The organism is Pontibacter qinzhouensis (assembly GCF_008017455.1).
GTDB lineage: Bacteria > Bacteroidota > Bacteroidia > Cytophagales > Hymenobacteraceae > Pontibacter > Pontibacter qinzhouensis.
The window spans coordinates 1-49,922 of record NZ_VRTY01000040.1; the positions used below are offsets into that span (position 1 = coordinate 1).

Sequence of the window (49,922 nt, forward strand, 5' to 3'; positions counted from 1 at the left end):
TTTTATACTGGCAGCTTTAACGGCGCTTATTAGTTCTGAGTCTTTGTTAATGATCTTTTTAAGCGTTTCAATAATGTTCATGAGGTCCGCTTTTGATTTCTTTCCCCAGAAATTACTGTTCTGCTGGTTGTAAAACTGGTACTCCATTACCAACTGCTCCCGCTCCTCCATCAGGGCCGCCAGCCGCTCGTTCTGCTGTGCCTTTACCCCCGACAAGCTCATGCAAAAAAATAACATGGCAATAACAATCTTCTTCATCCCTTTCCAATTTGTATTGAACAAGATACAAATATGGTCAACCATAACGAATCAGCCATCACTTTTTTTACCAATACCGCCAATTTCAAAGTAGATCCCACACCTTCAGGATATAAGATTCCCCATTCTCTTAATCTGAAGGTTTACGTTTAGAAACATCTATAAGCAAAATGAACTACTATTTCCTATTGAAACTGCGGTAATTAAACGAGGGTAAGGGAGAGGCTGCGGCAGATTCGATAGGTGGGCTTAGTTAAAGTTCAATATACTGGTGCTGCAGCCTTGGATACATAAATTAGTAATAAATAATGTGCAGGCTCTACAGTACAATAGTATAATAAAATTGTATATTTAGCTTACTTTTTTTGTTGATATACTGATACCGGCTGCTGCTATGCTAAAGAATAACATTACAGAAGAAACAGCTTTCAGCTTAAACAGGCAGTTATACAGGCGAAGCTACTTCTGCTTAGAGCTACCAACAGTTAGGGACCCTTATTTTGCACCGATTGTTATCTCTAAAATACCATCGTTTACAGCTTTCAGATGGCTATTTTGTTTGCTAAGCATTTTGTTTTCTGTAGCTGCCTCAGAAGTTCCAGCTACCGCTACAGCTGGAGCAAAACCTGCTGTTTCTCCCTTTACACAAAATAAAGGGCAGTGGGACAAGCAAATTCTCTACACTTCTGAATTACCGAACGGTTGGCTGTTCCTGGAGAAAAACGGCTTTACCTACAATTTTTTAGAAGCAGCCTACTTTGCTGAAGAAGACCATGCCTCAGGAAAGGCCCATAGGACGATGCCGTATATAGGGCACGCTGTTAAGGTAAAGTTTTTAGAAGCTAACCCTGCTGTACAGCTTGAAGAGAAAAAGGAGACAGCCAGCTACCGAAACTACTTTATAGGCAATGATCCAGCAGCTTGGGCAACACATGTTAAAGCATATGCTGAAGTCCTTTATCGGAACTTATATCCAGGAACGGATTTAAAAGTTTATTTGTCAGGCTCAACTATTAAATATGATTTTATACTGGCACCACATGCACCGGTTCCTGCTATTAAAATGAACTACGAGGGGGCTAAGCAACTTCAACTAAAAAATGGTCGCCTGCACATCTTAACTTCTTTAAATGAGATTGTGGAAGAAAAACCGTACGCTTACCAGGATATAAACGGAACTAGGAAGGAGGTTACTTGTGCCTTTACTCTTCAGGGTAATATGGTAGGATTTGAGATTTCCGGCTCTTACGATGCATCCAAGCCCTTGGTTATAGATCCGGAAATTGTGTTCCTGAGCTACTCCGGCTCCTTCAGCTCTCTTTCAGGTAATACAGCCACTGGCGACCTCAAAGGCAACACTTATTTCGCCAGCCGGCTAATGGGTCCTACTTATCCTGTTACTTCTGGTGCTTACCAGCAGACACAGCGCGGTACAAATATCGTTATCTCGAAGCTATCGGATCGAGGCAACACTATTTTATTTGCCACTTATCTGGGCGGTGGCGGCAATGATGAGTACCCGCTGGCCATGCGTGTAAACAGCCAGAACGAATTGCTACTGGTCGGTTTCACCAACTCCAGCGATTTTCCGACTACACCGCAAGCCTTTGACCGTAGCTTTAATGGCATCCGCGATTATGTTGTCTGCCGCCTTTCTGAAAATGGCTCCTTGCTGTTGGCCTCTACCTACGTGGGAGGAAGTGGAGCCGAAGGTGGTGTCATAGCTTCGATACCAGCCATGCTTACCTTCGATAAGGAGGGCAATGTATTAGTTGGCGCCTGCACCACGTCAGATGATTTTCCGGTCCGGAACGGTTTTCAGAGATCTAAAAATCTGGGGCAGGATGGTGTTATCTTTAAATTGAATGCCAACCTGTCGGAGCTGCACTGGTCTACCTTGCTAGGTGGTAGCCACGACGATTTTATTTTCGATATAAAAGTAGGAGCCAGTGGCAATGTGTATGTGGGGGGCAGCACCTTTAGCAGAGATTTCCCTGCCACCAACCAGGCACTCCATAGCGCCCCCATCGGACTGCGCGATGGCTTTGTGGCAGTTATTTCTGCTGATGGTCGGGAGTTACGCGCTGCCACTTACCTGGGAACGGAAGCATCTGACCTGGTTAAATGCATTGACTTAGATCGTGAGGAAAATGTTTACGCTGTGGGGTTTACCGGCGGCTCGTACCCGATTACCACCGATACCTATGGTACAAGCAATACCACGGGCGGCTACTTTATACACAAGCTAACGCAGGACCTTCGTACTACTCTTATGTCGACGCACATTGGCAACCATGTGGGGCAGGAAAGGCCGCCGGTAGCCTTCTCGGTAAGTGAGTGCAACGATATTTTTATTGCAGGATACGCACTCTCTAATGCCCCGGTATCTGCCGATGCCCTGGAACGTAACCGTAGAACCATGTACCTGCTGCACCTGGCCAACGATGCCAAAGAACTAGCATATGCTTCTTTTTCAGGAGGAATAGACACAAACCCGCACACGCACCTGGCTAATACTGGCTTTCTCACTAAAACCGGTACGCTTTACCAGGCAGAGTGCACCTATTCTACTACGCAGGCTGTTACCCCCGATGTGTACGATAACCAGTTTAGCGGTTCACCAGATGTTGCTGTCACCAAGTTTCAATTTACGCCTAAAATTGCGAATACAATTCAGGCAAAAGCAGTTATACCTCCTGTATCGTGTGCGCCTTACCCGGTGCGGTTTCAGAACCAAACGGCCAATGCCGCCAGCTACACCTGGAATTTTGGAGACGGTAGTGCAGAGTCTGCAGAAGTGCATCCAACACATACTTACACAAAACCTGGCGTTTACCGGGTGCGCCTTATTGCCTCAGACCCGAACAGCTGTAAACTCCATGATACTACTTTTGTGAACCTCACAGTAGCCGCTCCACCTGAACCTGTGCTACCTACGCAGCTTGTTTACCTTTGCTACCAATATGTTACGCTCGATGCCGGCAACCCAGGCTACAACTATGCCTGGTCTACCGGTGCCACTAGCCAGACAATAGACGTAACAGAACCTGGCACCTATACCGTTGAAATCAGCCTTGGCCAATGCTCCCAAACAAGCACTGTCACTTTACTTGAAGCCTTGCCGCCACTCGAAGTGCCTACTATATTTACTCCAAACCACGACGGTAAAAACGACTTTTTCTATCTCAAAAACGGAGGAGCCAACGTTAGCCTGAAGATCTTTAACCGGTGGGGCAAAATTGTTTTTAAAAGCGATAATTACCAGAATGACTGGGATGGCCGCGGTGTTGCTCTCGGAGCCTATTATTATATGGTGGAAAGCCTGGAAAACTGCAGCACGCAGAAAGGCTGGTTTGAAATTGTACATTAAATCTGGTACAGCATGCGTAGCAGCGGAGATAAACTTTACAAGTTTTCAGTAATGATGACTGTTTAGCTTTTACGAACAGCTAAACGCTCGCAGGAGCTGCGCACGCTGCGAGGTCTTGGCCGCTCCGCTTTATAAAAAATCTTGCTTAGCCGGAGTCACTTGAACTACTAAATTATCATAGGCTTGAGCAATGGAGCATATTGTTAATTCAGTTAAACAAACAAAATGCACCTAGTCAGCTTGTAGTTCAACTTTTAGGTTTTTTAGAAAACCACACCTTCCACTCTCTTTTTCTCCGGAAAGTCTTTGTTGCCCCATTGCTCTTTTACGTTGGTTTCAATGGTCAGGCTTATGTCTGTCAGCGGCACATCTTCCAGGCGGTTCTCAAACGGGTCTTCGGAGCGTTCGCCTACCAGATCGAGGCACAGGAACACAAAGGAAATGATAACTGAAATAGGCATGCTGACCCAACCAAGCTCCTCAATAAAAACAAAGGGCAGGAGCGAAGCATGTATAAACACAAAGACTCTGGAGAAAAAGCTGTATTGCCTTGGGAAGGGTGTATTTTTGATACGCTCACTTTTTCCCTGAATGTTATTGAACTCTACCAGCGATTCCTCGAGCTTCATAAATCTGAAATCGGAGAGCCAGCCTTTTTCGTAAGCTCTTTTCAGGTCTTCTCCTTGCAGCTCCAGCAGGTAGTTTGGCGGATTGTTTTTGTGGCAGAAAAGCTGAAACTCCTTCGGCGCCAGAAAACTACGGGCATCGGCATAATCGTTTTCTTCTTCGTAAATTTCTCTTATTTTGGTTTCGTTGTAGTCGTGTCTTCTCCTCAAAAAAACCCGGAGTGCATGCACAAAGCCCATGTGCCGGTAAATCATCTGCTTCTGAAACTCTTTTACAGCTTTTGCCTCTTCCGGATCTGTCGGATCTGTGGCGATGATCATGGTGACCACCTGCCGGGTCCAGGCTCTGCTGTAGTTCACCAGCAAGCCCCAGATTTTCCGGGCTTCCCACCACCTGTCGTAGGCATTGTTATTTTTAAAACCCAGGAAAATAGCGAGGGCCGTGCTAAGCGCCGATATGGTGTCAAAGGGCAGGTGCAGGTGCATTACCTCAAAATAATCGTGGAGCAGGTACACCACGATAGATAATATAATATAGTAAAGCATGCTTTTCCAAGCATAATGGAAAATGACACTCCACCTCAGGTTTCTATCTACGATCATACATTTTAACTTCAACTCTAATGCTAGTACTGAATTTTGCCGTTTTGGTTAAGACCAACCTCCACTGCAGAATCAAAATTTCTATTTCTTGATGAGAGCTTATTTGTAATAGAAGAGAAACAGGCGGCGAAGTACATTGTTTACCGCCATACAATTTGCCTTGCAAACCAACTTGTGGATTATTAGAGCTGGTGCTACCCTTGACAAAAAAAAGCCCAAATCCTGTTGGAAGGGCAATTTCATTTAAATAATTTGAGACTTCCTAAATATGGAAGAATTGAATAAGAAACCTGTTGAGATAAATAACTATTTCCTTTAAAAGTTAGCATATAACTCCTTCAATCTAATGCCTTCACCTTTAGTTCTTTAATAATCCGAAAAAGTTAAGTGAACATTTATTTTGCTTGATACTTGAATTATTTAAATGTTTTTGCCCTCCAGAAGGTTTTTATAACATTTTTATCCAAGGGTAGCTATCTGCTGAGTTGTTTAATTAGTCTTCGTGGCTATCGAGGGCTCGTGCTTCCTGAAGCAGCGTATCGTCGAGGGTTTTACTTGTTTTAGCGCCCAATTCTTTTAGCACCTCCACGCGCCTGATCAGATTGCCTTTTCCTTCGGTTAATTTGTTCATGGCCGCGTTGTACGCCCCCTGACTGTTTTCGAGGTGCCGCCCAACAGATTTCAGGTCTTCTACAAAACCTACAAATTTATCGTAGAGCCGGCCGCTTTCTTCGGCAATCCGGATAACGTTGCGTTTCTGGTCCTCCTGCCGCCAAACACCGGCTACCGTGCGCAAAGTTGCCAGCAGCGTGGAGGTGGTTACCAGCACAATGTTTTTATCGAAAGCATCTGTAAACAAGTCGTGGTCGTGCTGCAGCGCCAGGTTAAATGCAGGCTCAATCGGGATATACATCATCACAAAGTCTGGGGAGTTGATGCCGGTAAGCCTGTGGTAGTTTTTTCGGCCCAGATCGGAGAAATGTGTTCTGATGGAGTTGATGTGGCTCCGCAGGTACAGCTCTAGTTGCGGCTCGTCTTCGCAGCTGCAATAAGCCTCGTAGGCCACCAACGACATTTTAGAATCTATGACCAGGTGTTTACCTTCCGGCAGACGAATGATAACGTCAGGCCTGTAAATTTTACTTTCGTCGTTCTGCCGTACCTCTTCCCGCTCATAATGAATGCCTTTGCGTAAACCTGATTTTTCGAGCAGGCTCTCGAGCAGGTATTCGCCCCAGTTTCCCTGCGTTTTACTTTCTCCTTTCAGGGCTTTTGTCAGGTTCAGAGCGTCCTGGCTCATTTGCTGGTTCAGGGTGGCAAGCTGTGTAATCTGCTCTTTCAGCGACACGCTCTCCCGAAATGTTTTCTCGTAGGTAAGGTCCACTTTGGCCTCAAACTCCTTTATTCTTTCTTTCAGCGGAGAGAGTATCCGCTCCAGGTTGTCGGAAGATGCTTTGTTGAAATGATCGGCGTTAGACATGAGCACCTGGTTCGAAATGCTCTGGAATTGTTGCAGAAACTTTTCGCGCAGCTGCTCAAGTTCCTTCGCCTGCTCGTGTAGTCGGCGCTGCAGGTGTTCGTAATCGGTTTCGGTTTTGGTAAGCGCGTTGGTGAGTTCCATGGTTTCAGATTGCGCCTCCCGCAACTGATGTTTCAAGTCCTCGTTTTCGGCCACCTTTAGCTTTGCCTGCCCCTCCAGCACACCCAGGTTTACCTGTGCCTGGTTTATGGCTTGCTGCAAATCGCTGTTCCTGCTGCGTTGCCATAAAAAGGCCACTACCACTCCGCCTAAAAAAGCTGCCAACCCTATTAAAATTTCCATAAGGTAAAGGTACAAGATTTTAGCATTTTTAACCTGATGCTAATCAGATTAGTTGAAAGCGCTGGTTCTGTCATCAGCTAAAGTACCGCAACTGCTGCAAACCTAGCGGAGTGTGTCTCCTGCGAGTGTTCCCCACTTAAAAAGCTGCTACTGGTCCCTCACACGCTCTAAAGTAGCCGGGTACATCATAGGTTTGTGCTATTGTTGCCTTTGCCAGTAGTTATAAATGACGACTCACCTTACGAGATATCAATAGTTAGTTCTTTTTATTTAATAGGATTAAGATAAAATCCTGCGTCCTATATCAGATAGTATTACAAGTTAGAATTCAGATGAGTTGTGCCAATATTTATTAACTGATGTTACGCACCTTCAAGTATGTGGCACCTTTATGTTTGTTATATAACAGCTTCATCCGATGCCCCTAGGCATGCATGTTCCATCGTTTTGCTCCGATCGCTCACGGCTGGGGAAGGGGCCCTTTTTTAGTGGGGCCTCGTTCTCGGGCATCGCGCTGCTGCATCTTTCCTGCCCGCAAGCGGACTGCCGCTCCTGCGGCACCGGAAACCTGTAAAGGCGCTCAACCCAGGAACTGGGATGTGCACTACGAGCCTCAGCTACAGCGCCAGCAAATTAATTTGTTGGGTTGAGATTATAAAAATTAAATGAATATTCTGAGTGCGTAATAGCAGTTATTAAAAGATTAAGCAGTTATGCCTAAAATCAATTGGCAATCAACAACCAACCTACTGTACCAGCGTCACTCTGAACTTTCGGCCTTTTATTTTTCCTTCTCCTAATTTTTTGGCGATGCTTGTACTTTGGCTAAAAGGGACAGCCACAAAGCTTTGACGGTCCTGCACTTCAATTTTCCCGATGTCGTTGGCTTTTAAACCGGCTTCCGCAATCAGGGCACCTACTATATCGCGTGGGCTGAGTTTGTCTTTGCGGCCAGCATTGATGTGCAGCGTGGCAAAGGCAGCAGCTTCGGGAGCGGTTTTGGGAGCAGTGCGTTTAAGATCCGTGGTTTTCAGCCATTCATCCATTCGTACCTGGCCCCAATCCCTAAGCTTCTGTTCGTCTCTTTTGGTTGCAAAGGTATACACGGTGCCGCTTTTACCAGCCCTGCCTGTGCGGCCACTGCGGTGCAGGTAGGCTGCTTCATCATCTGGCAACTCATAGTGAACAATGGTCGTCAGGGCATCAATATCGAGGCCACGGGCAGCCAGGTCGGTGGCTACTAATATGGTGGTGCTGCCATTCCGGAACAGGGTCATGGTGCGGTCGCGATCTATCTGCTCCATGCCGCCATGCAGTGCCTTAGCCTGCAGCCCTTGTTCCTGCAGAAAGGAAGTTAGCTCGTCGGTGGTGGCGCGTGTATTGGCAAAAATAACCGTACCAGTGGGGTCCTTGCTCAGGAGCAGAGCAGCCAGTGTTTCCTTTTTCTCAGCCAGTTCCACTTTCATACCCACCAGGTGCAACTGGTCCGGAATGGCCGTGGCCGTAGCTTTTATAAACTGCGGATTTTTAAGTGAATTAGAGATCAGTTCTTTTACCTTGTCGGGCATGGTAGCAGAGAAAAGCACCGTTTGCCTTTTGGTTGGTAAAACAGCCAGTATTTCATCCAGTTCTTCCTCAAAGCCCATTTCAAGCAGCTTGTCGGCCTCATCGAGCACAATCTGCTTCAGGTGGCTCAGGTCTAGGGTGCGGCGGCTCAGGTGGTCGGTTAGGCGGCCGGGCGTGCCCACCAGCACCTGCGGCGGAAATGCCAGCGAGGCTCTTTCCTGCGAGAAGGCGTGCCCACCATAAAAGGCACTCACTTTTAGGCCCTCCACCTGCTGCGCCAGGTTTTTAAGCTCCTGCCGTACCTGCATGGCCAGTTCGCGGGTAGGCACCACCACCAGGGCCTGTACCTGCTGCACACGTGTATCTACGTACTGTAAAATCGGGAGCCCGTAAGCAGCCGTTTTTCCGCTTCCGGTTTCGGCCTGGCCTGCCACATCCTGCCCCTGCAGCAGCACCGGTATAGCTGCCATCTGAATAGGAGTGGGCGTGTGGTAATCGAGTTCCTGCAGGCGCTGCTGTAAAGCAGGCGCCAATTGTAAGGCTTTAAAAGACGACATATTTTTTTCTTCGTAGGTTACAAAGGTAGTCATAAAAATCAGGCTTTCTTACCACAGCTCCAGTTGGCCCTAAGCAAGAACATTAGGTTTTTTATATCTTTTTACGAGGTTTTAAGTATTCAAAGTATGGAAAAAAGTTACGACCGATTACGCAAAATGACCTATGGGTTGCTCTTCGTCATCATGCTGGTGTTTGTGCTGGTGCAGGCAAGGGAGTTTCTGTACCCGATCTTTATGGCCATGCTTTTTGCCTACCTGCTTTACCCGGTAGTAAAATTGCTCGAAACATGGGGGGTGCCGCGCATATTGGCAAACCTGGTCTCTATTTTAGTGGCTATGGCCATTTTAACTATGCTGATGGTGCTGCTTTACAAGCAATTGGCCATGTTCCTCGACGATTTTCCGGCATTACAGGAAAAAGCCTTAGAGAACCTGGACCGTGTACAGTATATGCTCGATCGAAAGTTCGGTGACACTGACTCTAGTAACGAGCATTGGCTCCGGAAGCAGGTATCGGGTGCACTGGAGTTTGGAGGCGGTGTGCTAACAGGAGTGCTGATGGCTATAACCGGCACCATTACCAAGTTTGGCCTCATGCCGGTCTACATTTTCCTGATGCTCTATTACCGCAACAAATTCGAAAACTTTTTGCTCCGGTTAACCCCGCCTTACACGCACAGCAGAGCCCAACGCATTATAGATGAAATAGCGCTGGTCACAAAAAAATACATGGGTGGTGTAGTTATCGTTATTCTGATTCTTTGTGTCATAAACTCTGCAGGCTTGCTTATAATAGGAGTCGAGTATGCCATCCTGCTCGGAATCATCTCAGCCATCCTTAATTTCATCCCGTATTTTGGTACGCTCATAGGAGGGGCCATCCCGCTGCTCTACACGCTGGTTATACAAGGCGATTTGCAAAAGGCACTGGCAGTGCTAATATTTTTCCTGTTCGTTCAGTTCACTGAAAATAATATCCTGACTCCAAACATCACTGGCAGTCGTGTCAACATTAACCCTTTGTTCACAATCCTGAGTATTGTGGTAGGCGGCATGGTCTGGGGTTTGCCCGGCATGTTTGTGGCTGTTCCGTTTTTGGGCATGTTTAAAATTTTCTGCGACAATTACGAGAAATTATCCCCTTACGCGTTTTTGCTCAGTACCGATGGCACTGAAGAACACGCTTTTAACCTCGACAAGGTGAAGAAGTTTTTCGGTATAGGGCAGAAGGACAAGAAACCATAAGCCCAGACCAGGTTTCTGGAAAAGCAGTACCTGATGTACTTCCCTCTGATTGCAATTAGGTCCTAAACAGCAGGAGTATATGATTTGCGGCCCCTTACTTTCTGCTATTTTTTCTCCTTGTAAAGCGGCAACTGGTTCTGCAGACCCTCGCATGTGCTGCGCACGATACGAGATCCTGGCTGCTTAATCTAAAGATTTCTGATTCAATAGTTTCCTTCAATTATTCAAATAAAAATCGCCTTCCGAAGGTTTTTTGATCAAAAAATGCCAAGGGTTGTGGAAACAACTTTATTAGGATCTACCGGACTAAGAGTAGTAAATGTCCAAAAATTAAAGACCGGCAAAGCTTTTGATAGCCTTGCCGGTCTTTAAGTATAATATTTAACAACCATAACCTAGAAACGGCCCGGACCGCCACCAGGAGGGAAATTGCCCCTGCCTGGGTTTTCTTCCTGAGACTGACCACCGGCATAGCTGCGGATGTTGTAGGTAAAGGTCAGCATGAAGAAACGACGTAGCACTGTAGACCGAACATCTTCCGCATACGATTCGGTGATGTTCTGCTGGAAGCTATCGTTCTTGTCAAGTAAATCATTCACGCTTAAGCTGATCTCACCTTTGTTGTCTTTCAGGAATTTCTTACCCATGCTCATGTTCCAGAGCAGGAAGTTGTTGCTCGCACCTGCTGTTGCACCGGTGTTGTACTGGTGGTTCAGCTCGGTGCGGTACACAAAGCCTTTCCACAAGATCCAGCTAAGGCGCATGTTCGAGTTTTGGGTGAAAAAGTTATTGTTGTTACGCGACGATGCGGCCAGCGTGTTCTTCACGATGTTGTAGCTGGAGTTGGTGCCAATGTTAAAGTCTATGTTCTCGCTGATGTTGCTGCTCAGGTTAACGCCCACGCCAAAGTCGGTTCTGTTGGCAAAGTTGGTCTCGTTGTTGATGCGGCCCGGTGTTCTGGTATACCCTACTGAACCTCTCAGGTTAATGTTGGAGCTGAGCAGGTTAACCGGCTGACCATAGTTAAAGAAAGTACGCACGTTCCAGAAACCATCCATGTTCTCTCTACGAACAAGCCGCGCGCCTGGCTGCAGTTCGTAGCCATCCAGCAGGTTGCCAGGTATGTCTCTTTCATACACACTGTTACCAATATAGTTCTGAGTTGCCGTACCGAATAAACCCATAAAGAAGTTTCTGTTGGTTTCGGCGTTAAAGCTTCTGTATCGCACAAAAAGCCTGTTCTGGTAATCCTGGTCCAGGTTGGCATTCCCGATGCTTACCTGAAGCGGGTTCGAAATATCGAGCACCTCCTGCAACTGCTCCGCAGATGGCACATTGGTGCCGGTGCGAAGGTTTATGTTCAGGCTGCGCGAAGGCGAGAACTTGTGCTCTATTTCAGCAGAAGGCAGTATGTTAGAGAAATGCCGTTTCAGTTCAAAAGGCTCCGGGTAAACCGTGTTGCTCTCGAGCGTAGCGTACTGGTATTTGGCATTTACCTGTAACCTGGTTTTGTCGTTTCTGTACTGGTAGCTTGGCCCGATGCTCTGCGCCAGATAATTGCTTTTAAAGGTATTACTTAGCGGCTCGTTCAGTTGGTTGAACATCTCAGATTCCGGATCGCGGTCGAAGGTTCTTCTGTCGGAGTCGTTGCTTTGGTTGCCAATGGTATACTCCATCTGTACCAGTGCGTTGGCACCCACTTTCTCTGATAAGGAGGCGCTGCCAGACCAGGCGAAATTATCTCTGCTGATATCGCTGTACTGGTTACGGGAGGCACTACGGCTCGGGTCGAGGTTGTTCTGGGTATTTTCCGTAAAAAAGTTATCCTGCCCCAGGCTGCTGTAGGTGGTGTTAATGTTTGTGGTAAACACGCGGCCTGGTTTACCGAACCGGTGCGAGTACAGGATGTTATTGCTGAAATTAAGGTTAGTACTTTCGGTGGTGTTGGTTGTTCTGGCGTTTGTAAGGAGCGCACTCTCCGGATCATAAAGCTCTGTAAGGCCGTCAACATACGTATTGTTTTTCTGGAGAGTGATGTTAGGCGTTATAAGCAGCCTGTTGTTTTCATTTATATTATACTGCAACCTGAAGTTGAAACGGTGGCTGTTCTGCTGGTCGTTGTTGAGTGTTCGCTGCAAAAGCTGGTTGCCAACCTGATCTCCGGCTGTATAGTCTCTGATGGCTGTCTGCCTGTTAAACACATCTCTCGAATTGAAGTTGTAGCTGCTGGACACTTCTATTTTCTTGCCCCACATATCGTTGTAGTTAAAGCCGAGCGTGTTGGTAGAGATAATACCATTAGGAGAGCCGCCACCCCAGCCACCTCTGCGGCCACGCATGCCACCGCCAGGCGTTTCGCCAATAGAGAAGTCGAACATGTTAATGTTGTTAGTAAGGCCCATAAGGGTAATTTTGCGGTTGTTATCGAAAAAGTTAACGGCTGCACCAACCATGTACCGGTCATCGGTGCCGTAGCCTGCCGATATTTTACCAGATTGCCCTTTACGACGGTCTTTACGGGTTACAAAGTTCAGGGTTTTCTCGCGGTTGCCATCCTCAAAGCCGCTAAAAGCAGCCTGATCGCTCTGGCGGTCAAACACTTCCACGCTCTCGATCATGTCGGAGGGTAAGTTACGAAGCGCTGAACTAACATCGGTGCCGCCATAACGTTTGCCATCTATCATGATCTGCTTAATTTCCTCACCCTGCGCCTGAATAACACCATCCTGAATAGTAATACCTGGCATTTTGGTCACCAGATCTTCTACACTGGCATCAGGTGCGGTCTTAAAGGCTCTGGCGTTAAAAGCGGTTGTATCACCTTTCTGCTCCCCAAGCGGCACACGGCCAACTACTTCTACTGCACGTGTTGTAATGGCTTCGTCTTCCAGCGGAAGCTGCCCCATATTTACATTGGAGTTTTGGACGCGTACTGTCCGGTTAAATGCTTTAAATCCAACATAATTGATTGAAAGCGTGTATTCGCCGGGAGCTACATTCTCTATTGTAAAGTTGCCATCGGGGTCTGTGGCAGCTCCTGTTTTAACAGCATCAGTTGCCCTGGTAAGCACTACGCTGGCACCTGGCAAAGTTATATTGTCTTGCTGACTTTTGACGGTACCGGAGACCGTATAAGTTCTGGTTTGTGCGGAAGCTTGCGCATAACTGATCAGCATGATCAGAAGAAGTAGTATTTTTTTCATTCTTGTATGAAATGGGTAACCGTGATGCTTTGTTTGACAAACTCTAAGCCTGAAAGTTTAGTAAAGCGTTAAATAAATTTGAACTTATTTTTAAGCCACTAAAAATTGCAGGTTTGGGAAGGTCAGAAGTTGTTAGATAATTAGTTGGTAAGGTAGGGGCTGGTGCAGTAGCGGCGTTACAGTGTAATGCCGCTACAAGGGTAATGCCGCTACAAGGGTAATGCTCAACATAGTAAGAACAATTTTAATTGCGGTTACGTCCGCCACCCTCTTGCCTGAAGTTACCTCTCTCGCCACCATCGCCTCGTCTTTCCTGTGCCGGTGCACTGGCTCCGCCAAACTTCCGGATGTTATAAGAAAATGTCATCATGAAAAAGCGCTGCAGCACCGTAGACTGCACATCCTCGATGTAGTTGGTGTTGATGTTTCGCTGGATGCTGAGGTTTTCGCCTAGCACATCGTTTACGCTCAGGCTTAGCTCCCCACGCTGGTTCTTCAGCATCTTTTTGCTCAGGCTCATGTTCCAAAGGGTAAAGCTGGTGTTGTAACCCGACGATAATCCGGCGTTCAGCTGGTGGGCCAGTTCGGTGCGGTACACAAGCCCTTTCCAGAAGGAAACGCTGGCCCTTAGCTGCGTTGACTGGTTAAAAAAGTTGTTGTTAGCACCCTCTCTGGAAGCAACCGAGTTGGTAACAACATTGTAGCTGCCATTAGAGGAGAGGCTGAAATCTATTTTCTCGCTGATGTTGCTGCTTAAGCTGGTCCCTAAGCGGTAATTAGTGGTGTTCGAGAAGTTGAGTTCGTTATTGATCAGGCCCGGTGTTCTGGTATAGCCAACACCTCCTGTAATGTTTAGATTTGTTTTTAGTGCTTTCAGAGGTTGTCCGTAGCTTAAAAAGGCTCTTGTGTTCCAGTTGCCGTTCAGGTTCACGGGCCTGATGATCTGGGCTCCACGTAGTATTTCGACTCCAGCCGGCACATCTGCCGGAGCAGCATCGGAGGTGCTGTTCGTGATAAAGTTATTTACCAGTGAGCCTGTTATAAAAGCAGAGAAAACACGGTTTGTCTCGGCGTTAAAGGAGCGGTAGCGCAGGTTCATGTTGTGCTGGTAGGCCTGCACGAGGTTCGGGTTACCGATTCTGAAACGCAGCGGGTTTGTATTGTCCAGTACATCCTGAAGCTGGGTAATAGAGGGTGCATTGGTGTTGGTGCGGTAATCGAGCTGCAGGTTCTTTGTTTTTGAGAATTTATATTCGAGCTGCGCAGTAGGCAACACCCGATGAAAGGTCGTGTTCATCTCGTACTCGGTCGGGTACACACGCTTGTTCTGAAGATTTGCAAGCTGGTATTGGGTCTCGAGCTGCACCCGCACCTTTTCTGAGTTGTATTGGTAGCTGCTTTTGGCCTCATGTGTCAGGTAATCGCTTACCGAGGAGTTGCTGTAATAGGGGTTAAAGAAATCGTAAAGCCCTGTCTGCTCCACCAGGTCGTAGGTAAGCCTTTCGGAGTCGTCGGTGCGGTTGCTGTACTGGTACTCCAGCTGCAGCCTGCCTTTTTCACCTACGGGTTCTGCAAAGGCCACATTCGTTCGCCACGATAGGTTGTTTCTTTCAGTAGCTATCTGCTGGTCCAGGTCCACATTCCGGTCTGGCCTTTGTGCATCCTCCACGGTGTTTTCCCTAAAAACAGAGCCATCGGTAAGGCTGTAACTGGTGCTCAGACTGCCCGAAATAGTGCGACCGGGTTTTATGAAGCGGTGACTGAAATTGATGTTGTTGTTAAAGCTGTAACTGCCGTTGTCGGAGGTATTGGCTGTTTCGGAGCGGTTGAGCACTGCCTGGTTATATAGAGCATCCTCAAATTCAGTGGCGGCCGCAAAAAGCGTATCATACAACGATACGCCAGACGATCTGGAGAATGCATCTGTGGTAGTGGTGGACATACTCGGGGTTATCAGGATCCTGTTCCGGTCGTTTATTTTATACTCCAGCCTAAAGTTAAACTGGTGGCCGGCGCTGGTGTTGGTGTTATAGCTGTTGTTATATGTTTCCTGGTTGAGGTAGGAGGTGTTAATATAATCCCGGAACTGAGAGGTGTTGTTGTTGTTACGGTTGTTGGTGTACGCGTATGTACCGCTTGTCTCTATTTTCTCGCCCCACACATCGTTGTAGTTAACCCGAAAGTTGTTAATGGTTGAAATGCCACTGGACGCCCCACCACCGCCGCTGTTGCCGCCACCGCGTTGCCCTCTGCGGCCCCGCATACCACCACCTGGCGCTTCGCCGGCAGAGAAATCCTGCATGTTTATGTTGTTGCTGATGCCGGTAAAGGTAAAGCGGCGATCACCTTTAAAAGCGTTTACACTTGCACCAGCCATATAGCGCTCATTTGTGCCAACTCCGGCTGCTACTTTACCGAACTGACCTTGCCGGCGGTTTGGCTTTGTAACGATGTTAATGGTTTTAGCCCTGTTGCCATCATCAAAGCCACTAAATTCAGCCTGGTCGCTTTTCTTGTCGAAAATCTGGATGTTCTCGATTACCTCTGCTGGCAAATTGCGCAGGGCGGCATCGGCATCTTCTCCAAAAAACCGTTTGCCATCTACCAGCACCTGCCTTACTTCTTCGCCCTGCGCCTGAATTTTACCGTCTACTATGACCACGCCTGGTAATTTGGTCACCAGATCTTCGGCACTGGCATCTGGGGCTACTTTAAAAGCGGCGGCATTAAAAATAGTGGTGTCTCCTTTTTGCTCTCCCAAAGGTATCTGGCCCACTACCTCGATTTCCTTCATGGTGGTGGCCTCAACTTCCAGCAGCAGTTGCCCCAGGTTCAGGTCGCGCTGCTGCACCTGCAGGTTTTGACGGAAGGTTTTATAGCCGATGTATTGTATGAGCAACTGATAAGCTCCTGCAGGCACCTTCTCAAGCCTAAAAGCACCCTCTTTATCTGTTATGGTCGTTACCTTTGTCGAATCGGATAAGCGCAGCAACAGAATACTTGCACCGGGTAATGTTTCGTCTGCTTCTTTACTTTTTACAGCGCCCAACACCGATGCATTTTGCGCCTGCACCTGCCAGTTCATGAGTAGTAGTAAGAGGAGGAGGAGAGGTAGCAGTTTTGGCATGCCGGCTAAATTAAAATATATCTGTTTTCCGATGTTAGACAGACTTTTGCCTGTTAGGTTTAACCCTTCAGAAAAAAAGATAATCTGGCACAGAATGTGACACTAGAATGCCGCACAAATTTAGTAATATAGTGGTGAGAACGTCTTTTTTAGAGCCTGCCATTTCAGATGCTCCGGCCACGACAGAATGTTTAGTTAAGTATACTGTGCATTAGCAGGAGTTCTCAGGGTGTTTAATCGGTAGAGACGGGAAGAAAAAAGAAACTGCTTCTTGCAGGTTACTTTAATATTAAGTGGGTATTAAAAGAGAACGCTGACTTTTTTATGTGGCCATTGCAACTATTTCAGCTTCGCAGGAGTCTTCCAGGTAAATAATTTTGTAGAGTGACTAGCCCAAACAGAACCGGCTTTTTTAAGCGCCGCATTTCTCAGCCCATCCTGAATTTGCTCAAGCAGGGCATGACGCCTCCCAAACTGTCGCTGACATGTGCTGTTGGAACCGTGCTCGGAATTATTCCAGCTTTCGGTATAACCACGGTGCTGGTTACGTTGGTGGCAGCACGGCTTAAACTTAACATTGCGGCCACGATACTCATCAGTTACCTCGTGCAACCGCTTCAACTCCTACTGCTCATTCCTTTTGCCCGCGCAGGCATTGCTTTGTTTCAACTAGAGGACCTTCAATTTACACTCGATGAGATTTTGGCCCTGTTTCAGGCCGATTGGCTGCAGGCCTTGCACATGCTCTGGCTGGCAAACCTGGTAGCCGTTGTCGCCTGGTTTATTTTAGCAGCTCCCATAGCTGCCTTACTCTATTATAGTCTTCTGCCTGTCTTCCGTAAAGTTATACCAGCCACCAGTATCATCCGGCCGGTTTAAAAACAAGTACCCTTGAACGAAAAAAGCCCATTTAGCTTTTGGAGGGCTTTTTAGTTAGAATAATTGAGTTTGACTCTATAGCTTTAATAGAGCTTGGCGAAATAATTATTGCCATGCTGAATTTGCCAACTTAAGGTAATTTATCAGGAAGTAAAGCTTAGAAGTTAATAGGTTGCTTTTGATAAACAGATTACTTGAACTGAAGAGGCCGGGGATTAGTAGTCATGAGCGAGGACGCTCTCGCCAGCATGATTTTTAATTTATATTTTATAATTAGGAGACCCGCTAAGTAACTCGAGCATGGCCTTTGCCTTTAGCAGGCATTCCTCGTACTCGCGTTGTGGGTCGGAGTCGTAGGTGATGGCGCTGCCGACCATAAAGGAGAGGTAACCGGCGCGGGCATTGTATTGCAGGCTTCTGATCACCACATTAAAATCGCAGTCTTTGTCGGGTGTAATGTAGCCGAAAGCTCCGGAGAAAAGGCCTCTTTTGGTTTCTTCCAACTCCTCTATTAACTGCATGGCTTTAATTTTGGGAGCACCAGTCATGCTGCCCATCGGAAAGGCGCCGGTTAATGCATCCACTAAATCGCATTCGGGCCTTAGGTGGCCGGTTACTGTCGTAATCATCTGCGACACTTGCCGGAAGCCGTAGATGCCGAACATTTCTTCTACTGTTACACTACCTGTGGCACATGACTTCCGCAAATCGTTACGCACCAGGTCCATAATCATCATATTCTCGGCCAGCTCTTTCTCGTCGTGCCGCAGTTGCTGTTGCAGTTGGGCATCTTCCTGCGGTGTAGCACCTCTGCGAATGGTGCCTTTAATGGGCTGCGAAATAATTTTACTTCCAGTCTTTTTCAGAAAGCGCTCCGGTGAAGCACAAAGCAGAAACTTGTCGTTGTATTTCAGATAACCTGCAAACGGAGCAGGAGAGGCCTGGCTTAAAGAAAGAAACAGGCCAAGCGGGTTGAGGAATACATTCTCTGAAAAGAATTCGATGCAGTAATTTAGTTCGTAGACATCGCCTTGCAAAATATGCTGCCGAATACGCTCTACCTTTGCTTTATATTCGGTGGAGCTAACCCTTTGCTGCACCTGTAACTGCTGTGGCGCTGCAGGTTCAGGAGTGGTTACTGCAACAATCTGTTCAACCACCTCAGCAGCTTTATCTATTGAACAAAAAATAGTTACGCCATCACTGTTAAAGTATATTCTTGTTTGAGCCTCAAAAAATAATACCTCCGGAAATTCAAGATAGTCGCTGTTTTGGCTCTGCAGCTTTTCTACCTGGTTCTTCAGGTCGTACCCCAGGTAGCCGCACCACATGCTTTCCTGTTGCTGCAATAGCTGCCTGATGCTTTCGAACGCATGACCTTGCTCAATGGCTAGAGGAGCTCCAGCAGAAACAGCCAGCACATGGTCAAAGCCCTGGTACGGATAGGGAATCTGGTGAGACGTATAATAGGCCACCAATAGAAACTGATCAGCCCAGCCAAGCGCCTTTCTTCTAAATTCCTCCAGAGAAACAGGCAGATCAGTGGCAGGGAAGTAGGTGCTATGCATGTGTTAAAAGTGGTATTAGATCAGGAGCAGAAAGTAAGCCTAAAGCCTTGACTAGCCTTGGGTCAAAATTACTGATTTTAGCTTTTGAAGGGCAATTTCATTTAAATAATTCATTTGCCTTAAATGATGATTTAGCGAAGCATCAGCAGGTACAAGACAAGGCTGTAATGTTACATTCGTGCTGCACAAGTGAGAATTGCTAAAGTGGCAGCCACAAAAAAAGGATGGGGTTAGCCATCCTTTTTTCACCAGAAGCGAGAAACGCTTTATGGGTTTAGTATACACGCTGCTCCACACCAGCCAGAATTCGGCCGCAGTGCTCGCATACAATTACTTTTTTCTGAGCGGCAATATCAGCCTGACGTTGTGGGGGAACTGTGTTAAAGCAACCACCGCACGCATCTCTTTTTACTGTTACTACTGCCAATCCGTTACGAACGTTCTTCCTGATTCGGGTGTAGGCGCTTAACAAACGATCTTCAATTTTGGTAGAAGCTACATCACGATCCTGCTCCAGCTTGTTTTCTTCGTCTTCGCTTTCAGAAACAATCTGATCAAGTTCTTCTTTTTTGTTGATGAGGTCTTTACGGCGCTCTTCCAGGCGGTCCTTTGTGCCTGTAATTTCGCTGTTCTTTTGCTCTATCTGGTAGTAAGCTTCTTTAATCTTTTTCTCTGCAATCTGAATCTCCAGTTTCTGCAGCTCAATTTCTTTGGTTATGGCGTCGTATTCGCGGTTATTACGCACATTTGTCTGCTGGTCTTCATACTTGCGAATCAGGCTCTCTGCGTCTTTGATAGACTGCCTGCGTACACCGATAGATTCGTTTAAACCAGCAACCTCGTCATCAAACTTCCGAACCCTTACTTCATAGCCTTCGATCTCGTCTTCCAGGTCCTGAACTTCTTCTGGTAAATCGCCTCTTACGCGTCTGATCTCGTCGAGCTGTGAATCTATGCTTTGAAGCTTTAAAAGTGCCTCTAATTTGCTGGCTACCGTACTTTCCATGTATTAAAAAGTGTATCTGACAGGGTTAGTGTTGACAATTGATAAATAGACTGCAAAAGTAGTAAAGTTTTTTGAAAGTGTATCATAAAATATCTCCTTTGTGTATACTTCACTCTCATAATGGCCAATGTCGGCAATCATCAACTTGCCATCAGCATCGAAGAACTCATGGTATTTTACGTCACCGGTAACCAGGGCATCGGCACCTTTTCTTTTCGCGTCCTGAATTAAAAAACTACCTGCTCCGCCACATACAGCTACCCGGCTTATTTTTTTATTCCCGATGGAAGTATAACGCAGGCCGGCAAGTTGCATCTTCTCTTTCAGCCACTGCAGAAAATCTGCCTCCTGCAACGGCGCAGGCAGCTCTCCAATCATGCCTATTCCCACTTCCTGGCTTAAATTTTCAAGGCTTGTCAGGTAATGGGCTACTTCTTCGTAGGGGTGTGCCTGCCGCAGCGCAGCCAGAACAACGTGCTGCAGGTGAGCCGGGAAAATTACTTCCAGCCGGTCTTCCGGCACTTGCTTCAGCTTACCGACTTCACCTATGGCAGGTGCAGCATTGGCTGTGGGTAAAAACTGGCCTGTTCCCTCAACCTGGAAGCTGCAGTTACGGTACTCTCCGATCTGGCCGGCTCCGGCCTGGTGCAGGGCTTGCAAAACCTGTGCAGTGTTTTCGGGAGGCGAGAAAGTAACCAGCTGCATGAGCGTTTGTGGCTTATGAACAAGTACCTTAGCGTTCTGTAGCTCCAGCTTTTGTGCAATCTTATAATTAACGCCGTTATGTACGCTGTCGAGGTTGGTGTGGCAGGCATAGATAGCGATATCGTGCTTAATGGCTTTAATTAAAGTGCGCTCCACATAACTGCGGCCCGTCAGCTGTTTCAGCCCCTTAAATATGACCGGATGATGCGCCACCACCAGATTGCAGCCTTTCTCAATGGCTTCGTCCAGTACCGCTTCGGTGCAGTCTAAGGTTACCAGCACACCTGTAACCGGCTGTTGGCGGTCGCCGGTCTGGAGCCCCACATTATCGTAAGATTCCTGGTAGCTCGGAGGAGCAAGATGCTCCAAAACTTTTATTACATCAGCTATCGTTGCCATACATAGTTTCTTTCTGATTATTTAACGTAGGTAGTGTTCGGCCAAATTTAAAATTAACACTATTGAGCAGGTACTTTTGCTTCTAACGCTAATCGTCTTAATTGTTTTAAAATCGAACTGGTGTTTTAAAATCTTTAATTTTGAATTTCTAATTTTTAATTGAGTGAAGCTCCTAGAAGCAGCAATAGGTTAAAATTAGTTTTATTTTTGCAGGCGTTAAAACCCGATGGTAAAAAAACTGAAGTTGCTGTTGTTGCCTTTTTCCATTTTATATGGAGGCGTTATGCGTGTGCGTAATTATTTATACGATGCAGAAGTGCTGCCTGTAGAGCGTTTTGCTATGCCGGTACTTGCTGTTGGCAACCTGACAGTTGGCGGAACCGGAAAAACACCTCATGTAGAGTACCTGCTGCGGCTGCTCGCTCTTTATCGTGTGGCCACCCTCAGCAGGGGCTACAAGCGGAGCACCAAGGGCTTTGTACTGGCCGGAGCAGAAGCAACTGCTACCAGCATTGGCGATGAACCTTTCCAATATTACCAGGATTTTAAAGGCACTAGGGTGGCTGTTTCCGAAAACCGCGTAGCAGGCATACACCACTTGCAGCAGCTAAAGCCCGCACCAGACATTATTGTGTTAGATGATGCCATGCAGCACCGGCCTGTGCAACCGTCTTTAAATTTACTTATTACGGATTTCCTGCGCCCGTTTTACAAGGATTTTGTGCTGCCCGCCGGGTTGCTACGGGAGCCCAGAGCCGGAGCCCGCCGTGCCGATGCAGTACTGGTAAGTAAATGCCCCGCATCACTAACAGGGCAGGAGAGGCAGAAAATCAGGAGCCGGATCAGAAAGTATACCAAACCCCATACGCCAATATTTTTTACCGGGTACCGTTATGGTAAGGCTGTTCGTTTTGGAAGTAAGGCTGCCACGCTGGGTAAAGAAGTTATTTTGCTTACTGGAATCGCCAATGCAGCACCTTTGGTAGAGTACCTGCAGGAGCAGGGCTATTCGGTTTTGCAGCACCTGGCGTACCCCGACCATTACCACTATACTATAAAGGACCTGCAGGAGGTGCAGGAACTGTTGCAGGCAAAGCAAAACAGCCAGGCCTGCATCATCACGACCCGTAAGGATGCCGTAAAACTGGAGGCACCGGAGATAACTCCTGTAACCCAGTTGCTACCCTTATTTTATATTCCGATAGAAGTATTTTTTCTGGAGGACCAGGCCACTTTCGATTCGCTGGTGCTGGAGCATGTAGCTGAAAGAATAGACGCAGCCAAACAACCTTAACAAGTTGTAAATTAAAAACCTATACCCTTGAGATGTATGCTAGAAAATAGCTTTTGAAGGGCAATTTTATTTAAATAATTTGAAGACAAGCGCAAAAGCAGGCCTTTAGTTAAAGTTACTGTAGATAAAAGCTGACGGTATAAGACTGCTTTACTTAAGCATAGTGCACACTAGTTGTGCGAAAAATACTAATTTTGAATTGTGATACGAAAGCTTCTTGCAGGATTTATAGTAACCCTCGTTCTGATGGCTGGCACACAGGTTGCCAAGGCCCAGATTATTGATGACTCCACTAAAGTGCTCTACGGTCCCCGCACGACTTTGCAGTTGTATGAGAGAGATGTGTTTGAGGGCACCTACCGTGAGCAAAGAGTCGATACTTCCGTACACAACCTGCACAACGAGCGGTATTGGTACCAGGATACCCTTTTTTACCAGGACCTGGGCAATATTGGCACGGCTGCCAAACCCTTGCTTTTCAGGCTACCGACACAGATTGGGGCCCGCTCCGGCAGAAATGCCTTTAACCGCTATGCCTACGATCCGCTCCGGATAAACTATTTCGATACCCGATCGCCATATTCGCACCTGCATTATGTGCAGGGAGGTAGAGGGCAACAGGTATTTGAAGCCATGCATGCCCGCAATATATCCGAAAACTGGAATATCGGTATCGCATACAAATTACTGGCAGGTAACAGGCAGGTTGGCCCCTCCACCACCTTACGCGGCGACAGGGTAGTTGACGGGCAAGCAGTAAAATTCTTTACCCATTACAGGTCAAAAAACGAAAAATATAATGTTTTTGCCAATTTCACACACCTGAACCACGAGCAGGTGGAGTTTGGGGGCTACAATCCCGGAGACCTTCCGCCGGATAGTATATTTGAACGCGACTTTCAGCAATCCCAGATTTTCCTGACGCAGGCCACCAGCAGGGAAATGCGCAACAATTTCCATGTGCTGCAGCTCTACAAACTGGTCGGCGAAGACTTAAAGCTGTACCACGCGCTCGATACACGGCGGCAGCAGGTCAGGTTCCAGGATAATGGCATTCAGCGTGTAGATACTACCACAACCAGACCTGTTTATTATGACCGGACCCTTCATCATCCTACCCTGACCGATGACCGTAGTTTTTACCGCGAAACGCAGAACGAATTTGGCGTTACCGGCAACAGCAAATACTCATTTTTTAAAGGATTTCTGAAGTACCGTAATGCCAGCCAGGAGTACAGTGTGCTTCAGTTTGTAGAAGATGATTCGACTACTACCAGACGCACAGAGGATTTTAAAATAAACCAGCTCTTTGTTGGCGGGCAGCTCCGCATGCACTACCAGAACAAGGCCATGCTGCAGCTCGATGGCGAGTTCCAGATGACAAACGATTATAAAGTGTCGGGTTTGGTTTACTTTGAAGGGTTACAGTTCATGCTCAGCCGGGTGCTCCGTTCGCCTTCGTTTACGGAACAACGCATGTTTAGCAACCATTTCAACTGGAACAACAGTGGCTTTCAGAGCAGCGTTACCGATTACATTCAGGCCAGTTATGTGGGCAAGCTCGGCAACCGGCAATACCTTAAGTTTCATGGCTACTACGCTAACATTAAGCGGCATATCTTCTTTAATGAGCAGAAGATGCCGCAGCAGCTCGGTGGTAACCAGCGGCTGGTTGGGGCGCAACTGGAGCACCGTATTCACTTCGGCCCGCTGCATTTCGATAACACCGTAGCCTATACCAACACCGACGAGGCCGAGGTGATTCGGATTCCGGAATGGCTGGTGAATTCCAAACTTTACTTTCAGGGGTCTTTATTCAAAGAAGCGCTTTTCGGGCAGTTTGGTGTAGAAATGACCATGCCTTCTGCCTACATGGCTGATGCCTATGAGCCTGTTACCCAACAGTTTCGTTTGCAGAACGAGTTTATGCAACCAGCTTACCCGCTTTTCGATGTGTTCCTGAATGCTGATATAAAAACATTAAATATCTTCCTGAAAATGGCGCATGTTTCAGATGGCATTATTACACCGGCTTACTGGTCTACACCGAACTACCCGAATATGCGTCGCAGCTTTATTTTCGGCATTAAATGGATGTTTTTTGATTAACAGACCCTTGACACGTTAGAGCTGATATTTCTTCGGAAGGCCATTTTCATTTAAATAATTGCCGATTTACGGGTTATTGGGTAAATGGCTGGTTTAGAAAAAAAAGCATTCTTTCCCACCTAATCTTAAGCTCATCAATTTACCTAACTGTATTTAATTAGCCAAGTACTTACCACATGGAACCAGAAGAGAACGCACCTTTTCAGCCTACCAAAACAATTCTGAAGCTGCAGCTGCCTACCGACCCGCGTTGGGTAAACATAGCAGAAAAGAACATAGAAGAGATTCTGGTAGACCATGCTTATTGCGAGCAAAAAGCGGCGACTTCGGCTATTTCGCTTATTGTGAAGTACCCCGATAAAACCCAGTTGGTTGAAGAGATGACCGACCTGGTAGCAGAGGAGTGGAGCCACTTTGAGCGGGTGCTGGCAGAACTGAAGAAGCGGGGCTACGGACTTGGCCGCAACCGGCCCGATGAATATGTGGTGGAATTAGCCAAGCACATCCGGAAAGGCGGACAGCGCGAGCGCCAACTCATGGATCACCTCCTGATAAACGCGCTTATAGAGGCCCGTAGTTGCGAACGTTTTAAGCTGCTCTGGAAGAACATTGCCGATGAGGGCCTTCAGAAATTCTATTACGAGTTAATGGTGTCGGAAGCAGGTCATTTTGTAAGTTTCGTAAAACTGGCCAAACTCTACATGCCCACAGAAGTTGTAGATGCCCGCTTGAAAGAACTTCTGGAAATAGAAGCCGACATTATCAAGAACCTGGAACCCCGACCAGACAGGATGCACTAATTTTAATGGGCTACTATACTAAGGTATTAATATGTTAATTCTACCATATAAACTCCGTCTTAATCTATAGAAGTTACAGATTGAACTGCCAGCTGTTAGAGAATACAGGAGTTAAAATTATTTAAAACTGCAAAAATTAAAGGTAATTACCTATAAGTTTTGTCGTCATATATAGTAAGTAATATCGACCATTTAACAGTTTAGCACATTAACAGTTACCACATTAAATAAGTAACTCATTACTCAGGTTTTCTGCTTTTTCTTTTTGGCAGCCGGGAAGAGGATGTTGTTGAGGATGAGGCGGTAGCCGGGGGAATTGGGGTGAAGAGCTAAATCTGTGGGGTCTTCGCCAACCAGGTGCTGGTAATCTTCCGGGTCGTGCCCACCATAAAAGGTCCAGGTGCCCTGGGCGTAGGTGCCGTGCATGTATTTGATCTCACCCAGCTCTTTGTTCTCACCCATCACGATAACATCTGGCTTCACCAGGCGCTTCCGGAATGCGGTTGTCTGGCCCATAAAACCTTTAATGGTGCGGGTATGGTTCTGCGAGAGCATGGTCGGAATCGGGTCCCATTTGGCAGAGAAGGTGAAGAGGTTAAAAAAGTCGCTATGCTCCGATACGTTTCGCTCCTGGGGCTGCATATCGATGTTGGAGTACTCGTACTCGAGCGGGTTACGCACCAGCTTAAAGTCCTGAAAGGCAAAGGTTTTATTATAGTCCAGCTTCTCCTGCGCTTTAGGGTCTACGCCATCGCCATCGTACATCACGTCTACAATGTCTACACCTTCTGCGGCCAGGGCGATATCGTAGGTGTCGGTGGCAGAGCACATGGCAAACAGGAATCCGCCACCGGCGCAAAACTCTTTTATACGGTTTACAACAGCTCCTTTTAGTTGCGATACTTTGGCAAAGCCTAACTTCTTAGCCGATTCTTCTGCCGTGTGCTGTTGCTCCTGGTACCACGGAAAATGTTTGTAGCTCGCATAGAACTTCCCGTATTGGCCGGTAAAATCTTCGTGGTGCAGGTGCAGCCAGTCGTACTTCGGTAAGTCGCCGCGCATAATCTCCTCGTCGTAAATTTTGTCGTAAGGGATTTCGGCATAGGTGAGTACCAGCGTCACGGCATCGTCCCAGGGCATTTTCGCTTTTGGGGTGTATACCGCCACTTTCGGCACCTTCTCCAGCTTCATCACATCCATATTGGCTTCGGCATCGCTTATCTGGGAGAGTACGGTGGTATATTGGGCATCTGAAATAACCTGGTAGCTAACGCCACGCACAATCAGTTCGCTCTCGAGTTGCGGCGCATACTGAAATGCAAAGCTGCCGCCACGGTAGTTCAGCAGCCAGTCGACCTGTATATCTTTAGAGAGCACCCAATAGGCCACGCCATACGACTTCAGGTGGTCCTTCTGCGACTCATCCATCGGAATAAGTACGGTAGAGGCCAGTGCCTGAGAACCAAAAGCCAGGGCAATAAGAATGGTAGATATAAAACGGATCAGCATGAATTCAATTTTGTGGACTCAACAAATATACTAAAAATGAATGTTGTTTCAGAAAATGCCAGTATCTTAGATGCATTCCCTTTTTCGGCGCAAAAAGACGAAACAAGCCTTTAGACCCATATCTGCTTCTACCCATGAACCTGATAGAGAACATTCGGGAAGGACTTCGAGCCATCGTAAGCAACCTGCTCCGCACTATTTTAACCGGTCTTATTATCTCGATCGGCATTATGTCGTTGGTAGGTATTCTTACGGCAGTAGATAGCATGAAGTACTCGCTTCAACAGACTTTTTCGAACCTTGGTGCCAACTCTTTCGATATTCAACGAAAACAGAGCAACTATAGTGGCGGCAAAGCCGGTAAAGTTTATGCCACTATTACCTACAACGAGGCCCGCAAGTACAAGAACCTGATGGACGAGAAAGCGCAGGTCAGTTTATCGGCTTATGTGTCGGGCTCTACCGTTGTAAAGAGTAATACCGATAAAACGAATCCGAACATGAATATTGTGGCAGGCGATGAGAATTACATGCCGAACCGCAATATTAACGTAGCCTCCGGCCGCAGTTTTTCGCCTTTTGAATTAGAGAATGGCACCAGCGTTGCCATTGTAGGCATTGAACTGGTAGATAAGCTTTTCCCGAAGAAAGAGCCGATCGGGGAGTATATCACGTTTTTAGGCCGCAGGTTCAAGATAATTGGCGTTACAGAAAAAACAGGAAGCCAGATGGGCGGCACCAGCGCCGACAGGACCATAATAATTCCGCTCGAAGCCGGCCGGCAAATACCACTTAATGGCAACGCGCTGAGCTACGAAATCAAAACTATTTTAACAAACCCTGAAGAACTCGACTATGTTATGGGAGAGGCCACAGGAGTTATGCGCGCCGTTCGGCAAGACAAATTAGGCCAGGAAGATTCTTTTGAGATTAGCCGCAGCGACACCGCCATGCAGAAACTGACTGAGATCTCGGGCTACCTGAAAGCCGGTGGCTTCGTGATTGGCTTTATTACCTTGCTCGGCGCTTCTATTGGCCTGATGAACATTATGATGGTATCGGTGAACGAGCGAACCCGCGAAATCGGTGTACGGAAAGCCTTAGGTGCCACGGCATTTCAGATAAGGCAACAGTTCCTGATAGAGGCCATCGTGATTTGCCTGCTGGGTGGCTTTGTGGGCATCTTCTTAGGAATTATGGCCGGTAACGGTATTGCCGCGCTCATAGGCCAGGGCGGCTTTATTATTCCGTGGATCTGGGTGCTTGTTGGCCTTACTATTTGCGTTACGGTTGGCGTTATATCCGGTTCCTACCCAGCCTACCGCGCCTCCAAGCTAGATCCTATCGAGTCGTTGCGGTACGAGTAATGTTTTAGCTGCAGAAGCAGGTAAGACCCTTGGCAGGTTTTCCGAAAATTTTCTTCCGGAGGCTGATTTCATTTGAATAATTTAGCATCTCCCTAAACGCAAATCGACCAGCATACCAATTTAACTGTAATGCACCAGCTGGAGTTGTTTTTTACTGGTATTAGAAATAGACTTCTGGACTTGCCGCTTATAAGCCTCCAGGAGCAGCTGCAGCACTTTAAGTTAAAGCAAGTGAATTCCTATTAATGAAGTATTTATGAAAATAACGAACCGCGAAAAAGTCTACGACGGCTTTTTTAAAATGTACGAGCTTACTGTAGAGCAAAATGGCCACAGCTACACCCGCGAGCAATTCGATAGAGGCGATGCCGTGGCAGCCCTGGTTTTTGATACCGAAGACCAGCAGTATGTGCTAACGAAGCAATTCAGGATTGGCTCGGAGACGGAGTTGGTGGAGATTGTGGCAGGAATGGTGGATACCGGAGAGGCACCAGAAGTGAGCATAGCCCGCGAAATTGAAGAAGAGATCGGCTACCATGTTAACCACATCGAGCACCTGTATACTTTTTATTCATCGCCGGGAGGTTGCACCGAACGGGTGCTGCTGTACTATGCAGAAGTATCGCACCAACATGCCGCAGGAGGTGGCAAAGAAGGAGAGCACGAAAACATTGAAATTGTACGCTACAGCCCTCTCGAATTTGATGCCGAGGAGTTCAGCGATGCTAAAACTATTGTTGCTCAGCTCTGGATGCGCCTCAGGAAGGGGATTAAGAAATAGAAGAGGCGTGACCATATAGCTAAACCTGCTATGGTGACATGCCTCTTCTATCTAATATATCTAGTGCTTCGCCAAATTAAAAATAAAGATGGCGCGATCGTCCTCGCTCGTGTTGATTATGCTGCGGCTTTTGGCCGTTCTGAAGCTCTTTTGCAGGGGGCACATCATTTAAAAAATTAATTTAGAGGAGCACTTGCTAAGTTACTCCCGCATACTGCCGAGCATGCTCCGCGTATCTGCTGCTGCTTCCAGGGTCAGAAATTCAGCTTGCAGAGTTTTAATTTTTACTTTATCCGCTGTAGCAAGTTGGTTGTCGAACTGGCGGGTTCGCTGGTTCAGCAGGCCATACACGTGGTCCACGTAATCCCAGTCATCAAGGGTCCAGTTCTGTCGCTTTGCCCGCACTTCTCCCATAAAAGTTAGGTATGCCTGCCGCGCATTTTGGTTTGTAATTTTGCTGAGGTCGCTGTACTCGCGTAGCAGCTGGTCTTGCCACTGGCTTAGTTTCTGGGCATCGAGTGGTGTTTGCTGCCTGCGTTCCTGCCGCGCTTCCCACTGTTGGTACTGGCCTTTTAAGCGCTCATACTCTGCCTTAGATCGCACCGATAAACTATCTAAGCGTGCTTCTACCTGGGCTGTTCGTTTCTTGAATTCTTCGCGGGTTTCTGTGCCTCTGTTCGTGCCGGAAGAGTCGCTGCTGCTTGTTTTGCTTGCCATCCACTCCCTGAAATCGGCCAGTTGATCTTCGGCTGTTTTACCTGTTTTAACCACTGTTAATGTGTCTTTGCTCTGGGTGGTGTCTAAAATCCGCTCGGTCGTATTATCTGCCGTCCTGTTGCCATCGCAAGCCCACAGCAGGGTTGTGGAAAGCAGTAAGGCCAGGAAATTTTTAGTTATAGGTATCTTTTTCATGGGTTTGTCTTGGTAGTTGTATCTGCTCATTCTTACGCTATCAGCACACATGTGTTCTTGCCATATACTACCTACTTGCTTCAGCCAGATTATTCTAATGAAATCAGCCTTCAAATAGATGTAAGACCTTTAGTAATTAAGAGTTATGAGTTGATTTTTATTCTCTCAATCACGCAATCGAAATTTCTCCAAATTAACCATTTAGCGATCAACAACTAACAATCAGCAACCAAATTATTCTAATGAAAATGGCCTTCAGAGAGTTTCAACAGAAAAATCAGCCAAGGGTATTTAAGGCAGTATAGGCTTATCTTTACTTATTCCATCGCCGTAGCTGAAATGGTCGCTTACGGTTACCGGAAGTTTGCCTCTGGCTGGTAATCCTCCGAACAGGAGCTTGGCTGCTGCTTCCTGAGCGTGGTAGTGTGGCTGGTACGCCAGCAATAAACCGTTGCTTTTGTGTATACCCGTAAACTGACTAAGCGTGTAGGGGTTATCAAAAAGCGTTATAAAAGATTTCTGCGAAATAGACAGGTGATGAATTAAAGCGGTGGTGTGGGCGGAGTAGCCCAGGTTGTTACTTGGCCGTATGCTGGGCCCGTAGAGTGCCACCAGCACCACGTCGTAGGAGCGGAGCTGTTGCTGTAGCTTCTTTGTCTCTTTCGCGTTAGCCTTTCTGGAAATTACAAAGTCAGTTGTTTTAGCGTATTTCTTCAGCTCCCGCTGAAAGGCGGTAGGCCGTATGGCTCCAAATGAAACTGTGGCTATTTTCAGGTTGCGGCGTGGGCGCACCGGCAGCATCCGTTTTTCATTCTTCAGCAGCGTGAGGGCCGCCTCTGCAATGGCCCGGTTTGTACTATCGGCCTCCGGAGGGTTCAGGTCCTTGTACAGGTTCTCCAGTTCAATGGGTTTGTAGTTATCCAGCCCGACCCATTGCTTGGCTGCCAGCATTTTTTTGCATCTTTTCTCTATTTCCTCCAATGGCAGCTCGCCGTTTTCAATGGCTTCTTTAACAGCGGCCACGGCTTTTTCTACACTGTTCAGGCGTTCCAGTATGTCGTTTCCTGCTATGAGGGCTCGTGCTTCAGCCTCACCAGGCGGAAAAAACTTGGTTACGCCTTTCATAACCATGGCATCTGTAAAGGTTAGCCCTTTAAAGCCTAATTCATTTTTAAGCAAATCGGTTACAATGGGTTTAGAGAGGGTAGAGGGCAGGTTCTGGGTAGAGTCGAGCTGCGGAATGTGCATGTGTGCTACCATAATGCCACCTATGCCATTTCTGATAAGCTCCCGGAACGGGTACATCTCCAGTGAGTCGAGCCGTTTCCGGTTAAACGGAATAACAGGGAGGTCGTGGTGTGAGTCTATGTCTGTATCGCCGTGGCCCGGAAAATGCTTGGCCGTAGCAATAATGCCGTTTTCCTGCATGCCTCGCATAAAGGCCAGGCTCTTTGCTGTAACTGCCAGCCGGTTCTCGCCAAACGATCTGTAGCTGATGATCGGGTTATTAGGATTATTGTTTATGTCAGCTACCGGAGCAAAGTTTACGTGCATACCCAGGCGCTTAAACTCACGGCCAATTTCAGCGCCCATGCGGTACACCAGCCCATTGTCTTCTACAGCGCCCAGCATCATCTGGAAAGGGTACTGCACCGTGCTGTCGAGGCGCATGCCAATGCCAGTTTCAGCATCCATGGTTATGAGCAGGGGCACCTTAGAGGCAGCCTGGTACGTATTTGTCAGCTTTGCCTGTCGTACCGGCCCGCCCTGAAAAAAGATGAGCCCTCCGATCCTATGCTTCTGAATAAGTTGCAGGACTTCGGCTTCGTATTTAGGGCCCTTGTTCGAAAATGCCTCGATCACGATTAGCTGCCCAATCCGCTCCTCCAGCGTAAGGGTATTGTAAACAGAATCTACCCAACCCGAAGGATTCTCGAGGGCATCGAGAAGGTTTACAGCCCCGGCCCTTGGTTTCTCTGGCGGAAGTATGGCAATGCTCTCTATTTTTTTTGAGATAACATTTTTCTTTGTGCCGGCACTCTCGCAACCTCCAGCCAAAAAAGACGAAACGCATAGCAACCCCAGGGCCCACTTCTGCAGTGTTTTTACTTTTTCCGAACCTGATTTTAAATTTAAGAGGAACATATAAAACCATTGATGCAACAAGTACATACTGCCATTTGCTTTTTAGGTTCCGTTACTTAGGAAACCAATGCTAAAATCGGCCGCCTATGCGCAGGAAGTGCGGTTATTTTTCTGTTACTGAATCCCTCGCTCGTCAGCTAAGGCATAAAAAAAAGCGGACTTTTCAGCCCGCTTTACTTATACTATAATTCCTGAATTAGAAAGGAAGATCGTTGTCGGCATCGCTGCTGTAGAACGAAGGTGCTGCATCGGCAGGAGCTTGCTGAGAGCCAGCAGGGGCACCAAAAGAGCCTGCTCCTCCGGCCTCTATACGCCAGGCCTGCAGGTTAGTGAAATACATAGTGGTTCCATTTTTTACAAATGGCTTGCCAGTCAGGTTAAAAGTAACTTTTAGTTCGTCACCCGCCTTAAATTGATTAAGCAGCGAGCACTTGTCTTGCGTTAATTGGAACTTAGGGTATTGGGTATACTGCCCATCCGGAATTTCAAGCACAAATTCCCGCTTTTTGAACTTATCACTCACTTGTTGTTCATCAAACACTTCGTAAAGCTTACCTTGGATTTCAAACGACATATTACAATTTTATTTATTTAGAAGAAGCAAAGATACTCATTTCGGGGCAATTTAAGGAGCCAAAGGCCGTACTATCGGTATTTTTTTTGCCGCTGCTGGTCCTGATAACTGCCTTTGCCAAACCGGCGTACACGTAAGGCAGCTACTGAATTAAATGCACCAGCTTATGAAAAACATTGCCATTGCCCTGCACGGAGGAGCCGGCACCATCTTGCCCGCCTCCATGACTCCAGAAAAAGAAAAAGCCTATAAAGCTGGCCTGCAACATGCCACAGATGCCGGATATGCGGTATTGGCAGCAGGAGGAACTTCCCTGGATGCCGTGGAGCAGGCGGTTGTTTCGTTAGAGAATTGTCCGCTGTTCAATGCTGGCAAAGGCGCGGTTTTCACAAAAGAAGGCAAGCACGAAATGGATGCGGCCATAATGTGTGGCCAAACCCTGGCAGCGGGTGCTGTGGCAGGCGTGCGAGGCATTAAAAACCCCGTAACCTTAGCTCGCGCAGTTATGGAACGTTCCGAATATGTTTTGCTAAGCGGGTCTGGTGCAGAGGAGTTTGCCCGAAATCTGGAACTGCCTTTTGCTCCTGAAGCTTATTTTAACGATGCCTACAGGTACAAGCAATGGCAAGAGATCCGGGATTCAGAAAATTTTCAGCTGGACCATTCAGAGGAGAAAAAATTTGGTACGGTAGGAGCAGTGGCCCTCGATGCATCAGGTAATGTGGCAGCGGCAACCTCAACAGGTGGCATGACAAACAAACAGTTTAACCGCGTTGGCGACACTCCTATAATAGGTGCCGGCACGTATGCCAATAATCTTACCTGTGCCATTTCCTGCACCGGCCACGGCGAGTACTTTTTAAGAGCCGTGGTGGCCTACGATATTTCCTGCCTGATTGAATACAAAGGGCTGTCGTTGCAGGAGGCTTGCCAAAAAGTGGTGCTGGAAAAACTGGTGGCCTTTGGAGGAGAAGGAGGGCTGGTAGCTGTAGACACCTCAGGTAACCTGGCGCTGCCTTTTAACTCTGAAGGCATGTACCGCGCCTCCAAAGCAGCAGGCCAGGAAACTACTGTAGCGATCTATAAATAATCACCTCAACAAAAATACCCTTGGCGAATTTAAAGTTAAAAGTCTTCTGAAGGCATATTTCATTCAAATAATTCAACTAACCCTGGCTTTAAGTAACCTAAAAAACCGGTGCTACTGCCACTATTCAGGTTGTTCTTTTAGCTGCGCGAGTTGTAGTGCTTCTTTGTCTTTGTAAAAAACGCGGGAATCGATGTCGTAAATGTTGCCTTTGGCCAGCACGTGCATGAGCATGTTCTCAATGGCAACCGGTTTTCCGCGTTCTATTTCGCTGATGTTGGAATACCCGAGCACGTGCCCATCGATTATCACCACCAGGTTAGAGCCAATGGTTTCTATCAGGTGACCGCCGGTAATAAGCACTCCTGTGTCTTCGCCCAAACCGATGCCGACTGTTTTGGGGTGCGATACAACAGCTTCCATTAAACGGCCAAACCTACCCCGTATAATAAAGTGAGAATCAATGATTACGCCGCCCATCAGACCCAGGCCCTGGCTGATACGCACAGAGCCCTTCAGAAGCGACTCTTTGGCGCTGCCTCCCCTGATCATGATCTCTGACATGGCCATGGCACCCGCACTCGTGCCTGCTATTACGAAGTCCTCGTTTGTGTACCGGTCTACCAGAATATCTAAGAAAGGGGAGTTGCTGAAAAAGCGGGTTAGCCTGCTCTGGTCACCACCACTGAACATGATGCCATCGGCTTGGCGCAGGCGCTCCAGGTTAGCCGGCTGGTGTGCTTCAGCTGCTTCCTTTATGTGCATCAGCCCAATTTCTTCGCAGCCCAAAATACCAAAAGCACTCTGGTAACGCTCGCCCACCTCTTCTGGAATAAGCGAAGCAGAGGTTACAACTTCTATTCTAGGCCGCTCTACCGGAATCTCAGCTAAAAATCTTTTCAGAATTCCTAACTCAAAAAAATCGAGGTAATATTTCTTTTTTGACTGAGAAGTAGGGTAACTGCCTTTGTCCTCGTTTCCACCGACTGCTATAAGTTTACCTTTTGGTTTGTTCACTGCTTAGGTTTCTGTTTTATAATTTATAATAGTTGCGTCTCTGAGGCTACAAAAAACTTAATTGTTATGCCTTTTGCAAGAACTTCCTTGTTTATTATAGCTTAGGCTCCTCTACCGGCTGTGAGTATTGTTCCTTCTTATGGCCAATGCTACAGGTGTGGCTTGCTCTACCTCAAGTACCTGAATTGAGGTTAATTCGTTGCCAGAAGGATTTTAAAAGTGTTTGAGTCTACAGTTTAACAGAAAGGTTATTCTAACGCCACTATATAAGAAAAAACCTATTTAAACCCTTTCGCTATTAATATTCGGCCATCTACCCTAAATAAGTTATATTTTTTCAACCCACCTCAAGCTCTGTCGTATAGTACACCACAAGACAATTACTTTATTACTTAGATACACCGTAAACCTTTCCAAGCTATGAAACTTAATAATCTGAATGACCTGCTATTGCATGAGTTGAAAGACATTTACAGCGCAGAAAACCAAATTACAAAAGCGCTGCCGGCCATGATGAAGGCATGTAGCTCCGAAAAATTAAAGAGTGCGTTTCAGGATCACCTGGAAGTAACCGAGCGGCAGATAGATCGCCTGGAAAAAGTTTTTGAATTGATGGGCGAGAAGGTGAAAGGAGAGAAATGCAAGGCCATGGAAGGCATTATTAAAGAGGCTGAATCGATGATGAGTGAGAAAGCTGATGCCGATGTGATGGATGCTGCCTTAATTGCCAGTGCTCAACGTGTAGAACATTATGAAATTGCCGCCTATGGCACTGTCTGCACTTTTGCCAAACAACTCGGCTTAACCGATGTGGCAGATCTGCTGCACCAGACACTGGAAGAAGAAAAAACCACAGACCAGTTGCTGACGCAGATCGCAGAATCCAATATTAACCTGAAAGCGCAATAATAAGCGAATAAAACACACGCAACCAACTGCTGGTTGCTATGCTATGGATAAATCCTCTTTCCTTCCCCGAGCTAATACGCCGGTCAGAAGTTGAAAGAGGATTTTCATTTTTAGTAGCTGTTAGCATAGAGCTGTGCTAAATAATTGACGTTGCCCATTCTTTTAGAACATGGCTATTGACAATTAGATGCACTAATTATTCGAATACAATTACCCTCCGGAAGCTTAAACTTGATTTTTATGCCAAGGGTATAAATACAAAACAGCCCCGCACGTATAGGTGCGGGGCTGTTTACTTATAGTACTAAAACTACGGGAATGGCTAGATTACATCATGCCGCCCATACCGCCCATGCCACCTGGCATAGATGGAGCACCTTTCTCTTCTTCAGGATCTTCTGATACTACACATTCGGTAGTAAGCAGCAGACCAGCAATAGAAGAAGCATTTTCAAGGGCGAGGCGAGTCACTTTAGTTGGATCTATGATACCGGCAGCAAACATGTTCTCATATTTGTCGTCGCGGGCATTGTAGCCATAATCAGCTTTGCCTTCGCGAACAGCCTGCACCACCACAGAACCTTCGCCACCTGCATTAGAAACAATTGTTCTAAGCGGAGACTCCAGTGCTGTTTTAATGATCTGAACACCAGTTTGCTCATCAGCGTTATAAACGTTCACATTGTTAAGGGCATCTAAAGCACGGATCAGAGCAACACCACCACCAGCTACAATACCTTCTTCAACGGCAGCACGAGTAGCATGCAAGGCATCGTCTACACGGTCTTTCTTTTCTTTCATCTCAACTTCAGTAGAAGCACCAATGTAAAGAATAGCTACACCACCAGACAGTTTCGCCAAACGCTCCTGCAGTTTCTCTTTGTCATAGTCAGATGTAGTAGACTCCATCTGAGACTTGATCTGGTTAACACGTGCTACGATATCATCTTTCTGGCCGGCACCATTTACTATAGTGGTGTTGTCTTTGTCGATGATGATTTTTTCGGCAGTACCCAGGTAATCAAGTGTTGCGTTCTCAAGCTTGTAACCACGCTCTTCAGATATAACGGTACCACCAGTCAGGATGGCAATATCTTCGAGCATTGCTTTTCTGCGGTCGCCGAAGCCAGGAGCTTTAACAGCGGCAATTTTAAGCGAGCCACGCAGTTTGTTTACTACCAAAGTTGCAAGGGCTTCACCATCAACATCTTCAGAAATGATGATAAGGCCTTTACCAGTCTGAACAACTTGCTCCAATACCGGAAGCAGTTCTTTCATGGTAGATACTTTTTTGTCGTAGATCAGGATGTACGGGTTGTCGAACTCCGCTTCCATTTTCTCGGCGTTGGTTACGAAGTAAGGCGACAGGTAACCGCGATCAAACTGCATACCTTCTACAGTTTTCACCTCAGTTTCAGTACCTTTTGCTTCTTCTACCGTAATTACACCGTCTTTCCCAACTTTGTCCATGGCATCGGCAATCATTTTACCAATTTCAGGATCGTTGTTGGCAGAGATAGTACCTACCTGTGCAATTTCAGAAGAGTTCTCGATTTTTTTAGACTGAGCTTTCAGGTTCTCAACAACCAGCGTTACGGCCTTGTCGATACCACGCTTCAGGTCCATTGGGTTGGCACCTGCTGCCACGTTTTTAATACCGGCCGTGTAAATAGCCTGCGCCAACACAGTAGCAGTAGTAGTACCGTCACCAGCCTGGTCAGCAGTTTTAGAGGCAACCTCTTTCACCAGCTGAGCACCCATGTTCTCGATCGGGTCTTTCAGATCGATCTCTTTCGCTACTGATACACCGTCTTTTGTAATGGTAGGCGCACCAAATTTCTTGTCGATAATAACATTACGGCCTTTAGGACCTAACGTTACTTTTACAGCATTAGCCAATTTGTCAACGCCAGCTTTAATCTTGCTGCGCGCGTCGCTATCGAATGTGATGTTTTTAGACATGGTTATTTTTTTCTGATTAAGATTTGTTTTGATAGATTAAAGAATAGCCAGAATGTCAGACTCACGCATGATCAGGTAGTCTTCACCATCTACAGGTATTTCCTGACCTGCATACTTGCCATACAACACTTTATCTCCTACTTTAACCTGTGGTTCAATAAGTGTACCCTGATCAGATACTTTTCCAGCACCTACGGCAACTACTTCACCTTGCTGTGGTTTTTCTTTAGCAGTATCAGGAATGATAATACCTGACTTAGTTTTTTCTTCTGCTGCAGCAGGAGCTACGATTACTCTGTCTGCTAATGGTTTAATGCTGATTGACATAGTTTGTATAAACGTTAAGTTTTATTATGGTTATAGATTAAACTTTGAAACCATAGTGCCTAGTATCATTTCTTGTGCCAATAGTTAAATACTGCCATTATAAGCCATTTTTGCAGCTTTTGATCTGCCATTCCTGACAGGCCGGTCCGCTACTGTCACTATAGACAGAACTTTTCTGCTTTTGAACCTGACAGCTTTACCAGCCGGACAATAAAAAAGCCGGCTCATGGCCGGCTTTTTTATCTATTTCATTATTAACTAGTCTTGATTTGCAGTGTCTATCATGTCTGGAATATCAGCTGCATCCGGAATTGCCATGGTGCTGTCTTCGCCTGGTATGGTGGCAGCAGGACCGGCAGGTAACTGCGACTGACGTGCACGCTCTTCGTTTACGCTTCTGTTAATGGAAGACTCGCCAGAAGAGTCGAGCATCATGTGGGTGCCTAATGTTAACACTACCAGTGCTATAGCAAAGCCCCAGGTAAGTTTCTCCAGTAAATCGCCTGTACGTTTAACGCCCATCAGCTGGCTGGCTCCACCGCCACCAAACTGGCTGGAAAGGCCGCCCCCTTTAGGGTTTTGAGCAAGTACAACTAATACGAGCAGTACGCAAACAAAAATAATGATACTGATTAAGGCGATATACATTTTAGTTTAAGTTTTGTAATTTTTCTATTTGTTCGGCAAAGTAAGATTTTTTTTCCGGATTTTTCAACATCAGCTGCTCATATATTTTAATTGCTTTCCTGGCTTTGCCTTGCTGAATAAAAATATTGGCCAGGTTCTCTGAGGCCATGCCTTTGCGTATCTTGGTGCTTTTCAGCGATAAATCTTCCTGTGGTTCCGGCTTTATTTTAAGGTTAACCATTGTTTTAAGCCGTGGGTTCAATTTGAGGAACTGGTCTATTATATCTAACTGGTGGCTTAAAATATTGGTAACGGGCTGCACCGCCTTCTCCAGCTCATGCGTTTTGCTGTACTCCAGTATCAGTTCCGGATGAAAACGCTGTGGCCTGGGCCGGGTGTAATCATCTTTCAGCTGCAGCACTTCGCCCATACGGCTGTTTCCCATGCTGTAGCCCAGCAGGTCGTCGGCATAAAGTTTGTCTATTTCGTCGAAGCTGTAATTAATTTCCCCGGCTGGTGCAGTAATGTCTGGAGCAGCTGTTTCTTGTTCAAAAATTCCTTCCTCTACAATCGCTGCATTATCTGCTTCTTCTGCAGGGGTAGCCAGATCAGTCACATCTGTTGCTTCATCATTGGCTAAAGCAGCTACATACTGTTCCTGGTTTTCCTGCAGGTCGTCCATAAACGAAGCTATTTCTGCAGCAGTCGTTTTCTCATCAGGGGCAGGTACGGCAGCCTGAGCCAGCAAATCGGTTGAACTGGAGCTGAGGCTGTCGATGGTAAGCAGCATGGCAAGCTCTGAATAGAACTCATTTGGTTCTGTGCTTTGTGTTACAACTACTGGTGCAGGCGCTGTCGGTGCTTCTTCTACAGTAGCATCTGGAGTGGCTGCTTCAGAAAGGTTGAGATGCGATTCTTCAACCGGTTCAACATCTTCGGGCGCGGGCTCAGTTACCTGGTCTTCTTCCGGTTCAGGGGTGGCAACAGTAAGCAGCAGTTGTGGCTGGCCGGCTGCAGGTGTGCTTCGCTCATCCTGCACCTGTAGCTGTTCTTCTTCTTCAAACTGGTCCGGCAGAATTGGTTCAGGTTGGGCTTGCTCAGCTTCGTAAACTGGTTCCAGTACAGGAGCGGTGGTATAAATAAGGCGTTTTAGCAGTTGCCGGTCCGTGGCGTAAGAAGAGGCGCGACGTAAGCGCTGGGCCGACAGCATGCTGCCTTTGTCGTAGGCAGACTTGGCCAGTAGCAGGTGTGCCGTCTGGCAATAAGGAAAGGCAGCAGCCACCTTTTCCAGCTCGAGTGTCTGCTGGTCTGAGATGTCTGATACGTGTTGTATCAGTTGAAGGAAGGCTGATTTGTTCATGAAGCAATGCTTTCTGATAAGCTGGTTAATTACCAGTTGGCTAATGATTTATTAAACACATCGATTGCCAGTCGCTCGGCGAGCTGGGTAATGGCTGTAGTAGGTATCTGGTTAATGTCCACGTCCTGCGCAAAATCCTGCGAAATAGAAAATGTCTGATCAAAATCGTCTTCAGAATTTTTGGTGTTCGTGAAGCGCACCTTTACGCCAAGAGTCAGACGGTTAAGGCTGGCGCGGTCAAAATCACCTTCGCGCTGCACTGCCGCCGGCGTAATACTAAAGCTAACAATTTCTCCTTCTACTTGCAAGTCGCCTTCGCGCTGCAGCATGTTCAGGTTGGTGTTTCGCTGGTAATATTCTTTAAAAGTGTTTGTCACGACCTGTGTCAGGTTGGCCGGACCTTCACCTGATGCATTCTCGAAGTTCTGGATGGAGATCGTTCTGATGTCGGGGCTGATGTTAACGCCGGTAAACGAATAAACACCGCATCCGCTGGTAAGCAGGAGCAGCAGGCAGCTCATAACCAAATAAAATTTACTCTTCAATATCATACTGCTTTAGTTTGCGGTAAAGTGTTCTTTCAGAAATGCCCAGATCCTGGGCGGCATATTTCCGTTTGTTGTTGTGCTTTTTAAGCGCTTTCAGAATCAGCTCTTTTTCTTTGTCTTCGAGCGAAAGGCTTTCTTCCTCGGTTTCGTGCGGAATGTCTTCTACTTTTTGCTCTTCTTCGTACTCATGGTTCTTAGGCTGACCAACCGGCAAGTAGTAACCTTCCTGGTGCTCTTGCTGGTAAGGCCTGCCATTAAAGGCATGGTGGTGGTCAATGTTCTCGAACAGGTGGCTGTGCTCTTTCAGAAGCTCCGTATCGTTTTCAGATGGTCCGTGTGTCAGCAACTCAAATACCAGCTTTTTCAGCTCCGACACATCGCGGCGCATGTCGAACAGCACCTTGTAAAGCAGGTCGCGCTCCGAAAAACTGTGGTCGCCTCCTTTAGGATCCTTGTTGAGCAGGGCAGGCAGGTTCGATTGCTCCTTCGGCAGATAATGCAGCATTTTAGCAGCGTCAATTTCCCTGTCATATTCCAGAACGGAAATCTGCTCTACAATATTTTTAAGCTGTCTGATGTTTCCCGGAAATCTGTATCGGAGCAGTACCTGTATGGCATCAGGCGTAAGGGTAACAGGTTTTACTTTGTATTTATCTGAAAAGTCGCTGGCAAATTTCCTGAACAGCAAATAAATATCATCGCCCCGGTCGCGGAGCGGAGGTACAGCAATAGGAACAGTGTTGAGCCGGTAATACAGGTCTTCTCGAAACTGGCCTTTTTCAACTGCATGCAGCAGGTTCACGTTGGTGGCAGCTACCACACGCACATCAGTTTTCTGTACTTTAGAAGATCCCACTTTTATAAATTCGCCATTTTCCAGCACGCGCAACAGGCGGGCCTGCGTACCTAAAGGCATTTCACCTATTTCATCCAGGAAAATAGTGCCTCCATCGGTTACTTCAAAGTAGCCTTTCCGTGCCTCCTGAGCACCTGTAAACGAGCCTTTCTCGTGCCCGAAAAGCTCCGAATCGATAGTGCCCTCTGGTATTGCGCCGCAGTTAATGGCAATAATCTGCCCGTGTTTCCGTGGGCTCAGGTTATGAATTATTTTTGAGAACGACTCTTTCCCACTGCCACTCTCCCCGGTAATCATCACGGTCATGTCGGTAGGGGCCACCTGCACAGCCACCTGAATAGCATGGTTCAGCAACGGAGAATTACCGATTATCCCGAACCGTTGCTTTATGCTCTGTATATCTATATTGCGCATTTTTTAGATTTGAAGATTTAAGAATTTGGAGATTTGAAGATGGTTAAACTTGGAATTTTTAGGTCTGGTCTGATTAAAGAGGGTTTTATTTCCTGTTTAAATCATCTTCCGAAACACTTCCTCATCTTCAAATTTCCAAATCTTCAAATTTGAAAATTAATCAACTGCTTCCCCAAACAGGGTGCCTACGCTGCAGTCGTTAACGAACACGTTCACGTAGTCTCCTTTTTTATAGTGTTTCTTCGGGAAGATAACCACTTTGTTTTGGTCGTTGCGGCCACTTAGGTATTCATCCGATTTTTTAGAGAAGTTCTCCACCAGCACTTTATGCACCTTGCCTATAGCTATCTGGTTCCGGATGTAGGAGTGCTCGCGCTGCCTGTCAATTACTTCTGCCAAACGTCTTTTCTTCGTTTCCAGCGGAATGTCGTCTTCTAGTTTACGGGCTGCTAAGGTGCCGGGCCTTTCGGAGTAGAAGAACATGTAGGCGTAGTCGTACTGCACGTAATCCATGAGCGAGAGGGTGTCCTGGTGCTCTTCTTCAGTTTCGGTGCAGAAGCCAGAGATCATATCGGAGGAGATACCGCAATCTTCACCCAGAATAGAACGGATGGCATTTACCCGGTTGATGTACCAGTCACGGTCGTAGGTGCGGTTCATGAGTTCCAGCACGCGCGAATTGCCACTCTGGGCAGGCAGGTGTATATATTTGCAGATGTTGTCGTACTTCTTCATAGTGTACAACACTTCATCGGTTATATCTTTCGGGTGGGAAGTAGAGAAACGAACACGCAGCTCAGAATGCACAAGCGCCACTTTCTCCAGCAGTTGGGCAAAATTCACCATCTCTGTGCCATCTTCAGAAGCCCATTTGTAAGAATCTACGTTCTGGCCCAGCAGTGTTACTTCTTTGTAGCCTTGTGTTACCAGGTCCTGCACTTCCTGCACAATAGAATGCGCATCGCGGCTGCGTTCACGGCCCCGGGTAAAGGGCACCACGCAGAAAGAGCACATGTTGTCGCAGCCCCGCATAATAGACACGAAAGCTGATACGCCGTTGCTGTTCAGGCGAATCGGGTTGATGTCGGCATATGTCTCTTCGCGCGACAACAGCACGTTAACTGCTTTCTGACCGCCATCTACTTCATTAATCAGGTTTGGCAGATCACGGTAAGCGTCGGGGCCTACCACCAGGTCTACAATCTTTTCCTCTTCCAGCAGGGCTTTTTTAAGGCGCTCAGCCATACAGCCCAACACTCCCACGACCAAACCAGGCTTCTTTTTCTTGAAATAATTGATCTGCCCCAGGCGGTTTCGCACTGTCTGCTCCGCCTTCTCGCGGATGGAGCAAGTGTTCAGAAATACCACATCGGCAAGTTCAATCTGGGAGGTTGTGTCGAAACCTTCTTTGAACATGATAGATGATACGATCTCGCTATCAGAGAAATTCATCTGGCAGCCGTAGCTTTCGATATATAATTTCCTAGAACGGCCTGTGTTTGTTTCCTGGGTCACTTTCGTGTCGCAGGAGGCAGCAGCGGTAGCTTGTTCCGGGGTGCGGTTGTCAATAAAATCTAAGTCTGTTACTAATGAATCCATTCTCATTCCTTTTCAGCTACAAATATACAAAAAGAAACAAATGCATGTGACAGAATGGCAGAAAGGTTTTACAGGAGTAGGAGGGGAGAATGGTTTTAAGGGCAAGGCAGGCAGCAGAGTCGGCGACAGTTCACCTGCCATCTCTGCAACTGATGTGAACTTTATGATCCGGAAAATTATTTACTTCAGGTAAATTACAGGTTGAGCTCCTGCTCCTTAGCTTCCGGAAAGAAGAAAATTAAGTATCTTTGGAGTTCAGTTACTCAACACCTAAAGCCACACCGGCAGCGCATTTTATTACAGATGGACATCAGAGAGGCACGCGAAGCACTTAAACTTTATTTTGGCTACGACCAGTTCAGGCCGATGCAGGAGCAGATTATCACGAACGTACTGAAGCAGCAGGATGTGGTGGTGCTAATGCCGACCGGTGGCGGAAAATCGATCTGCTACCAGGTGCCTGCGGTGGTGATGCCTGGCGTTTGTGTGGTAGTGTCGCCACTTATTGCCCTGATGAAGGACCAGGTGGAGGCACTGCTGGTAAACGGCATACCGGCGGCTTACCTGAACAGTTCTCAAAATGCAAGCGACCAATACGAGATAGAGAGCAAGTGCCTCAAGGGTCAGCTGAAGCTGCTTTATGTGTCGCCGGAGAAGCTGCTGTCGGCTGGGTTTTTCTCTTTTCTGAAGCGACTGAAAGTATCGTTGTTCGCCGTAGATGAGGCACACTGTATTTCAGCCTGGGGCCACGATTTCAGGCCGGAATACACGCAGCTGCGCGCCCTGAAACAGCAATTTCCGCAGGTGCCTGTTATCGCTTTAACCGCCACAGCCGATCGGCTTACCAAAAAAGATATTCAGGAGCAGTTGCATCTGCAGCAGCCCGAAGTATTTATAGCTTCTTTTGACAGACCTAACATTAACCTGAGCGTACGCCCAGGCCGTGACCGGTATAAGCGCATACTGGAGTTTCTGGACAGGCACCAGGGGCAACCGGGTATTATTTATTGCCTGAGCCGGAATTCTACTGAGTCGTTGGCAGGTAAGCTGAAGAAAGAAGGCTACAATGCTACTTACTACCATGCAGGCATGAGCGCCAACCAGCGTGCCAAGGCCCAGGAAGACTTTCTGCGTGACAACGTGCAGCTGGTTTGTGCCACCATCGCCTTTGGCATGGGCATCGACAAATCGAATGTGCGCTGGGTTATTCATTACAACCTGCCAAAGAACATCGAAAGTTATTACCAGGAAATAGGCCGTGCCGGTCGTGACGGAGCCAAATCGGATGCGCTCTTGTTTTATAGTTACAGCGATGTGATGAACCTGCGCAGCATGCTGACCGAGGGCGAGTCGAAGCAGACTGAGCTGCAGCTGGTGAAGCTGGAGCGCATGCAGCAATTTGCAGAGGCAGCCATTTGCCGCCGAAGGATTCTGCTGCAGTATTTCGGCGAGAGCCAGAGCAAAAATTGTGGCAACTGCGACATCTGCCGGAACCCGCCTACCACCTTCGATGGAACCCTGATAGCCCAGAAAGCCCTTTCTGCCATTGCCCGCACCCAGGAAAAAGCGAATATGGGCCTGCTGATAGATGTATTGCGCGGCTCCAGGAGCAGCCAGGTGCTGCAATCAGGTTTCGATAGAATTAAAACGTATGGTGCCGGCCGCGACGTGAATTCAATGGACTGGCAGCGCTACCTGCACCAAATGATAAACGCCGGACTTGTTGAAATGGCCTATGACCAGAATTACAGCCTGAAACTGACAGAGCAGAGCAAGAAGGTACTTTTCGAGAATAGGAAAGTAGAGCTGGTGAAGTTTGAGGAAGTGAAGCAGGTGGAGGCACCATTAGTTAAAGCCAGACCAAAAAAGGAGCTTATAAAAGATGCTTTGTTTGAGCGTTTACGTGGCCTGCGGAAGCGGTTAGCCGATGAGTATAATGTGCCGCCCTATGTAGTGTTCACCGACACCACGCTTATGGAAATGGCAGCAGAAAAACCTACGAACCGGCTTTCGATGTTAGCTATAGGAGGGGTAGGGGCTCAGAAATTTGAGCGTTATGGCGAGAATTTTATAAATGAGATTATCCGGTTTATGACAGAGGAGCAGGATAAAGGAAATAAAATTAAAGGAGCCACGCACCTGGTTACCTTCGAGGCGTACCAGCAGGGGCTATCGCCGGAGCAGATTGCTGTGCAGCGGCAACTGAACCCTGTTACCGTTTATTCGCACCTGGCAACTCTATATGAGCAAGGTTACTCTATTAAGGTAAGCGATTTTTTGACTAAAGCAGAATATAGAGCTATATCAGAGGCTATTGAAGTGCTTGGTCCAGATGCGAAGCTTAAAGAGCTGTATGAACATTTAAGTGAAGGTTACGAGTACTTTAAAATCCGGCTGTCGCAGGCGGTGTATAAAAAACAGACGAGTGGCGTATAAGAGAACATTTAGGATATCTGACAATAGTTTCAGGTATTTAAATTTTGATTATTTTAAACCTCAGGTTAGCAGGAACTTATTTGGTAAATTAGTTCTTTAAATAAAAATGCTAAACATATTAGTTTTTAGTTTAAAAATTTAGTATGTTTACAGGTATAAGCCCTACAAAGGGATATTGCCTTATTTTTAACTAATACATTTGGCAATCTGTGGATATGGTAACTTCAAACTTAAGGCATCTTAGAAAGAGCGCCGGATATACCCAAGCGCAACTGGCTGAGAAGCTAGACATTAAACGATCTTTGATCGGCGCTTATGAAGAGGGCAGGGCTGAGCCAAAATTAAGCACGCTGATAAATATAGCAGCGCACTTTCATATTACGCTCGATGACCTGATAACTCTTGACTTAAGTAATAGCACTGACCAAAGAAGTACAGACGCTTCTAAAGCAGGTGGCGGTAAACTTCGGGTTCTGGCAATAACTGTTGATCAGGATCAGAAAGAAAACATAGAACTGGTTCCTTATAAAGCAAGTGCCGGTTATTTAAATGGCTACGCAGATCCTGAGTTTATAGAAGAACTACCGCGCTTTCAGTTGCCCATGCTCGGAAGCAACGGAACCTTCAGGGCTTTTGAGATTAGCGGAGATTCTATGCTTCCTATTGCCTCTGGTACTGTCATAGTTGGTCGATTTATTGAAGATTGGCAAGCTATTAAAGACGGTACGCCTTGCATTATTGTAAGTGAAAAGGAGGGAGTCGTGTTTAAGCGCATTTACAACAAAATTCAGAATGCCTCCATGTTGCGGCTGCATTCCGATAACCCGCTGTACTCGCCCTACGAACTGCACGTAGACGACATCCTGGAAATCTGGGAGGCAAGGTCTTATATCAGTTCTACTTTCCCTATCGCTGATTTGTCCTTAGATAAACTTTCTTCTATTGTGCTCGATCTTCAGAAAGAGGTGATGAAACTGAAAAAGCTGGATTAACTTTTTAAGTAGTCTATTCTGGCTAAATAAATTTAAAGCAAAAGATCCTGCTCAATTAAGAGCAGGATCTTTTGCTTTATTGCTTCATCAATAAGCTCCTGAAACAACTCTAATTACCAACGATTAAAGAAGAAAACGCTTATTAGATGCAGATGTCTTGATTAAAACAAGTATAAGGAAACTACAACCTACCCTTGACTATTTTAAGAACAAATTCCTTTGGAAGGGCATTTTAATTGGAATAATTACTTTTCCAGCTTAAATGTCTACTTCAGATTTACTTATTGAAGATACTTTAACAGGCTGCAGACGATTACCCAATTTGGCTTTTAGTTTGGCGATATCAACCAGCAGGTTTTCCCGCTGACCTTTACCGGCATCCTTAATTTTCTTTGTGCCTGGGCAAATAATGTAGTCGTAGTCAAGGTCTGTTTTGGTGGCTATGTCGTAAAACGGCTCTATTACGAATCCTTCATTAAAAATTTCGATAACCTTTGTGCCAGGCCGACAAAATAAAATGCTTACCAAACCTGCGCCAGTGGCTGAAACCACGACCTCTGCGGTAGCAAACAGGTGTAACTTTTCGCGTATAGATAGTTTGCTGGAGATAATATGCTCAAAACCTAATGGCTTCAGTTCTTCCACAAGTTCCTCTTCGTTTATGACATTGCGCATACTTGAATCGCTGCGGCTAATGTAAATACGGGCAGGGGTGGCAACAGCAGATCCGTTTTGAGCCAATGGTATAAACGCAGACTTAATATAATCGCACAGCCATAGCGGCACCAACGTATGGTTTCCGCGAGGGGCAGTTGAAGCAACTACACAATCAGCGGTAATGTGTGGGTGCTCATCACCAGCGAGCAGCTTCTCTTTCGGAATCCCCAACATATCGAGCGTTTCAGTCTGGTAACTATAGCGTAAGCTAGGTACCAAAAACCAATCAATTTTATCGTACAAGCCACTTTGCCTGAGCAGGTGTAGCCGGGGCAAAACATCTATAAACCAGTGGCTGATATTATTGATGCCGGCGCCACCTGTTAAGAGCGAAAAAACAGTTCCTTTTATTTTTTTCGGACCTTTAAAGTAGCGTTGCCCAAAAATTGGATTCTCTGCTGCTGCAATAACTTTTCCATCTTTTAATCCTAATGATACATTACCGATCAGGTTATTGTATTTAGAAATAATGGCAACACTAGTTTCGTTATCGGTGTGAATTCGACCTTGCGGAACTTCAGCTACTTCGTAGTTAGTTTCTACATGTTTAACTGGTTTCCAATAATCAGAACAAGCATTAAATAAATCGTCAGAAATGTTTAGCGTAGTGCTTAGCCCAGGGTAAATAGCATGTAGCATTAACTCACCCGATCCTCCTGTGGTATTAGAGCTACCTGAAGGACTTAAACGATAAACACCAATAGGCTTATACTTCTGGTTAAACGGGATAAGTTGACGGGCAACTCTGGAGACACGTACTGAAATTTTATTATAAAGCTTATTCATATAGTTTCGATGCTCAAAAGTCATGCTACCTTACGCGGCAGAGTTGCTAAAGGCCAAAATAACGTAATCTGGAATATACAATTGTACTATATACGCTGCCAATGTCTTTTTAGCTGTGTAGCGGCCTATATTCTGTATTAGGTTTATAAATTTAAAACATTAGCTACCAGCTATATATAGCTTTAAACTGCAGTTATTCCGGCTGCTTTTGCAGCAGCAACTTATTGGTTTTGATAAAACTCAGAGATGAAATGAAACTGAAGCGCCGGATACGTTTCCTGCACCGAGCGCAGAATCCAGGATGTTTCTGCAAAAAACACCGGGTTCTCATCTTTATCATAGGCAATGTTGCTTCCTTTTAAAGAAATAAATCTTCGGAGAGCTTCTTTGTCATCTGAGGTTATCCAGCAGGCTTTGTAATAATGCAGCGTGTTAAGTTCGCAAGTAGCGCTGTATTCCTGTTTCAGCCTGAATTTTATAACATCGAACTGTAGCTCACCAACCGTGCCAATTATTTTTCGACTACCGGGTTGTTGCACAAAAAGTTGCGCTACGCCTTCATCCGTTAACTGCCTGATCCCCTTATCGAGTTGTTTTGCTTTAAAAGGATCGCGGTTAATTACTTCTTTAAAAATTTCCGGAGAGAAGCTCGGAATACCTTTAAACTGCAGTGTTTCGCCTTCTGTTAATGTATCGCCAATTTTAAAGGAGCCGGTGTCGTAAAGCCCTACTACATCGCCAGGCCAGGCTTCTTCTAACAAGCTCTTTTCGTTGGCCATAAAGCTTGTGGGGCTAGAGAAGCGTACTTTCTTCTGGAGCCGGCTGTGGTAATATTGCTGGTTTCGCTCAAATTTACCGGAGCAGATGCGGCAAAAGGCAATTCTGTCGCGGTGGTTAGGATCCAGGTTCGCATGTATTTTAAAAATAAATCCGCTGAAGCTTTTTTCTTCCGGCTCCACCACGCGTTGTGCTGCATCGCGTGGTTGTGGGTGAGGGGCCACCCGAACAAATGTGTCGAGCAGTTCCCGAACACCGAAGTTATTGATGGCGCTTCCGAAAAATACGGGTGCCAGGTAGCCTTCTTTGTAAAGCGATTCGTCAAACGGCTCATAGTAACTTTCCAGGAACTCCACATCTTCGCGCAGCTGGCCAGCAAATTTGGGTCCCAGGAGTTGTTCAAGCTGCTCACTCTGCAGGTCAGAAATAGACACAACGTCTTCTGATATCTGTGATTTATTTACAGAAAACAGGCGGAGGTCTTTTTCATAAATATTGTAAACGCCTTTAAAGTCACGGCCTATACCGATTGGCCAGCTAAGCGGCCTCACGTGTATGTTTAATTCCTTTTCCAGCTCATCCAGTAACTCGTAAGGTTCGCGGCCTTCGCGGTCGAGCTTGTTGATGTATATTATAACTGGCGTGTTCCGCATGCGGCAAACCTGCATCAGGTTCCGTGTCTGTTCTTCCACACCCTTCACGCAATCTACCACCAATATCACGCTGTCTACTGCCGAAAGTGTGCGGTACGTATCTTCTGCAAAGTCTTTGTGGCCAGGGGTATCGAGTATATTAACCTTATAACCTTTATAATCGAAGCCCATGACGGAGGTCGCCACCGATATACCTCTTTGCTTTTCGATCTCCAGAAAGTCGGAGGTAGCTGTTTTAACTATCTTATTACTTTTTACAGCACCCGCCGTTTGTATAGCGCCTCCAAAAAGGAGCAGTTTCTCGGTAAGTGTCGTTTTGCCCGCATCCGGGTGACTGATAATGGCAAAGGTTCTTCTTTTCTGAATTTCTGAGTTCGATGACATAGAGTAAAACGCTTGATGACACAGGCATTAGCACCTGGGCTATCGG

35 protein-coding genes and 1 pseudogene are annotated in these 49,922 nt (G+C 46.7%); 13 read left to right on the forward strand and 23 right to left on the reverse strand.

The window, feature by feature from the left end; genetic code table 11:
• Nucleotides 1–258 (reverse strand): annotated as a pseudogene (locus FVR03_RS11845) (hypothetical protein); the annotation flags it as partial.
• Between the two features lie 571 nt (nucleotides 259–829).
• On the opposite strand from FVR03_RS11845, the gene FVR03_RS11850 reads away from it, so the two are divergent.
• The gene (locus FVR03_RS11850; RefSeq protein WP_187270139.1) at nucleotides 830–3,628 is read left to right on the forward strand and encodes a DUF7948 domain-containing protein; all 2,799 of its coding nucleotides are present in this window, start codon (nucleotides 830–832) and stop codon (nucleotides 3,626–3,628) included.
• 263 nt (nucleotides 3,629–3,891) lie between these two features.
• Here FVR03_RS11850 and FVR03_RS11855 read toward each other — a convergent pair whose 3' ends face one another.
• The 3 genes from FVR03_RS11855 to FVR03_RS11865 all read right to left on the reverse strand — a co-directional run bounded on the left by FVR03_RS11855 (nucleotide 3,892) and on the right by FVR03_RS11865 (nucleotide 8,835).
• Nucleotides 3,892–4,800, reverse strand: coding sequence for a bestrophin family protein (locus FVR03_RS11855; protein ID WP_439651044.1), 909 nt, complete (start codon nucleotides 4,798–4,800; stop codon nucleotides 3,892–3,894).
• Between the two features lie 550 nt (nucleotides 4,801–5,350).
• Nucleotides 5,351–6,679: a DNA recombination protein RmuC gene (locus FVR03_RS11860; protein ID WP_147921968.1), complete on the reverse strand. Its 1,329-nt coding sequence runs from the start codon at nucleotides 6,677–6,679 to the stop codon at nucleotides 5,351–5,353.
• A 746-nt stretch (nucleotides 6,680–7,425) separates the two neighbouring features.
• A complete protein-coding gene (locus FVR03_RS11865; protein WP_255474187.1) occupies nucleotides 7,426–8,835 on the reverse strand; it encodes a DEAD/DEAH box helicase in 1,410 nt (469 codons plus the stop codon).
• A 93-nt stretch (nucleotides 8,836–8,928) separates the two neighbouring features.
• Between FVR03_RS11865 and FVR03_RS11870 the strand changes: the two genes are divergently transcribed.
• Nucleotides 8,929–10,047: an AI-2E family transporter gene (locus FVR03_RS11870; RefSeq protein WP_147921969.1), complete on the forward strand. Its 1,119-nt coding sequence runs from the start codon at nucleotides 8,929–8,931 to the stop codon at nucleotides 10,045–10,047.
• Between the two features lie 395 nt (nucleotides 10,048–10,442).
• On the opposite strand, the gene FVR03_RS11875 is transcribed toward FVR03_RS11870, so the two are convergent.
• On the reverse strand, nucleotides 10,443–13,250 hold the full coding sequence (locus FVR03_RS11875; protein WP_147921970.1) for a TonB-dependent receptor: 2,808 nt from the start codon (nucleotides 13,248–13,250) through the stop codon (nucleotides 10,443–10,445).
• 244 nt (nucleotides 13,251–13,494) lie between these two features.
• On the reverse strand, nucleotides 13,495–16,377 hold the full coding sequence (locus tag FVR03_RS11880; RefSeq protein WP_147921971.1) for an outer membrane beta-barrel protein: 2,883 nt from the start codon (nucleotides 16,375–16,377) through the stop codon (nucleotides 13,495–13,497).
• Between the two features lie 384 nt (nucleotides 16,378–16,761).
• On the opposite strand from FVR03_RS11880, the gene FVR03_RS11885 reads away from it, so the two are divergent.
• Nucleotides 16,762–17,256 (forward strand): DUF2062 domain-containing protein, encoded by a 495-nt coding sequence (locus FVR03_RS11885; RefSeq protein WP_147921972.1) that lies wholly within the window; start codon nucleotides 16,762–16,764, stop codon nucleotides 17,254–17,256.
• A 260-nt stretch (nucleotides 17,257–17,516) separates the two neighbouring features.
• Here the strand turns inward: FVR03_RS11885 and FVR03_RS11890 are convergent, their stop codons facing one another.
• The 3 genes from FVR03_RS11890 to FVR03_RS11900 form a co-directional block, all read right to left on the reverse strand.
• The gene (locus FVR03_RS11890) at nucleotides 17,517–18,824 is read right to left on the reverse strand and encodes an anthranilate synthase component I family protein (RefSeq protein WP_147921973.1); all 1,308 of its coding nucleotides are present in this window, start codon (nucleotides 18,822–18,824) and stop codon (nucleotides 17,517–17,519) included.
• Nucleotides 18,825–19,098: 274 nt separating this feature from the next.
• A complete protein-coding gene (locus FVR03_RS11895) occupies nucleotides 19,099–19,830 on the reverse strand; it encodes a zinc ribbon domain-containing protein (RefSeq protein ID WP_147921974.1) in 732 nt (243 codons plus the stop codon).
• Between the two features lie 3 nt (nucleotides 19,831–19,833).
• A complete protein-coding gene (locus FVR03_RS11900) occupies nucleotides 19,834–20,934 on the reverse strand; it encodes a Nif3-like dinuclear metal center hexameric protein (protein WP_147921975.1) in 1,101 nt (366 codons plus the stop codon).
• Nucleotides 20,935–21,160: 226 nt separating this feature from the next.
• Between FVR03_RS11900 and lpxK the strand changes: the two genes are divergently transcribed.
• From lpxK to FVR03_RS11915, 3 genes are all read left to right on the forward strand, one after another.
• Nucleotides 21,161–22,228 carry a tetraacyldisaccharide 4'-kinase gene (gene lpxK / locus FVR03_RS11905; protein ID WP_147921976.1) on the forward strand — a complete coding sequence of 356 codons (1,068 nt, stop codon included), beginning with the start codon at nucleotides 21,161–21,163 and terminating at the stop codon, nucleotides 22,226–22,228.
• A 201-nt stretch (nucleotides 22,229–22,429) separates the two neighbouring features.
• Entirely contained in the window at nucleotides 22,430–24,337 is a 1,908-nt protein-coding gene (locus FVR03_RS11910; protein WP_147921977.1) for a putative porin, read from the forward strand.
• A gap of 176 nt (nucleotides 24,338–24,513) precedes the next feature.
• Nucleotides 24,514–25,137, forward strand: coding sequence for a MiaE family protein (locus FVR03_RS11915; RefSeq protein ID WP_147921978.1), 624 nt, complete (start codon nucleotides 24,514–24,516; stop codon nucleotides 25,135–25,137).
• Between the two features lie 243 nt (nucleotides 25,138–25,380).
• On the opposite strand, the gene FVR03_RS11920 is transcribed toward FVR03_RS11915, so the two are convergent.
• Nucleotides 25,381–26,646 (reverse strand): asparagine synthetase B, encoded by a 1,266-nt coding sequence (locus tag FVR03_RS11920; protein WP_147921979.1) that lies wholly within the window; start codon nucleotides 26,644–26,646, stop codon nucleotides 25,381–25,383.
• A 134-nt stretch (nucleotides 26,647–26,780) separates the two neighbouring features.
• On the opposite strand from FVR03_RS11920, the gene FVR03_RS11925 reads away from it, so the two are divergent.
• Complete coding sequence (locus FVR03_RS11925; RefSeq protein ID WP_147921980.1) at nucleotides 26,781–28,013, forward strand: ABC transporter permease; 1,233 nt, start codon at nucleotides 26,781–26,783, stop codon at nucleotides 28,011–28,013.
• Between the two features lie 256 nt (nucleotides 28,014–28,269).
• Nucleotides 28,270–28,794 carry an NUDIX domain-containing protein gene (locus tag FVR03_RS11930; RefSeq protein WP_147921981.1) on the forward strand — a complete coding sequence of 175 codons (525 nt, stop codon included), beginning with the start codon at nucleotides 28,270–28,272 and terminating at the stop codon, nucleotides 28,792–28,794.
• 201 nt (nucleotides 28,795–28,995) lie between these two features.
• Here FVR03_RS11930 and FVR03_RS11935 read toward each other — a convergent pair whose 3' ends face one another.
• From FVR03_RS11935 to FVR03_RS11945, 3 genes are all read right to left on the reverse strand, one after another.
• Entirely contained in the window at nucleotides 28,996–29,706 is a 711-nt protein-coding gene (locus tag FVR03_RS11935) for a hypothetical protein (protein ID WP_147921982.1), read from the reverse strand.
• Between the two features lie 291 nt (nucleotides 29,707–29,997).
• Entirely contained in the window at nucleotides 29,998–31,851 is a 1,854-nt protein-coding gene (locus tag FVR03_RS11940) for a glycoside hydrolase family 3 protein (RefSeq protein WP_147921983.1), read from the reverse strand.
• A gap of 196 nt (nucleotides 31,852–32,047) precedes the next feature.
• The gene (locus tag FVR03_RS11945) at nucleotides 32,048–32,425 is read right to left on the reverse strand and encodes a DUF3127 domain-containing protein (RefSeq protein WP_147921984.1); all 378 of its coding nucleotides are present in this window, start codon (nucleotides 32,423–32,425) and stop codon (nucleotides 32,048–32,050) included.
• A gap of 166 nt (nucleotides 32,426–32,591) precedes the next feature.
• On the opposite strand from FVR03_RS11945, the gene FVR03_RS11950 reads away from it, so the two are divergent.
• Nucleotides 32,592–33,515 carry an isoaspartyl peptidase/L-asparaginase family protein gene (locus tag FVR03_RS11950; protein ID WP_147921985.1) on the forward strand — a complete coding sequence of 308 codons (924 nt, stop codon included), beginning with the start codon at nucleotides 32,592–32,594 and terminating at the stop codon, nucleotides 33,513–33,515.
• Nucleotides 33,516–33,635: 120 nt separating this feature from the next.
• On the opposite strand, the gene FVR03_RS11955 is transcribed toward FVR03_RS11950, so the two are convergent.
• The gene (locus tag FVR03_RS11955; protein WP_147921986.1) at nucleotides 33,636–34,529 is read right to left on the reverse strand and encodes a cyanophycinase; all 894 of its coding nucleotides are present in this window, start codon (nucleotides 34,527–34,529) and stop codon (nucleotides 33,636–33,638) included.
• 420 nt (nucleotides 34,530–34,949) lie between these two features.
• Between FVR03_RS11955 and FVR03_RS11960 the strand changes: the two genes are divergently transcribed.
• The gene (locus tag FVR03_RS11960) at nucleotides 34,950–35,438 is read left to right on the forward strand and encodes a ferritin-like domain-containing protein (RefSeq protein ID WP_147921987.1); all 489 of its coding nucleotides are present in this window, start codon (nucleotides 34,950–34,952) and stop codon (nucleotides 35,436–35,438) included.
• 327 nt (nucleotides 35,439–35,765) lie between these two features.
• Here the strand turns inward: FVR03_RS11960 and groL are convergent, their stop codons facing one another.
• The 7 genes from groL to miaB form a co-directional block, all read right to left on the reverse strand.
• Nucleotides 35,766–37,400 carry a chaperonin GroEL gene (gene groL, locus FVR03_RS11965; protein ID WP_147921988.1) on the reverse strand — a complete coding sequence of 545 codons (1,635 nt, stop codon included), beginning with the start codon at nucleotides 37,398–37,400 and terminating at the stop codon, nucleotides 35,766–35,768.
• A 36-nt stretch (nucleotides 37,401–37,436) separates the two neighbouring features.
• Nucleotides 37,437–37,727 carry a co-chaperone GroES gene (gene groES, locus FVR03_RS11970; protein WP_222707218.1) on the reverse strand — a complete coding sequence of 97 codons (291 nt, stop codon included), beginning with the start codon at nucleotides 37,725–37,727 and terminating at the stop codon, nucleotides 37,437–37,439.
• A 258-nt stretch (nucleotides 37,728–37,985) separates the two neighbouring features.
• Complete coding sequence (gene secG, locus FVR03_RS11975) at nucleotides 37,986–38,375, reverse strand: preprotein translocase subunit SecG (RefSeq protein WP_147921989.1); 390 nt, start codon at nucleotides 38,373–38,375, stop codon at nucleotides 37,986–37,988.
• Nucleotide 38,376: 1 nt separating this feature from the next.
• Nucleotides 38,377–39,714: a DUF8458 domain-containing protein gene (locus tag FVR03_RS11980; protein ID WP_147921990.1), complete on the reverse strand. Its 1,338-nt coding sequence runs from the start codon at nucleotides 39,712–39,714 to the stop codon at nucleotides 38,377–38,379.
• A gap of 29 nt (nucleotides 39,715–39,743) precedes the next feature.
• Nucleotides 39,744–40,235, reverse strand: a complete 492-nt coding sequence (lptE, locus tag FVR03_RS11985; protein WP_255474188.1) for an LPS assembly lipoprotein LptE — start codon at nucleotides 40,233–40,235, stop codon at nucleotides 39,744–39,746.
• Nucleotides 40,236–40,248: 13 nt separating this feature from the next.
• Entirely contained in the window at nucleotides 40,249–41,532 is a 1,284-nt protein-coding gene (locus FVR03_RS11990; protein WP_147921992.1) for a sigma-54 interaction domain-containing protein, read from the reverse strand.
• Between the two features lie 156 nt (nucleotides 41,533–41,688).
• Nucleotides 41,689–43,131, reverse strand: coding sequence for a tRNA (N6-isopentenyl adenosine(37)-C2)-methylthiotransferase MiaB (gene miaB / locus FVR03_RS11995; protein ID WP_147921993.1), 1,443 nt, complete (start codon nucleotides 43,129–43,131; stop codon nucleotides 41,689–41,691).
• A gap of 40 nt (nucleotides 43,132–43,171) precedes the next feature.
• Here miaB and FVR03_RS24395 point away from each other — a divergent pair, with 40 nt between their 5' ends.
• The 3 genes from FVR03_RS24395 (at nucleotide 43,172) to FVR03_RS12005 (ending at nucleotide 46,559) form a co-directional block, all read left to right on the forward strand.
• Complete coding sequence (locus FVR03_RS24395) at nucleotides 43,172–43,324, forward strand: hypothetical protein (RefSeq protein ID WP_187270140.1); 153 nt, start codon at nucleotides 43,172–43,174, stop codon at nucleotides 43,322–43,324.
• Between the two features lie 110 nt (nucleotides 43,325–43,434).
• Nucleotides 43,435–45,567: a DNA helicase RecQ gene (gene recQ / locus FVR03_RS12000; RefSeq protein ID WP_147921994.1), complete on the forward strand. Its 2,133-nt coding sequence runs from the start codon at nucleotides 43,435–43,437 to the stop codon at nucleotides 45,565–45,567.
• A 215-nt stretch (nucleotides 45,568–45,782) separates the two neighbouring features.
• A complete protein-coding gene (locus FVR03_RS12005; RefSeq protein WP_369410456.1) occupies nucleotides 45,783–46,559 on the forward strand; it encodes an XRE family transcriptional regulator in 777 nt (258 codons plus the stop codon).
• A gap of 258 nt (nucleotides 46,560–46,817) precedes the next feature.
• Here the strand turns inward: FVR03_RS12005 and FVR03_RS12010 are convergent, their stop codons facing one another.
• Together FVR03_RS12010 and FVR03_RS12015 are read right to left on the reverse strand one after the other, a co-directional pair.
• A complete protein-coding gene (locus FVR03_RS12010; RefSeq protein ID WP_187270141.1) occupies nucleotides 46,818–48,062 on the reverse strand; it encodes a glycosyltransferase family 61 protein in 1,245 nt (414 codons plus the stop codon).
• Between the two features lie 221 nt (nucleotides 48,063–48,283).
• A complete protein-coding gene (locus tag FVR03_RS12015; RefSeq protein WP_147921997.1) occupies nucleotides 48,284–49,876 on the reverse strand; it encodes a peptide chain release factor 3 in 1,593 nt (530 codons plus the stop codon).
• Between the last annotated feature and the right edge of the window lie 46 nt (nucleotides 49,877–49,922).

Excerpts from the sequence above, each read along its gene's own strand:
- FVR03_RS11855 (WP_439651044.1), bottom strand. The coding sequence starts at position 4,800 with ATGCTTTACTATATTATATTATCTATCGTGGTGTACCTGCTCCACGAT.
- FVR03_RS11860 (WP_147921968.1), bottom strand. The coding sequence starts at position 6,679 with ATGGAAATTTTAATAGGGTTGGCAGCTTTTTTAGGCGGAGTGGTAGTG.
- FVR03_RS11865 (WP_255474187.1), bottom strand. The coding sequence starts at position 8,835 with ATGACTACCTTTGTAACCTACGAAGAAAAAAATATGTCGTCTTTTAAA.
- FVR03_RS11870 (WP_147921969.1), top strand. The coding sequence starts at position 8,929 with ATGGAAAAAAGTTACGACCGATTACGCAAAATGACCTATGGGTTGCTC.
- FVR03_RS11875 (WP_147921970.1), bottom strand. The coding sequence starts at position 13,250 with ATGAAAAAAATACTACTTCTTCTGATCATGCTGATCAGTTATGCGCAA.
- FVR03_RS11880 (WP_147921971.1), bottom strand. The coding sequence starts at position 16,377 with ATGCCAAAACTGCTACCTCTCCTCCTCCTCTTACTACTACTCATGAAC.
- FVR03_RS11890 (WP_147921973.1), bottom strand. The coding sequence starts at position 18,824 with ATGCATAGCACCTACTTCCCTGCCACTGATCTGCCTGTTTCTCTGGAG.
- FVR03_RS11895 (WP_147921974.1), bottom strand. The coding sequence starts at position 19,830 with ATGGAAAGTACGGTAGCCAGCAAATTAGAGGCACTTTTAAAGCTTCAA.
- FVR03_RS11900 (WP_147921975.1), bottom strand. The coding sequence starts at position 20,934 with ATGGCAACGATAGCTGATGTAATAAAAGTTTTGGAGCATCTTGCTCCT.
- lpxK (WP_147921976.1), top strand. The coding sequence starts at position 21,161 with ATGGTAAAAAAACTGAAGTTGCTGTTGTTGCCTTTTTCCATTTTATAT.
- FVR03_RS11915 (WP_147921978.1), top strand. The coding sequence starts at position 24,514 with ATGGAACCAGAAGAGAACGCACCTTTTCAGCCTACCAAAACAATTCTG.
- FVR03_RS11920 (WP_147921979.1), bottom strand. The coding sequence starts at position 26,646 with ATGCTGATCCGTTTTATATCTACCATTCTTATTGCCCTGGCTTTTGGT.
- FVR03_RS11925 (WP_147921980.1), top strand. The coding sequence starts at position 26,781 with ATGAACCTGATAGAGAACATTCGGGAAGGACTTCGAGCCATCGTAAGC.
- FVR03_RS11930 (WP_147921981.1), top strand. The coding sequence starts at position 28,270 with ATGAAAATAACGAACCGCGAAAAAGTCTACGACGGCTTTTTTAAAATG.
- FVR03_RS11935 (WP_147921982.1), bottom strand. The coding sequence starts at position 29,706 with ATGAAAAAGATACCTATAACTAAAAATTTCCTGGCCTTACTGCTTTCC.
- FVR03_RS11940 (WP_147921983.1), bottom strand. The coding sequence starts at position 31,851 with ATGTTCCTCTTAAATTTAAAATCAGGTTCGGAAAAAGTAAAAACACTG.
- FVR03_RS11945 (WP_147921984.1), bottom strand. The coding sequence starts at position 32,425 with ATGTCGTTTGAAATCCAAGGTAAGCTTTACGAAGTGTTTGATGAACAA.
- FVR03_RS11950 (WP_147921985.1), top strand. The coding sequence starts at position 32,592 with ATGAAAAACATTGCCATTGCCCTGCACGGAGGAGCCGGCACCATCTTG.
- FVR03_RS11960 (WP_147921987.1), top strand. The coding sequence starts at position 34,950 with ATGAAACTTAATAATCTGAATGACCTGCTATTGCATGAGTTGAAAGAC.
- groL (WP_147921988.1), bottom strand. The coding sequence starts at position 37,400 with ATGTCTAAAAACATCACATTCGATAGCGACGCGCGCAGCAAGATTAAA.
- groES (WP_222707218.1), bottom strand. The coding sequence starts at position 37,727 with ATGTCAATCAGCATTAAACCATTAGCAGACAGAGTAATCGTAGCTCCT.
- secG (WP_147921989.1), bottom strand. The coding sequence starts at position 38,375 with ATGTATATCGCCTTAATCAGTATCATTATTTTTGTTTGCGTACTGCTC.
- FVR03_RS11980 (WP_147921990.1), bottom strand. The coding sequence starts at position 39,714 with ATGAACAAATCAGCCTTCCTTCAACTGATACAACACGTATCAGACATC.
- lptE (WP_255474188.1), bottom strand. The coding sequence starts at position 40,235 with ATGAGCTGCCTGCTGCTCCTGCTTACCAGCGGATGCGGTGTTTATTCG.
- FVR03_RS11990 (WP_147921992.1), bottom strand. The coding sequence starts at position 41,532 with ATGCGCAATATAGATATACAGAGCATAAAGCAACGGTTCGGGATAATC.
- miaB (WP_147921993.1), bottom strand. The coding sequence starts at position 43,131 with ATGGATTCATTAGTAACAGACTTAGATTTTATTGACAACCGCACCCCG.
- FVR03_RS24395 (WP_187270140.1), top strand. The coding sequence starts at position 43,172 with ATGCATGTGACAGAATGGCAGAAAGGTTTTACAGGAGTAGGAGGGGAG.
- recQ (WP_147921994.1), top strand. The coding sequence starts at position 43,435 with ATGGACATCAGAGAGGCACGCGAAGCACTTAAACTTTATTTTGGCTAC.
- FVR03_RS12005 (WP_369410456.1), top strand. The coding sequence starts at position 45,783 with ATGGTAACTTCAAACTTAAGGCATCTTAGAAAGAGCGCCGGATATACC.
- FVR03_RS12010 (WP_187270141.1), bottom strand. The coding sequence starts at position 48,062 with ATGAATAAGCTTTATAATAAAATTTCAGTACGTGTCTCCAGAGTTGCC.
- FVR03_RS12015 (WP_147921997.1), bottom strand. The coding sequence starts at position 49,876 with ATGTCATCGAACTCAGAAATTCAGAAAAGAAGAACCTTTGCCATTATC.